The organism is Pseudomonas sp. Marseille-Q1929 (genome assembly GCF_017316265.1).
GTDB lineage: Bacteria > Pseudomonadota > Gammaproteobacteria > Pseudomonadales > Pseudomonadaceae > Aquipseudomonas.
In genome coordinates, this window is the sequence record NZ_JAFLWU010000008.1 from 57672 (window position 1) to 113009 (window position 55338).

Consider the following 55338-nt stretch of genomic DNA (forward strand, 5'->3'; position numbering starts at 1 on the left):
GTCGGCAAAGGTGATGGTGGCTTTGCGCTCGCCCCAGCACTCGATGCCCTCGAACAGGGTCCCGCTCATGTTCCAGCGTGGTTCGCCGGCGGTGAGGGTGGCGTCGAGGTGGATATGCGGCTCGACGAAGGGCGGGATCACCAGGTTGCCGGCGGCGTCCAGATCATCAGGGCCGGGCGTCGGCACGCTGGTTTGTGGGGTGATGCTGGCAATCCTGCCATGTTCCAGGTGCAGATCATGCAGGCCTTCACGGTTGCGCAGGCGGGCATTGATGATGTGCATGGGCAAGTTCCTCTTGGGCAAAAAGCAATCAGGTGAGCATTATGCCTCGGCGCTGGCCAATGGCGACCTTGCCCGTAGGACGGTGGTCAGCAGTATGTAGGTTACGCTCGCGGCGGCAATGCCCACCAGCGGCGCGACCCAGGGCGAATGAAATGCCAGCAGCGTGCCCACGGCGTACGCCACCAGCCCGGGCCAGTTGAACGCCGGCAGGTGCGCATCCGCCAATCGTGGGTAGTGGCCGCGATAACGGTAGAAGAAGTCCGCCATGATCACCCCGCCAATCGGTGGAATCACTGTGCCCAGCAGGATCAGGTACGGCACCAGCAGGTCGTACATGCCCAGCATCGCCAGCAGGGTGCCGATCACCGCACCGACCAGGGTCACGGTTTTGCGTCGCCGAGTGCGCAACAAGTTGCAGCCGGCCACGGCGAAGTTGTAGATCGTATTGTCCTGGGTGCTCCAGATGTTGAGCAGCAACATGGCCATGGCGGCCATGGCAAACCCTTGCAGCAGTAACACTTCCACCACGTCGGGCTGCTGATAGACGATGGCGCCATACGCGCCAATCAACACCATCAGGCCATTGCCGATAAAGAAGCCAATCAGGCTGGCGAGCACTGCGACTTTGGCCGAGCGCGAAAACCGCGTCCAGTTGGTCGCTTGGGTCGCACCGCTGACAAAGGTGCCGAATACCAGGGTAATCGCGGTGGACAAGTCCAACTCGCCTGTTGGCACCACCGCCAACAGGCCATCGAGCCCGCCGACTTTTACCGTGGCCACCCACATCGATAAAAACAGCAGGATGCCCATGGCGGGTACCGCGATATAGGACAGAATCTCCAATCCGCGATAGCCCACGTACGCCGTGGCGCAAAACACCAGGCCGAACAGCATCATCAATCCCAGCACGCTGCCCTCGCTCAGCTCGAAGTATTTGCCCAGCACCACGGCCGCCGTGGCGGTGCCCCAGGCGTACCAGCCAATCTGGGTGAAACCGAGGATCAAGTCGCTGAGCTTGCTGCCCACTTCGCCAAAGCAGAAGCGGCCCATCAGCACCGAATTCAACCCGCTCTTGAAGGCGACGTAACCCAGGCCTGCAGCATAGATACCCAACAACAGGTTACCCAGGGCCACGACACCGAGCATCTCGCTGAAACTGAACGCCACGCCCAGCTTGCCGCCGGCAAACATGGTCGCGGTAAAAAACGTGAAGCCCAGCAGCACCATGGCGGTTGACGCCAGGCCCTTGCGCGCATGCAGGGGGACTTCGCTGAGGGGGTAATCGTTGCCCGGTTCGTGCTGCGTCATGTGCCTTGCTCCCTGAGTGGTGACAGAGAGACAGTTGCACCGGACGTGCCAATACGCGCGGCGCTGCGGTGATACCGCTGTCGGCGGGGGCAACGTCCTTCATCAGGCACGAAAGCGGTGCGCGGTGATGCAAATTGGATCAGTCGAACAGCGTCTGCGTGGTCTCGCCGCGATGGAACGCAAAGGCGGCTTCCAGATCACTTTCAATGGTGCGTCCACGGGACAGCGGCGGCAGTTCATCCAGGCGGAAAAATCCCACCTCGGTGGTCTCGAATCCCGCCATCGGCGCCAACTGGTCCACACGGTCACACAGGAAATACAGTTTGTAGAAGTCCCGCACGTCCGGCCGATACAGGCCCTTGGCCTTGTGGGTGACGCTATACAGCGCCCTCGCGGTAACGGTCAGCCCGGCTTCTTCGCGAATTTCCTTGATGATGTTTTCTGCAGCGGACAAACCGATGTCGGCGTAACCGCCCGGCAACGCCCAGCAGCCATCGGTTGATTCGCGTACCAGCAGGATCCGGTCGCCTTCGATCACCGCACCGCGTACGTCGAGCATCGGCGTTGAATAGCGCTGTGCAAAGTCCGACACCAGTCCCGTGATGCGTTCCAGCGGCACGTTGCCCAGTTGCGCCAGCATGCTGTGGGCAATCTCGGCGATTTCTTCCAGGCGCTCGCGTTCGAAGTCGTCGGTGCAAAAGTGCAGGCCTGTAGACGCCAGCGCTTGCAGACGCTTGGCTTGGGCCAGCCAGGTGTTTTCCATGGGGCCTCCTAAAGGGATTTGCTCATGTACACACGGTGCAGGCCGTGTTCTTCGGCCCGATGGGTCTCGACATAGCCGCGACGGCTGTACAGCGTGATGTTCTCGGTCATGGCTGCGTTGGTGTACAAACGGATGGCCGCGTAGCCTGCATCGACTGCCTGGCACTCGGCAAAATCCATCAACTGGCGGCCGAAACCAAGACCCTGGGCATCCGGGGCGACAGCCAGGTTGTCCAGCAGCAGGGCGGTGCCCGCATCGGCGAGGATGATAAAACCCTGCACGCGCCCGGCGTTGTCCAGCACGTGGACCCCGCCGGCTTCGACCAACCGGCGATAATCCTCCAGCATCGGTCCGGGCTGGCGCCCGATTCGTTCGATATAAGGCGAGTAGGCAGCCTGGACGATAGCCTCGATGGCTGCGACATCCTCGGCAGTGGCGGGGCGCATCATTGCAGCGTGCTCCTGGTCGGCTGGAAGCCACGACTGTACGGGAGCCGGGCATAAAAAAACCACCGCAAGGGTGGCTTTTTCACAGTGTCGAATCACTCACCGCGATAGATGCAACCGCTGGTGCAGGTCTCATGGATGCGGATCGCACTGAGTTCCGGCAGCAGGGGTTTCAACTCGGTCCAGATCCACTTGGCCAGCACTTCGCTGGTAGGGTTTTCCAGGCCGGGGATGTCGTTGAGGTAGTTGTGGTCGAGGCGCTCATACAGCGGCTTGAAAATCGCCTTGATCTCCGAGAAGTCGCGAATCCAGCCGGTATGGGGGTCGAGGTCGCCGCTCAGGTGGATGGCCACCTTGAACGAATGCCCATGCAGGCGCCCGCATTTATGGCCGTCCGGCACGTGCGGCAGGCGGTGGGCGGACTCGAAAGTAAATTCCTTGAAGATTTCCACAGTGTTTTCAGCTCGTTCAGGTATCTGGCAGGCGGCGAGTTTAACAGCTTGACCCGCCGCCGCGCATACCACTGGGTCAAAGGGCTTGCAGGTGTTCGCCCAACTGGCCGTTATCGGCCAATGCGAGGAATTCATCCCCCAACCGTTGGCTCTCGCTCATCGCAGTTTGCCAGTACTTGTTGCGGCTGGCGTCATCGCCGAGGAAGCGCTTGAAGTCACTGCGGTCTGGCAGTTTGCCGTGGGGCAGGCGGGCCAGATAGTCCTTGGACGGTGCGAGCAGCAACACGTCCTGCAAACCCTGTTGATTGCTGCGCCGCCACGGCAGGCCCTTGTCAAACCAGCCGGGGATGACCCGGTCGGTGAAGTGCGGGTACAGCACGATGTCGTCGCCGTGATAGGGCAGGTCGAGGTGATAGTCCAGCAGGCCGCCGTCGCGGTAGGTGCCAGCGCCCGCGCCGGGCAGGTCGCGCACGCCTTGCATCACCATGGGGATCGAACCGGAGGCCAGCAGGGCCTGGCGCAGGTTGCCGGGCGCCAGGGCGAGGAAGCGCGAGGGGAAGTCCGTCAACGGGTGCACCGGGGGCGCCTGGCGCGGGTCGTGGATGATCAGCCGCTCGAAATGCCGCGCCAGCCGCGCGCGGCCCCGCAGGTTGTCGGCAATCACCGATGACAGGCCCAGGCCCAAGCGGCCCCGGTGGTCGTCGGCGAGCAGGCCATGGCTTTTGACCACCATGATGTTCAGGCGATAGTCCGGGTTATCCAGCACCCGTGCATCACGGCCGGCCAGCAGGTCGTCGAGCATGCGCTGGCAGCTCTGGCTGACCTCGGCCATGGTCACGCCTTTGGCAAAACGCTGTTCGTTGTACAGGCGGCCAAGGTCAAGCAGGCCCTGCACCGGGTCGGGCAGGCAGGCGCTGGCAAACCGCCAGGAACCGATGGACGCGCCAATCAGCGCACGATCGCGTGGTGCGCGGGGCAGCCAGTCGCCGAACAGGGCCAGGTCCAGGCCCTGGATGCCCAACGCCTTGGGCCCGCCGGCTGCGCCGGGGAGGATGCCGACATCGGCCGGCTTCAGGCCTTGTTCGCGAATGCGCGCAAAGGCCCGTTTGCCGGCCTTGAGCGTCAGCGCGGGAAACTTGATGTGGATGGCTGTCATACCGGTCTCTGTGGCAGCAGGGGTTGGGGCAAGAATGCCATGGTGGCAATTCAGTTTCAGTTAAGTTGCAGCGGTTACGGTGGCCGGCGTAGGAACAATATCCTGAAACGGAGACTTATTATGAAGCGCCTCACAGCGCTGGTCACCGCCAGTATCATGGCGTCTCTGGCGCCACAGGCCTGGGCAGTGGACCTCGACAAGCCGCTGAAATTACCCGGCACTGTTACTATTGTCGCCTTTGATCAGCTGGAAGCCACGGCCTTGGCCCTGCATCCTGGCTCGACGCTGCTGGATACCGACCTGGATGAGGAGTATGGCAAGTACCTCTACCAAGTCGAACTGGAAGATGCCAACGGCATCGAGTGGGAAATTGAATTGGACGCGCTCACCGGGCAGGTTCTCAAGAATCATCAGGAAACCTAATGAAGGTAAATTTACGTGCCGGCAGTCGAATAGCATTGGTGCTCCTGGCTTTTTGCTCAAGCCTGGCGGCCCGTGATCTTGATCAGGACGAAGCCTTTGCATTGCGCCAGCAAGGGGTGATCCTGTCGTTGGAACGGCTATTGGACCAAGCCATGGCGCGGCACCCGGGCGCCCGATTGCTGGAGGCCGAGCTTGAGAAGAAGCACGGCCAGTATGCCTATGAAGTGGAACTGATCACCGCCGAAGGCGTGGTGCGAGAGATCAAGCTTGACGCGACTACGGGTGCGTTGATCAAAGACGAGGAAGATTGATGCGCCTGCTGCTGGTGGAAGACAACGTACCGTTGGCCGATGAACTACTTTCCGGCCTGCAACGCCAAGGCTATGCCGTCGATTGGCTGGCCGATGGACGCGACGCCGTGTACCAGGGCCGCAGCGAGCCCTATGACCTGATCATCCTCGACCTCGGCCTGCCGGGTCTGCCGGGGCTTGAAGTGCTGGCGCAGTGGCGCGCCGCTGCCTTGGCCATCCCGGTACTGGTCCTCACCGCCCGTGACTCCTGGGCCGAGCGCATCGAAGGGCTCAAGGCTGGCGCAGATGATTACCTGAGCAAACCCTTTCACCCGGAAGAACTGTACTTGCGCATCCAGGCGCTGTTGCGCCGCTCCCACGGCCAGGCCAACCAGCCCACCCTGCAAGCGGCTGGCCTGCATTTGGATGAAGGGCGCCAATGTGTGCTGCGCGATGGCGCGGAAATCCAGCTGACCGCCGCCGAATTTCGCCTGCTGCGCTATTTCATGCTGCACCCCGAGCAGATCCTGTCGAAAAGCCATCTGGCCGAACATCTGTATGACGGTGAAACCGAGCGCGATTCCAATGTATTGGAAGTCCACGTCAACCACTTGCGCCGCAAGTTGGGCCGCAGTGTGATTGAAACCCGCCGTGGCCAGGGTTACCGGTTTGGCGCCAGCCCCGCATGAGGTCGATTCAACGGCGCCTGAGCCTGGGGTTGATCAGCGTAATGGTGATCGTCGGCATCGCGCTGGCGCAAACCAGCCTGTGGTTGTTTGAAACCGGCCTGCAGCGTTATCTGGAAGCGGGCCTGCGCAACGACAGCGAGAGCCTGCTGGTGGCGCTGGTGCGTGGCCCCGACGGTTTGCAGTTGCATGAGAAGCGTCTGTCGCCGGCGTATCAACGACCGTTTTCCGGGCACTATTTCCGTATCGATTTTGCCGATAAGCACTGGCGTTCCCGCTCCCTGTGGGATCAGGATCTGCCCCATCTTCCCGAAGCGGGCCTCAAGGGCAACCTGCAACTGGGCCCGGAAGGCCAGCAATTGCTGGTGCTGCGTGAGGACTACAAGCGCTTCGGCCAGGCGATTTCCATCAGTGTGGCCCAGGACTACACACCGGTGCGCGAAAGCTTTCGCCTGATGCGCCAGATCGGCCTGGTGCTGGGCCTGGCGGCACTGCTGCTGGTGCTGGTGTTGCAACGGGTGACCGTGCGCCGCGCCTTGCGTCCGTTGGAAACCGCACGTAACCAGATCGCGCAACTGCAACAGGGCCAGCGCTCGCAACTCGACACCCAGGTGCCGCTGGAGCTGGAGCCGCTGGTGGCACAGATCAACCACTTGCTGGCGCACACCGAAGACAGCCTCAAACGCTCGCGCAATGCCCTGGGCAACCTTGGCCATGCGCTGAAAACCCCATTGGCGGTGCTGTTGAGCGTGGCTTCCAGCGAGCAACTCAAGGACCATCCCGAGTTGGCCAAGCTGTTGCGCGACCAGCTTGAACACGTGCAGCAGCGCCTCAACCGCGAACTCAACCGCGCCCGCCTGGCCGGTGAAACCTTGCCCGGCGCCTTGTTCGACTGCGAGAAGGAGTTACCTGGCCTGCTGGCCACGTTGAACATGATCCACGGCGAACACCTGGACCTGAGCTACCACGCCGCGCCCGGCCTGCAACTGCCGTGGGACCGTGCCGATCTGCTGGAATTGCTCGGGAACCTGTTGGACAACGCCTGCAAATGGGCGGACGCCGACGTGCGTTTGAGTGTCAGCGAAACCGAGCGCTGTTACGTGCTGGCGGTGGAAGACGACGGTCCCGGCATCCCCGAAACCCAGCGCGACCAAGTGTTCAGCCGTGGCACGCGCCTGGACGAACAGATCGATGGCCATGGCCTTGGGCTGGGGATCGTGCGGGATATCGTCGAGGTGTGGGGTGGGGTGTTGCAGTTGCAGGAAAGCGAGTTGGGCGGACTCAAGGTGCTGATCGAACTGCCCAAGCGCCAGAACGGATAGAACCCTGATCAAACTGTGGGAGCTGGCTTGCCTGCGATGGCATCAACTCAGTTTGTCTGATGCACCGAGTTGTCTGCATCGCAGGCAAGCCAGCTCCCACACAAGCCATCTCCCACAATAGATCTGCTTAAGGATCCGGACCGGTGTCGCTTATTCAGACCCGAAACTGGTCCATCAACCCCTGCTGCTGATTCGCCAAGCTGTTCAACGCCTGGCTCACCCGCGCCGATTCATTGGCCTGTTCCGACAGCGACTCGGTCACATCGCGAATGGTCGCCACATTGCTGTTGATCTCTTCGGCCACGGCGCTTTGCTCTTCGGCGGCGCTGGCGATTTGCAGGTTCATGTCGCTGATCACCGTGACCGCCTCGCCGATCTGGCGCAGGGCGGTGACGGCCTGACCGACTTGTTCGACGCTGCCCTGGGCCTGGCGATAGCTGTTGCCCATGGAGCCCACCACTTCCTCGGTGCCGCTTTGCAGGTGTTCGATCACCAGGCGGGTTTCTTCCACCGATTCCTGGGTGCGACGTGCCAGGTTGCGCACTTCGTCGGCAACGACCGCAAAACCACGACCGGCTTCACCGGCGCGGGCGGCTTCGATGGCGGCGTTGAGGGCCAGCAGGTTGGTCTGCTCGGCAATGCCGCGAATCACTTCGAGCACCGAGCCGATTTTCTCGCTGTTGGCGGCCAAGCCTTCGACCTGGGCCATGGCGGTGCTCATGTCGGCTGCCAGGTTGCCAATGTTGGTGGTGGTGCGCTCGATCACGGTCAGGCCTTCGCGGGTGGCCTGGTCGGCATCGCGGGCGGCTTGCGCTGCTTGGGCCGCGCTGCGGGCGACGTCCTGGGCGGTGGCGCTCATTTCGTGGGAGGCGGTGGCCACCTGATCGACCTGGCGATACTGCTGCTCCATGCCGGCGCTGGTTTCAGTGGCAATCGCGGCGGATTGGTCGGCGGTGCCACGGGCGTCCTGCACCGAGCGCTTCACCTCGGCGATGATCGGTTGCAGTTTGTCGAGGAAACGGTTGAACCAGCCGGCCAGTTGGCCCAGTTCGTCCTGTTTGTCGTAGGCCAGGCGGCGGGTCAGGTCGCCTTCGCCGCTGGCGATGTCTTCGAGCATGTGCGCCACGCCGAGGATCGGCCGGGTCACGCTGCGGGCCATCAACCACACCAGGATCAGGCCGACGACGGCAGCCAGCAAGCCCAGGCCCAGTTCCAGCAGGGTGCCCTTGGCATTGTCAGCATCCAGCTGGGTTTTCAGCGCCTCGGCGGGGGCGACCAGGACTTTTTCCGGCACATCCAGCAACACGCCCCACAATTTGCCATCGGGGATCGGCGCGAAGGGCGCCAGCACCTTGAGTTGATGCTCGGTGCGCAGGCTGCGGATCTGCGTGCCGCTGGTCAGGAAGCCGATCAGTTGCGCGCCGCTGGTGCTGTCGACCTGGTCCAGGCGCTGGCTGAGCTTGCTCGCATCCGGGCTGTAGCCGGCGAGCACGCCGGTGGGGCTGATGATGCTGACTTGGGTCTGGCCGTCGTACAGCTTGCGGCTGGCCTGCTGGCTCACGGCCTGCAGGCTGTTGAGGTTGATGTCCACCGACAGCGAAGCGATGACTTTGCCGTTGGCCATCAGCGGGAACACGATGCTGGTCATCAGCACGTTTTGCCCGTTGATCACATAGAAGTAGGGTTCGATCACACACGGCTTGAGCGTGGTGCGCGGGCAGGTGAACCAGGCGTTGGCCTTTTCACCGCTGGGGCCGACGCTGGTGTCGGCCATGTCGCTTTCCGGCAGGGCCATCGACTCCAGTTTGCCAGGGGTCGGTTGCGACCAGTAGAGAGCGAAGCGGCCCTTGTCGTTGCTGCCCAGCTCGGCCTGGTTGGCGAACAGTTCGTCCTTGCCGTCCAGCGCGTTGGCTTCAAAGACCAGGGACAAGCCGAGCAGGTCCGGGTTGGCCTGCAAGGCGGCCTTGACCTGGCGGGTCAGGTCTTCGCGGGTGTCGAAGGCGTCAAGGAAGCGCTTTTCCGCCTGCTCACGCAAGAACAGCACCTGGCGCGAAAAGCCGTGGCCGTACTGGTAGGCGTCCATGAACTGGCGACGAATACCCAACGCCTGGCCTTCACCCTGGGCCTCGATGCGCGCCTGGGCGGCTTCGTCGAGCATCTGCATGCTGGACGCTTTGACCTGCGCGGAACTCTGCTCCATGCGATACAGCGACAGACCCACCAGCAGGGTCACGATTCCCAGCAGGCAAAGGCCGGCGAGCAGGGTGATTTTCCATTGAATGGACAGCTGTCTGAGGGACATCGAGGAGCATCCTTAACCTGAAAACACAGTGAATCAGGTTATCGGCCGCTGTTTAGGATTCTTTATTATTTAAACGTTCAATTGAAAGCTCAAAGCGACGCCGTTTTTTGACATGCAGCCCCGCCTGCGGCAAAGTGCGCGCCCTCTAATAAGACCTCCTCCAAGCCTGCACGCTGGCAGCCGCCTTTGGCCTGCCCCGGCGCGGGCATGCCTGTTTTTTATGTTTCTGCTTGAGGTATCCATGATTAACGCAGTCATTGCCGCGGTCGGCACCATGCTGGTGCTCAGTTTGTCCCGCGTGCATGTGGTCATCGCCATCATCGTCGGCGCCCTGGTGGGTGGCCTCACCGGTGGCTTGGGCATCGACGCCACGCTCAAAGCCTTCAACGGCGGCTTGGGCGGCGGCGCCACGGTGGCCTTGTCCTACGCCTTGCTCGGCGCGTTCGCTGTGGCGATTGCCAAGTCGGGCCTGGCCCACGCCCTGGCCGACAAGGCGCTGATGCTGGTGGACCGTCAGGAAGCCAGCGGCGGTAGCCATGTCAAATGGCTATTGATCGGCCTGTTGTGGGTGGTGGCGATTGCGTCGCAGAACATCCTGCCGATTCACATCGCGTTTATTCCGTTGCTGGTGCCGCCCCTGCTGTACGTGCTGACCAAGCTGCAACTGGACCGCCGCCTGATCGCTTGTGTGATGACCTTCGGCCTGATCACCCCGTACATGTTCTTGCCGGTGGGCTTCGGCAATATCTTCCTTAACCAGATCCTGCTGGCCAATGTGGCCAAGAGCGGCGTGGACATCAGCGGGGTCAACGTCACCCACGCCATGGGCCTGCCGGCGCTGGGCATGGTGGTCGGCCTGTTGGTGGCGGTGTTTGTCAGCTACCGCAAAAAACGCGTGTACGACCTGGAGAAAATCGAGCGCGTCGAGCAAGTGGCGGTGCAGTACAACCCGCTGACCTTGCTGGTGGCCGGCCTGGCGATTGCCTCGGCGTTCATCATTCAATTGTGGCTGGACTCGATGATCATCGGTGCCCTGGCGGGCTTCCTGATCTTCTCGGTGTCGGGCATCGTGCGCTGGAGCGACACCGACGACTTGTTCACCGAAGGCATGAAGATGATGGCGATGATCGGCTTCATCATGATCGCCTCGTCGGGTTTTGCCGAAGTGCTCAAGGCCACCGGCGACGTGCGTTCGCTGGTGGAAACCTCGGCGGCGTTTATTGGCCATAGCCGTGGCGTCGGCGCGTTGTTGATGTTGCTGGTGGGCTTGCTGGTGACCATGGGCATCGGCTCGTCGTTCTCCACGGTGCCGATCCTGGCAGCGATTTTTGTGCCGCTGTGTGTGCAACTGGGTTTCAGCCCGATGGCCATCGTGTGCATCGTCGGCACGGCGGGCGCCTTGGGCGATGCCGGTTCGCCGGCGTCGGACTCCACCCTCGGCCCGACTTCCGGCCTGAACATCGACGGCCAGCACCACCATATCTGGGACACCGTGGTGCCGACCTTCCTGCACTACAACCTCCCGTTGCTGGCGTTTGGCTGGCTGGCGGCAATGACCTTGTAATTAGCGCGTTTAAACGTCGCGCATCAACAGGCCAAAGCGCAGGTCCATCTCCATGGGGACGGGCACATACACCGTGTGCCCATCCCCCGGCGCCACGTCGATGGCTTCGCCCTTGGCGTTGTGCATCATCCCCAGGTCAAAGTGGAAATTTCCCGCAGGCGTCATCAGCTCCAGGTGATTGCCCACGGCAAAGCGGTTCTTCACCTTCACCTCGGCCAGCTCGCCCCGACGCTCGCCGGTCAATTCTCCGACAAACTGCTGGCGTTCAGAGACCGAGCTGCCGTTCTGGTAGTTCTGGTATTCGTCGTGCACGTGCCGGCGCAGGAAACCTTCGGTGTAGCCGCGCTGGGCCAGGGATTCGAGGTCGGTCATCAGGCTGCGGTCAAAGGCGCGGCCGGCCACCGCGTCATCGATGGCCTGGCGATACACCTGGGTGGTGCGCGCGCAATAGAAGTGGGATTTGGTGCGGCCTTCGATTTTCAGCGAGTGCACGCCCATATGGGTCAGGCGCTCCACGTGCTGTACGGCGCGCAGGTCCTTGGCGTTCATGATGTAGGTGCCGTGCTCGTCTTCGAAGGCGGGCATTTGTTCGTCGGGACGGTTGGCTTCCTGCAGCAGGAACACCTGGTCGGTGGGCGTGCCAATGCCCAGGGTCGGCTGGAATTGCTGGACGATCTCGCCCGTGGCGTTCTCCACCGCCGGCGTGGCCTGGTATTTCCAGCGGCAGGCGTTGGTGCAGGTGCCTTGGTTGGCGTCGCGCTTGTTCATGTAGCCGGAGAGCAGGCAGCGCCCGGAGTAGGCCATGCACAAGGCGCCGTGGACGAAGATTTCCAGTTCCATGGCCGGGACTTGCTCGCGGATTTCGCCGATCTCTTCCAGGGACAATTCCCGCGACAGGATCACCCGGCAGATGCCTTGCTGCTGCCAGAACTCCACACTGGCCCAGTTCACCGTGTTGGCTTGCACCGACAGGTGGATCGGCATCTGTGGGAAGTGCCGGCGCACCAGCATGATCAGCCCGGGGTCGGACATGATCAGCGCATCCGGGCCCATGGCGATCACCGGGGCCAGGTCCTTGAGGAAGGTTTTCAGCTTGGCGTTGTGCGGCGCGATGTTGACCACCACGTAGAAACGCTTGCCCTGGGCATGGGCCTCGTCGATGCCGAGGGCCAGGTTGGCGTGGTCGAATTCGTTGTTGCGCACACGCAGGCTGTAGCGCGGCTGGCCGGCGTAGACCGCATCGGCACCGTAGGCGAAGGCATAGCGCATGTTTTTCAGGGTGCCGGCGGGGGCGAGCAGTTCGGGGGCAATAACAGGGGGCATGGTCGGTACTTGAGTCAAAAAAGTGCGGCAGGGTAGAGCAAGCCGGCGCGGGGTTTATTGATCTGGGTCTAGCCTTGCAACAAAGAGGGCACTCGTAGCGTTGGGCGTGGACTAAGCAGCAGGGGCCTACGCAGGTCTTCTGCTTTTCTGACATGGACCGGACATGAATCAAACCAACCTGCAATTCAAAACCCTGTTGTTACTGCTGGCCTTGGTGACCGTCGCCTTTATCTGGATATTGCTGCCGTTCTACGGCGCGGTGTTCTGGGCGGTGATCCTCGGCATCATCTTTGCGCCGATGCAGCGCCGCTTGCAGCAACGTTTCGGCTGGAACCGCAACCTGACCTCCCTGACCACCCTGGCGGTGTGCCTGGTGATCGCGATCCTGCCGGTGATCATCACCAGCGCCTTGCTGGTGCAAGAGGGGGCGACGCTCTATAAAAACGTCGAAAGCGGCAAGTTGGACGTGGCCGGCTATATCGAGCAGTTCAAGAACTTCCTGCCGCCGTACTTCCAGCACCTGCTGGATCGCTTTGGCATGGGCAACCTGGAAGGGCTGCGCGAGAAGATCGTCAAGAGCGCGATGCAAGGCAGTCAGTTCTTTGCGTCCCAGGCATTCAGCTTTGGCCAGGGCACGTTTGACTTCCTGGTGAGCTTTTTCATCATGCTGTATCTGCTGTTCTTCCTGCTGCGCGACGGCCCCGAATTGGTGCGTAAAGTGCGCACGGCAGTGCCGTTGGCCGAGCCGCAGAAGCGTCGTTTGCAACTCAAGTTCAACCGGGTGGTGCGTGCCACGGTCAAGGGCAACGTGCTGGTGGCCGTGACCCAGGGCGCGTTGGGCGGGTTGATCTTCTGGTTCCTGGACATTCCCAGTGCGTTGCTTTGGGCGGTGCTGATGGCGTTTCTGTCGTTGTTGCCAGCGGTTGGCGCCGGCATTGTGTGGGGACCGGTGGCCGCTTACTTCCTGTTGAGCGGTTCGATCTGGCAAGGCGTGGTGCTGGCCTTGTTTGGCGTGTTTGTGATCGGGCTGGTGGACAACGTGCTACGGCCGATCCTGGTGGGCAAGGACACCAAGATGCCGGATTACCTGATCCTCATCTCGACCCTCGGCGGGCTGTCGGTGTTTGGCCTGAACGGCTTTGTCATCGGGCCGCTGGTGGCGGCGTTATTCATGTCCAGCTGGGCGCTGTTTGTGGAGAGCAAGCCGCGGGTCAAGTTGCCATTGCCGTAAGGTTCAGGCGTGCAGTTTGAAGTTCGAGGCGCGTTGCAGTTGTTTTTCGGCGGCGGACAACGAGGTGAGCGGGCCGCTGATGGCTTCGCCGTCGCGCATTACATACCAGCAGGCCAACAAGCCCAGCTCGCGCAGAGGGGCGGGAACGGCGCTGCCGATGACGGACATGATTTGAACAGTGGGCATAAGAACCTCCAATCGCTATGGAGGTCACCTTACGTGGCAAGGGGGCGTAGGAAAAATCACCTGGCTCGATAGTGGACATTGACGTGACACGTCAGTCCACCACTTGATCGAGCATCGCGACCACTTCCTGCTCATTGAGCAAGCCCTTGCGCACTAGGTTTTCGGCGAGCAACGCGAGGAATTTGGCGCTGCGGTGGCCTTCCAGGTGCTTGAGTTCGGTGAGGGCGCTGTAGACCTTGCTGGACGTACAAAGGCCAGCGGTGCGGTGTGGGTTTTGTGTGGGCATGGTCAGTCGTCCTTGTTGTTATTGGGTGGACAGGCTCGATAGTGAGAGTGTGGCGTGACACAAACATGACAGCGCGAAGCCCGGTCGAGCAAGTAGACAATGGTGTCGATCATGTGCGATTTCGCCTCGACCATTGTCCTCACAGCGACCTTGGTGCGATAAATCCAGACTTTTCATGCAAAAAAAAGGCCCCGCTGGGTGGGCGAGGCCTGTTTCAGACGATTGGCGCTTACCAGCCGCGACCGTAATAGCCGTGGGGAGGGCCGTAGTAGCCACGCGGTGGGCCGTAATAGACCGGCGCCGGGCGGTAGTAAACCTGTTGTTGCACGTACACCGGCGGTGGCGGTGCGTAGTAGACCGGCGGCGGGGCCGCGTACACCGGCTGCGGTTGCACATACACCGGCTGTTGCTGCACGTAGACCTCACGCGGCTGGCTGGCAACCACGGAGCCCACGACGGCGGCGCCGGCTAAAGCACCCAGTACGGCCGGGCCACCCCAACCACCACCGTGGGCGGAGGCTTGGCCTGCCATCGCGAGTGCGCCAACCAGCAAGGCGATTTTGGGGATTGTACGAATCATGGTCATTCCTCGGTTAGCCCCTGCGCTTGTGGTCTGCAATCAATAGACTCAAGGATTGTCGCGGGGATACTTTTAAGACAACGTATTTCTGGAAAACAGCACGGCCGATTGGTAAAGGTTGTGTAAGGTCTGTACCGATTTGCTTACTTCAAGGAGTTACCCATGCAGATGCACCCCAACAAAGACACCCAACTGTGCATGTCTCTGTCGGCGCGCCCGGGGAATTTTGGCCTGCGTTTTCACAACCACCTGTACGAGCAGCTGGGGCTGAACTTCTACTATAAAGCCTTCAGCAGCCAGGATTTGCCCGGCGCGATCGGTGGTATCCGCGCGTTGGGCATCCGTGGTTGCGGGGTTTCCATGCCGTTCAAGGAGGCCGCCATTGCCTTAGTGGATGAACTGGACGATTCGGTTCAAGCCATCGACTCGCTGAACACCATCGTCAACACCAACGGCCATCTCAAGGCCTACAACACCGATTACATCGCCATTGAACAGCTGCTGGTCAAGCACGCCGTGCCCAAAGGCTCGACCTTTGCCCTGCGCGGCAGCGGCGGCATGGCCAAGGCCGTGGCCAGCGCCTTGCGTGACGGCGGCTACGCCAATGGCCTGATCGTGGCGCGCAACGAGGCGGCGGGCCGCGCGTTGGCGCAGAACCTGGGGTATGAGTGGCAGGCGGACCTGGGGGATGCGCGCCCGCAGATGCTGATCAACGTGACGCCGATCGGCATGACCGGTGGGGCAGAAGCGGATGCGTTGGCGTTTGACGCGGCGGCTGTCGATGCGGCGGACACTGTGTTCGATGTGGTAGCCATCCCCGCCGAAACACCGTTGATCGTGCGCGGGCGGGCCCACGGCAAGCGGGTGATTACCGGGTTGGAAGTGATTGCGATCCAGGCGCTGGAGCAGTTTGTGTTGTACACCGGGGTGCGGCCGACCGATGAACAGTTCCAGGCGGCAGTGGCCTTCGCCCGCACCTGAGACCCTATGGAGATTCAATGTGGGAGCTGGCTTGCCTGCGATAGCGGTGCTTCAGTCACAGTTGCATCAACTGGCAGACCGCTATCGCGGGCAAGCCCGCTCCCACATTTTGGATTGGGTTATGCCTGCTCCAGCTGAGTCAGGCGTTCTTCCAGTGCGGCAATCCGAGCTTCCAGCTCCTCGATGCGCTCGGCTGATACCCCGCCGCTCCCACGCTCCACCGGATTACCCCGCGCCGCCATAATCACCTCAATATCCGCCGGGTCCCCCAGCGCATGGGTATAGCGATCTTCCCGCTGCCCCGCCTGGCGCGGCACCAGCAGCGCCAGCCCGCGCGCTATCAGGCGCTCCAGCTGATGCACCACCTGCTCGGCATCTTCAAAGTCATGCATGCGTCCGCTGCGGGTCAGCAGTTCATTGACGGTTTGCGGGCCGCGCAGGAACAGCAGCCCGATCAGGATCACCTGGGCCGGCACCAGTTCCAGCGCCTTGTCCACGCGATGCTCCCAGCGGTCGGCGCGGCTGCCCATCACCAGGCGGGTAAAGCCTTGGCCCTCCAGCACACGCAGGCTCTGGCCGACCTGGCCCTGGCTGAGGTTCATCACCGGCTCGCGGCTGGTCTTCTGGTTGCAGGCCAGCACCAGGGCGTTGAGGGTCAGGGGGTAGGTTTCCGGGTTGGTCGCCTGTTTTTCGATCAGGCAGCCCAGGATGCGGATTTCCGTGCTGTTCAGGCGCGGCTCAGGGGTGTCGGTGTCGTGCTCGGCGGTCATCGCGCTTTCCCTATGCAGTGAAGTGCCTAGCGTAAGCCGGAAAAAATAAAAGACAAGCGAGCGGGCGGTCTATAATCGTCGCCTGTTCAAACCGTGCCATAACCATGAGACTGCCATGACCATTTCCCTGTACGCCGCTTCCATCCCAGTCTTCAAGCAAATGCTCACCGCCCTGAGCGGTGTGTTGACCAAGGCCGAAGCCCACGCCACCGCCAAGAACATCGAACCGAACGCGCTGCTGCAAGCGCGCCTGTTCCCTGACATGTTCCAACTGGTGCGCCAAGTGCAGATCGCCGTGGACTTCGCCAAGGGCGTTTCCGCGCGCCTGGCCGAGATCGAAGTGCCGAAATACGAAGATGGCGAAGTAACCTTCGCTGACCTGCAAGCCTTGATCGCCAAGGTGCTGGCCTTTGTTGACACCATCAAGCCTGAGCAGATCGACGGCAAGGAAGGCATCGAGATCATCACCCGTCCAGGCACGCCGAAAGAGAAGCGCTTCAGCGGCCAGTCCTACCTGCTGACCTACGGCCTGCCGCAGTTCTTCTTCCACGTCACCACCGCCTACGCGCTGCTGCGTCACAACGGTGTGGAAGTGGGCAAGCGCGACTACATGGGCGCGTTCTAAGCCGCCACAAAAAAGCCGGGGCGGTTCACTCAAGAACCGCCCCGGCTTTTTTGTGCGCGCAGGTCAGGCCGGCTGTTCTTCTTTGCCCAGGCATGCGGCAGCGGTAAACAGCACATCGGTGGACGAATTCAGCGCAGTCTCCGCCGAGTCCTGCAACACGCCGATGATGAAACCGACCGCAACCACCTGCATCGCGATCTCGCTGGGGATGCCAAACAGGCTGCACGCCAGCGGGATCAGCAGCAGCGAGCCACCGGCCACGCCCGAAGCACCGCAGGCGCAGATCGCGGCGACCACGCTGAGCAGCACGGCGGTCGGCAGGTCGACGGCGATGCCCAGGGTGTGCACGGCGGCCAGGGTCAGCACGGTGATGGTGATGGCGGCGCCGGCCATGTTGATGGTGGCACCGAGCGGGATCGACACCGAATAGGTGTCTTCATGCAGGCCCAGGCGCTTGCTCAACGCCAGGTTAACCGGGATGTTCGCCGCCGAACTGCGGGTGAAGAACGCGGTGATGCCGCTTTCGCGCAGGCACATCAACACCAGCGGGTAGGGGTTGCGGCGCAGTTTCCAGAACACGATGGCCGGGTTGATCACCAGGGCCACAAACAGCATGCAACCGATCAGCACCACCAACAGGTGCGCATAACCGAGCAGGGCGCCGAAACCGGAGGTGGCCAGGGTCGAGGCGACCAGGCCGAAAATGCCCAGGGGCGCGAAGCGAATCACGACCCGAACAATCAACGTCACGCCGTTGGACAGGTCGTCCAGCACGGTGCGCGTGGTTTCACCGGCGTGGCGAATGGCGATGCCCATGCCGATGGCCCAGGCCAGGATGCCGATAAAGTTGGCGTTCATCAGCGCGCTGACCGGGTTGTCGACCACGCTCAACAGCAGGCTTTGCAACACTTCGCCGATACCGCCGGGGGCGCTGACGGCGGCGTCATGGGTAATCAGTACCAGCGAGGACGGGAACCACATACTGGCAATCACCGCCACCACGGCGGCAGCAAAGGTGCCCAGCAGGTAGAGGAACAGAATCGGTTTGATGTGGGTTTCCTGGCCGTGTTTATGGTTGGCGATCGACGCCATCACCAACACAAACACCAGGATCGGCGCCACGGCCTTGAGTGCGGCGACAAACACTTTGCCGATAAACCCGGTGGCTTGGGCCGCTTGGGGCGCCAACAGCGCGAGCAGAATGCCGGCGATCAAACCGATGACAATTTGTGTAACCAGGCTGACGCGTGTCAGGCGCTGGAGCAGGGAAGGGGCAGCAGTCATAAACAGTTGTCTCTGATTTTTTAGTAGGGCGCAGCATTGCAGGCAGAAAAGGCTGTAGGAAGCAGGCGCGGAGTCTAGCATGCTGTAGGAAAGCTCCCTGGCGCTGCGGCATTCCGTCACCCGCGCCTGTAGGGCTTCGGCAAAGCCAGACATACTCTGTTAAGATTCTCCCCTCTCACCTTTCCTTTCTGTCAGCGGGCCCTTTGGGCTGTCGTTGCTGTCGTCGTTTCTGGAGTTTTCATGCTGTTCCCCATCCTGCTGCTGTCGGCCGCCGGTTTTACCGTGCTGACCACAGAATTCGTCATTGTCGGCCTGCTGCCGTCCATCGCCCGGGACCTGCATGTCAGCGTGTCCCAAGCCGGGCTGCTGGTGACCTTGTTCGCGTTTACCGTCGCGGCATTCGGGCCATTTCTCACGGCCTACTGCGCACGTTTCCCACGCAAGCGCCTGTTTATCAGTATCCTGATCCTGTTCGGGTTGGCCAATACCGTGGCTGCGCTTGCGCCGAATATCTGGGTGATGGCCCTGGCGCGGTTGATCCCGGCGCTGGGCTTGCCGGTGTTCTGGGCGCTGGCCAGTGAAACGGCGGTGGATATCGTCGGCCCGGAATTCGCCGGGCGCGCCATCGAGAAGATCGGCTTCGGCATCGTGTGCGCCACGGTGTTCGGCATTCCGGTGGGTACGCTGATCTCGGATATGTTCGGCTGGCGCAGCGCGTTTGCCATCCTCGCGGTCGTGGCGCTGGCCAAGGCGTTGCTGCTGTTTATCTACCTGCCGGTGACCCGGCCGAAGAACGACCAGGTGTCGCTGCGCGCGCAGTTCAAGATCCTGCGCAACCCGCTGATGCAGGGCCATATCCTGTTGTCGATCCTGGTGTTCAGCGGCATGTTCACCGCCTACACCTACCTGGCGGACATCCTCGAGCGCCTGGCCGGCTTTGACGGCACGCTGGTGGGCTGGTGCCTGATGGGCTTCGGTGCAGTCGGCCTGATCGGCAATTCATTGGGCGGGCGCGCGGTGGATCGCCATCCGTTGATTGCGTCCATGGTGTTCTGCGGGTTCATGATTGCGGGCATGGTGGCGCTGGTGCCGGCGATTCACTCCACCATTGGCCTGGCGGCCGCGATGGCGGTGTGGGGCGTGACCCAGGCGGCGATGTTCCTCGTCAGCCATGTACGCCTGATGAAAGCCGCGCCCCACGCGCCGGCGTTTGCGGCGTCGCTGAATATCGCCGGGGCCAACCTGGGGATTGGTTTGGGCGCGCTGGTCGGCGGGCATGTGATCGACACCCTCGGCCTGGGTAGCCTGGGGTTTGCGGCGTCCGGGTTTATCCTGGTGTCGATTCTGCTGGCGCTGTGGCTGATGACTGCCAAGCAACCGGTCGCAGCCAGCGCCTGAAACGTCAGGGCAGGGCGGTGAACAACTCCCGCCTTGCCCCTTCGGTAATCGCCACAATGCCGGGATGCTTGACCTTGCGCTCTACCGAGATCGCGTAGAACGACTCGGTCACCGCCGTGGTCTGGCCGATCAAGGCCACGCCGTACTGGCGCACCACTTCATCGGCAATCACGCTGGGGGCGATAAAGATCCCGCTGCCGGATTGGCCGAATGCTTGCATCAACGCACTGTCGTCGAATTCGCCAATGATCTTGGGTTGGATCTGCTGCTCGGCAAACCAACGCTGCAAACGGCTGCGCACCACCGTCTCCGCCCCCGGAATCAACAGCGGCGCACCCTGCAAGCACTGTGGGAAATCGCCGCCATAGCGGTCAGCCAGCGCCTGGGTGGCGAAAAAACTGATGCCGCATTCGCCCAGCTTCTGGCTGTAGCCCTTGATGTCCAGGTGCGTCGGCATGGGGCTGTCGGAGATCACCAGGTCCAGGCGCTGGATCGCCAGGTCGGCCAGCAGGCGTTCGAGTTTGTCTTCACGGCAGGTGATGCGGATCGGCTCGCTCAGCTCCATGGTCGGTGCAATCAGCCGGTAGACGATGGATTTGGGCACCACATCCGCCACCCCGACGCGAAACACGATCTGCTGTTCATTGGGCTGGGCGCGCAGCATCGCCTCCAATTCATTGCCGGTCTGGAACATCTGCTCGGCGTAGGGCAGGGCCTGGCGCCCGGCCTCGGTCAGTTCCAACTGGCGGCCGACCCGCTGAAACAGCGCGATACCGAACGTTTGCTCCAGCAGACTGATCTGCCCGCTGATGGTCTGGGGCGTGAGGTTCAGTTGCTCACAGGCGCGCACGATGCTGCCGGTCTTGGCCACGACCCAGAAGTAATGCAGTTGTCGGTAATTGAGCATGCGCGCTATCACTTCGTAAAAACCGAAGTATACGCGAGAAAAATACGAATTTTCCTGAACTGTTCACCTGCATAGAATGCCTCGCTATCGCGGGGCCACTACTTGGACCCAATGGTTCTAACGAGGAATACATCATGAAACTCAATTCCCTGGGCACGGCAGCGTTGCTTGCGCTTTCATTGGTAGTGGTCAGCGGTTGTGATCAGGTCGAAAAAAGCGCGCAGCAGGTGTTGGGCAAGGCCACCGAGTCGGCCAAGCAAGCGATCGACGACACCCACAAGGCCGCCGAGCAGGCGTTGAGTGAAGCGACACAGGGCTTGATCAAGCCTGAGAAGCAAGAAGATGAAGCTGAAGAAGCTTCCGACACCAAAGAAACCTAATTCCCCAGCACAACGTCAGGACTGACCTATGGATTACCTTTTACAACTGGCCGCCAGCCCCACCGCCTGGGTCGCCCTGGCGACCTTGATCGTCATGGAGATCGTGCTGGGCATCGATAACCTGATCTTTATTTCGATCCTCACCAACAAATTGCCCGAGCAGCACCGGGCCAAGGCGCGGCGCATCGGCATCAGCATGGCGCTGGTGTTGCGCCTGGGCCTGTTGAGCACCATCGCGTTCATCGTGCAATTGACGGCGCCGGTGTTTGAAGTGTTCGGCCAGGCGTTCTCGTGGAAGGACATGATCCTGATCGCCGGCGGCCTGTTCCTGGTGTGGAAGGCCACCACCGAGATCCATCACAGCATGGACCCGGAGCCCGAGGAGAAGGCCAGCGTCGGCAATACAGTGGCCATCGGTTTCGCGGCGGCCATCGGGCAGATCCTGTTGCTGGACCTGGTGTTTTCCATCGACAGCATCATTACCGCCGTGGGCATGACCGAGCACTTGCCGATCATGATTATTGCCGTGGTGACCTCGGTGATCGTGATGCTGGTGGCGGCTGAACCGCTGGCCAAGTTCATCAACGATAACCCGACCGTGGTGATGTTGGCCCTGGGCTTCCTGATCATGATCGGCATGACGTTGATCGCCGAAGGCTTCGGCGCCCATGTACCGAAAGGCTACGTGTACGCGGCCATGGCGTTCTCGGCGGCGATCGAGTGCTTGAACATCGCCCGACGCAACCGTCATAAGCGTTTGCTTGCTGCCCGGCAGTAATCGCTGAAACACAAAGGCCGGCTGCGCTCCCAGGAGCGCAGCCGGCCTTTTTTGTGCTCAGGATTCGGCGCTGACCTGGGTCGGCTCCGGGCAGGACTCTTCGCCGTTGTTCAAGCCTTGCTTGTAGTTGCGGCTCAGCAGCGAGGCCTTGCCGTTGTGCCAGGTCAGCGTCAGCACATACAGGGTGTCGTAGTCGCTACCGGACCAGTCGTCTGTGATGGTGTGCTTTTCGCCGACCGCTTCACTCGCCACCTTGTTGATCAACTCCGGCAGGTAACCGTGGGACCACGCGGTGTAGATGATGGAGTTGTGATACTTGTCTTCCACCAGCTCGTCGGCGAGGGCGCTGGTGTCGTTCGCCGAAAACTTGATGTTCACCGGCAGGCCGAGCTTGATGGCGCTGGGGCTGATGGTCATCAATGGGCGAATGTAGCTGTAGGAATTATCGAACTCACCTTCCTCGACATTACGCGTCGGGTTGGCGGCGAACACAAAGTTGGCCTTGCCGAATTTTTCCGGCAGTACTGTGGCGAGGTTCATCGCCCGGTTCAGGCCCTGGCAATTGAGTTGGCCCAGGCCGCCGGCGGGTTTTTCGCCGTGGCGCAGGAACACCAGGGTTTGCACGCCGTCGGCTTGTTCGGCACGGCTGGTGCGCGATTCCAGGGTCAGGCCGATGGCGCCGCCCACCAGCAACAGCGGCAACATGATGTATGAATAGCGTTTCAGGCGTTGCGCAAGGCACAGAGGCTTGATTGTCATTGGTCTAGAGTCTTCAGTGCATCGGGTGAGGGCCGACACGCCCGGCCCCAGTGACGCCCAGGGCGTCCTGCGGTTTTCCTGTCGTTATAGCAAGGTGCCTCCATTCACCGTTAAAGCGCACTTAAGAGTGCCCAAGGGCGTATTGGTTCGCCCCCGCGGGATAATAAGCCGCGGATGTTGCGCATTGATGACCCATGCAGGACACCAGGCAGATGACTATCATGTGGGCTTTCTGCTCAGGGGATTTCCCGATGAACCCACTCGCCGCCTTCCCGATTAATAGCAAATGGCCCGCGCAGCATCCCGAGCGCTTGCAACTGTACTCGCTGCCCACGCCCAACGGGGTAAAAGTCTCGATCATGCTCGAAGAACTTGGCCTGCCTTACGAGGCGCACAAGGTCAGTTTCGACACCCAGGACCAGTTGTCCCCCGAGTTCCTGTCCCTGAACCCCAACAACAAGATCCCCGCGATCATCGACCCCGATGGCCCGGGTGGCGTGCCGCTGGCGCTGTTCGAGTCCGGCGCGATCCTGATCTACCTCGCCGAGAAAACCAGCCAGTTGCTGTCCGAAGACCCGGCCACCCGCTACGAAACCCTGCAATGGCTGATGTTCCAGATGGGCGGTATCGGCCCGATGTTTGGCCAGTTGGGCTTCTTCAACAAGTTCGCCGGCAAGGACTACGAGGACAAGCGCCCGCGCGACCGCTACGCCGCTGAATCCCGGCGCTTGCTGGGCGTGTTGGAAAAACGCCTGCTGGGTCGCACCTGGATCATGGGCGACGACTACAGCATTGCCGACATCGCCACCTTTCCATGGATTCGCAACCTGATCGGCTTCTACGAGTCTGGCGACTTGGTGGGCATCGCCGACTTCCCGAATGTGCTGCGCGCGCTGGATGGCTTTGTCGCCCGGCCGGCGGTGATCCGTGGCCTGAATATTCCGAGCTGACCCATGCCGACCTTTGATTTCAAACAACTGGATGTCTTCAGCAGCGTCGCGCTCAAGGGCAACCCCCTGGCGGTGGTGTTGGGCGCTGACAGCCTGACGGACCAGCAGATGGCCGATTTCGCCAACTGGACCAACCTCAGTGAAACCACGTTTTTGCTGGCACCCCGTGATCCCCGTGCGGACTACCGGGTGCGAATTTTCACCACCGTGCAGGAACTGCCGTTCGCCGGGCACCCGACGTTGGGCTCATGCCATGCATGGCTGCAAGCAGGCGGTGTGCCCAAGGGCGAGGACATCATCCAGGAGTGCGAAATTGGCCTGGTACGCGTGCGCCGCCAGGGCGATGAACTGGCGTTTATTGCGCCGCCACTATTGCGCGCAGGTCCGGTGGAGTCGCCTGTGCTGGCGCGTGTGTGCCAGGGGTTGGGCTTGAGCGCCGAAGACGTTGTGCGCAGCCAATGGGTCGACAATGGCGCCGGCTGGCTGGCGCTGATGTTGGCCGATCGTGATCAGGTTCTGAATTTACAGCCGGACTATGCGCAGTTGCTCGGCTTGGCTGTCGGCGTGATCGCCCCCTGCGACCCCGTGCGTGACGCGGTGGATACGCAGTTTGAAGTACGCGGCTTTATCGCCGGAGATGGCGCCCCGGAAGACCCGGCCACCGGCAGCTTGAATGCCGGTATCGCCCAATGGCTGCTGGGCGAAGGCTTGGCGCCTGAGCGCTATGTGGTCAGCCAGGGCACGGCGATGGGGCGTGCGGGGCGCATTCGTATCGAGCGCCAGGGCGATGACATCTGGGTGGGCGGTGCGGTCGCGGTGTGCATTGCAGGGCGTCTACAGCTCTAGATCAATGAATTGTTACGGGCCTCGCAATACACTGTTGGGCCCTCGGCGTTTGTGTTGCCTATGCCGGTGGGCATAAGCTTTCGCCCCAAAGTTTTTAGCCCTATTTCAGGACCGCCATGACCAGCCAGTTCCCCCAAGCCCGCCCACGTCGCCTGCGCCGCTCCCCGGAGTTGCGTGGCTTGTTCCAGGAAACCGAGTTCACCCTCAACGATCTGGTACTGCCGATTTTCGTCGAAGAAGAAATCGATGACTTCGTGCCGATCACCAGCATGCCGGGCGTGCAGCGTATCCCGGAGAAGAAACTGGCCGCCGAGATCGAGCGTTATGCCCGCGCCGGCATCAAGTCGGTGATGACCTTTGGCGTGTCCCACCACCTGGACGCCAGCGGTAGCGACACCTGGAAGGAGCGTGGCCTGGTTTCGCGCATGTCCTCGATCATCAAGGACGCCGTGCCGGAGATGGTCGTGATGTCCGACACCTGCTTCTGCGAATACACCGACCACGGCCACTGCGGCGTGATGCACGGCGCCCACGTCGATAACGACGCGACCCTGGTCAACCTCGGCAAGCAAGCCGTGGCCGCTGCCCGCGCCGGCGCCGATGTGATCGCACCGTCGGCGGCGATGGACGGCCAGGTCCAGGCGATCCGCCGCGCCCTGGATGATGCCGGTTTCACCCACATTCCGATCATGGCCTACTCCACCAAATTCGCCTCGGCGCTGTACGGTCCGTTCCGTGAGGCTGGCGGCAGTGCGCTCAAGGGCGACCGCAAAAGCTACCAGATGAACCCGATGAACCGCCGCGAAGCCGTGCGTGAATCGCTGCTGGATGAACAGGAAGGTGCGGATGCGCTGATGGTCAAGCCGGCCGGGGCCTACCTCGACATCATCCGCGACATCCGCGAAGCCTCGCGCTTGCCGGTGGCGGCGTACCAGGTGAGCGGTGAGTACGCGATGATCAAGTTCGGCGCCCAGGCGGGAGCAATTGATGAGGACCGCGTGGTGCGCGAAACCCTCGGCTCGATCAAGCGCGCCGGTGCGGATTTGATCTTCACCTACTTTGCGATGGACCTGGCCCTGGCCGGGATCTAAAGATGTAGGCGCTGGTTTTGTGTGGGAGCTGGCTCCCACCAAGATCAGCGCTGCGCAAACGCCAGATTCAACCCCAGCCCCGCAAAGGCCGCCGCAAAACTGCGACGCAGCCAGTTCTGCACCCGTGGTGACTCGATCACCGCACGCCGAAACACATTGGCCAGCAGGCCATACATCACGAACACCGCAAACGTCATGGCCATGAACACGCCGCTCAATACCAGCATCTGCACGGTAGGCGCCGTGCTGCCTGGCGCGACGAACTGCGGCAGGAAGGCCAGGAAGAAAATCGTCAGCTTGGGGTTGAGAATGTTCATCAGCAGGCCGCGCAACATCAGGCTGCGGGCACTGGCAAGCACGGGCGTGTCACTGACGGCAAAGGCCGAGCGATCGCGCCAGGTGGCGAATGCCACATACAGCAGGTAGGCGACACCCGCGTACTTGAGCAGGTCGAACGCCAACGCACTGGTATGCAGCAGGGCGGACAGGCCGAGAATCGAGGCCAGCAGATGCGGGATGATCCCGGCGGTGCAGCCCAGCGCGGCGAACAGGCTGGCGCGCTTGCCGGCAGTGAGGCCGGTGGACACGGTAAAAATCACCCCGGTGCCGGGAATCAGTACGACAATCAGGCAAGTGACAAGAAAGTTCAGGCTGAGCATGGCATTCAAACTCCGTGTAGGAATGGTCGATGTCAGATCCTGTCACGATAGACGCGGGTTGGCGAGCGCACCCGGTCAGCGAACCCTGGTTACACTTACCGGTCGATATGCCCGGTCCGTCGTTATTCAAGGAAGCACCCATGCCCCTACGCCGCTTGATCCTGTGCATCACTCCGTTACTGGTATTGGCCGGTTGCTCCACCGCGCGCGGCCCGCAGCAGCCGGAGCGCGACGAAGCCGAGGTGAAGGCGCAGATCGTGCGCCTGCTGCCGGCGACCGTGGCGGATCGCAAGGGCTGGGCCCAGGACATCTACACGGCCTTCGACACCCAGAAGATCTACCCGAGCACCGAGAACATCTGCGCGGTGCTGGCGGTGACCGAGCAGGAGTCCACTTATCAGGTCGACCCGCCCGTGCCGAACATGGGCAAGATCGCCCAGGACGAAATGCTGCGCCGCGCCGCCAAGGTGTATGTGCCAGCCGTGGTGGTGCGTACCACGTTGCAACTGCGTTCGCCTACCGGCAAGTCCTACGCCGAGCGCCTGAATGCCGCGCGCACCGAGAAGGACTTGAGCGGTATCTTCGATGATTTCATCAGCATGGTACCGCTGGGCAACACCTTGTTTGGCGGTTTCAACCCCGTACACACCGCTGGCCCCATGCAAGTCAGCATCGAGTTCGCGCAGAAACAGGCACGGGGTTATCCCTACACGGTGGATGGCACGATCCGACGCGAAGTCTTCACCCGCCGTGGCGGCATGTACTTTGGCATCGCCCACTTGCTCGGTTACCCGGTGAGCTACGATCAACCGCTGTATCGCTTCGCCGACTTCAACGCAGGCTGGTACGCCAGCCGTAACGCGGCCTTCCAGGCGGCGGTCAGCCGCGCCTCTGGCACCGAGCTGGCGCTGGATGGGGATCTGATTCGCTACGGCTCGTTGCTGCCCGGCACCACCGAGCTGGCGGTGCGCTCACTGGGCGCGAAGCTGGACATGCGCAACCCCAGCATCCGCAGCCAGTTGGAGCAGGGCGAGCAGTTGGACTTTGAAGACACCACCCTCTACAAACGCGTGTTTGCGCTGGCTGACCAAGCGGCCGGCAAGCCGATGCCACGGGCGATCCTGCCGGGCATCGTGCTCAAGAGCCCGAAGATCACCCGCAACCTGACCACGGCGTGGTTTGCCAAGCGCGTGGATGAGCGTTATCAGCGCTGCATGAAGCGCTGATTTAGCTGCGGCGCTTGATAAACCGGCGCCACAGCCACACCCACAACCACACCACCGGGAACGCCAGGATCACAAAAGGCAGCACATAGCTGGAACGTTCCAGGGCGTCGGCGGTGCCGTTCACCAGGTTGTCGCCGAGGTTGCTGAACATGCGGCTGAAACGCGATGGTTGGTTCGCGCCGTCGGAAGAGCGGAAGTTCAGGGTCACGCGGTTGGTGTCGAGACGGCGTTGCTGGTTGGCAGAGACCTGCGCCAGTTCCTGCAATTCGTTTTCGATGGTGGCTTGCTCTTTGCTCAAGGCGATCAAGTCGCTGACGGTGATGTCCTTGCGCTTGGCCAACTCATCGAGACGCTGTTGCTGGGCTTGCAGACGATCCTGGCGGCGACGCACATCGGCGACGGCGTCGGCCAGGTCTTCGGCGGTGGTGATGCGTTGGCCCAGTGTGCCGCCTTCCGTGGCCATGGCGACCATCGGCTCCACACCGGTGGGCGCGATGCGCAGGATGATCTCGCCACCGTTGCCGTCTTCGGTGATGCCGAGGATGTTGCAGGCGCCAAAGCGTGCCGTTTCACAGGCCTCGCGCGTGGCCTGCATACGCGGCGCGAGCAGGGCGCCGGGCAGGGCCAGGGTCAGTTCGTGCTCATAGGCCAATTGCGCGCCAGCCTGGCTTTGTTCGCCGTTGATCGCCCGTGCGCGGGAGTTATCCTTGGGCGAGCAACCGGCGAGGGTCAGGCCTGCGAGCAAGATCAAAATAAGCGGTGTGGCTTTGCCGTCCAGATGGCGCATTGCGGTTCCTTGGGAAGTGCGGGGAAATTTTGGACGGCGATTAAAGCGGGTCTGGCGGATTAACGCAAAGCATCGTGCAGGATTTGCGTGGCTGATGGTGATGGCTGGCGCAAACGGGCTGGAGTACACCTCAGGCCTGACTCCAAGGAAGAACCCGCCATGATCGCTGTCCCCGAAGGTTTTGTTTCACTGCCCCGCAGCAGCCCGCTGCTCGACTTGTTGGGCCCGGCGTACTGCCGGGGTGAAGGCTTGCAACTGGAGATCGGCCTGCGTGCCGACAATCGTCATGCGAACGGGCGCGGCACCGTGCATGGCGGGGTGTTGGCGACCTTGGCGGATGTCGGCATGGGGTATGCCATGGCCTTTTCCAGCGAACCGCCGCTGCCGTTGATTACCGCGAGCATGACCTTGGACTACCTGGGCGCGGTGCAGGTGGGGGAGTGGATGGTGGTGAAGTTGGAGCATCACAAGCGCGGGCGGCAGATGGCGTTTGCCACGGTGAGCGTGCAAGTGGGGGATAAGGTGGTGGTGCGGGCGAATGCGGTGTTTGCGGTGCCCAGAACTGACTGACCTGTGGAGATCTAATGTGGGAGCTGTGTTCATTCAGATAGAGCGGGTAAAGAAAAGGCCCGGTTTTCGTGGAACCGGGCCTTTTCAATAGTGCTCTTGCCAATCAGCTACGTTCGAGAGCCAGCGCCACACCCTGACCGCCACCGATGCACAGCGTCGCCAGGCCTTTCTTGGCATCACGCTTGATCATTTCATGCAGCAGCGTCACCAGCACGCGGCAGCCTGAGGCGCCAATCGGGTGGCCGATGGCAATGGCGCCGCCGTTGACGTTGACCTTGTCCGCATCCCATTCCAGCTCTTGGCCCACCGCCAGCGCTTGCGCGGCGAAGGCTTCGTTGGCTTCGATCAGGTCCAGGTCGCCCAGGCTCCAACCGGCTTTGTCCAGGCAGCGACGCGTCGCCGAAACCGGGCCGATGCCCATGATCGCCGGGTCAACGCCGGCGTTTGCGTAGCTGGCGATGCGCGCCAGTACCGGCAGGCCGAGGGCATTGGCCTTGTCGGCGCTCATCAGCAGCACTGCAGCGGCGCCGTCATTGAGGCTGGAGGCGTTGCCGGCGGTGACGCTGCCGTCTTTCTTGAACGCCGGCTTGAGCTTGCCCAGGGACTCGGCGGTAGTACCGGCGCGGGGCTGTTCGTCCACGGCGAAGGCCACCGGGTCGCCTTTGCGCTGGGGGATCAGGATCGGTGTGATTTCGTCGGCAAAGCGTCCGGCTTCGATCGCTGCCGCGGCTTTTTGCTGAGACGCAGCGGCGAACGCATCCTGGGCTTCACGGCTGATACTGTACTTGTCCACCAGGTTCTCGGCAGTGATGCCCATGTGGTAGTCGTTGAACGCATCCCACAGGCCGTCGGTGATCATGCTGTCGATCATCTTGGCGTGGCCCATGCGCAAGCCGGTGCGCGCGGCGGGCAGTACGTAGGGGGCCAGGCTCATGTTCTCCATGCCGCCGGCGATGATCACCTCGGCATCGCCGCAGCGAATGGCCTGGGCGCCCAGGTGCAAGGCCTTGAGGCCGGAGCCGCAGACTTTGTTGAGGGTCAGGCTCGGCACCGCATGGGGCAGGCCGGCGAGGATCGAAGCCTGGCGCGCCGGGTTCTGGCCGGAGCCTGCGGTGAGGACCTGGCCGAGGATTACTTCATCGACCAGGGCGGGGTCGAGGCCGGTCTGCTCCAGCAGGCGACGGATCACGGCGGCGCCCAGTTCCGGTGCCGGGATATTCGCCAGCGAACCCTGGAAGCTGCCCACGGCGGTGCGGGTGGCAGCAACAATCACGACGTCTTGCATGGAATCTGTCCTCACTGGAAGTGCATTTCTGGAACGTGGTCCGGGACGATCAGTTTACCGGCGGTCTTGCTCACAATCTCTTCAACGCTGACGCCAGGTGCGCGTTCCTTGAGGACAAAAGCGCCATTTTCGATTTCCAGGTACGCCAGGTCCGTCAGCACACGCTTGATGCAGTTCGCGCCGGTCAGCGGCAGGCTGCACTGGCTGAGCAGCTTCGACTCACCGTCCTTGGAGGCGTGGGTCATGATCACGATGATGTTTTCCGCGCCGGCCACCAGGTCCATGGCGCCGCCCATGCCCTTGACCAGCTTGCCGGGGATCATCCATGAGGCGATGTTGCCCTGTACGTCCACTTCAAAGGCGCCGAGCACGGTGAGATCGACGTGGCCGCCGCGAATCATCGCGAAGGACTCGGCGGAGGAGAAGATCGATGCGCCAATGCGCGCGGTGACGGTCTGTTTGCCGGCGTTGATCATGTCGGCATCGATGGTGTCTTCGGTAGGAAACGGTCCCATGCCCAGCAGGCCGTTTTCCGATTGCAGCATCACTTCCATGCCGTCGGGGATGTAGTTCGCCACCAGGGTCGGGATGCCGATGCCGAGGTTGACGTAGAAACCGTCCTGCATTTCGCGGGCGACGCGTTGAGCCATTTGTTCGCGGGTAAGAGCCATGTTCTGAGTCCTTATTGTTCGGGCTGGAGGCGGATTATTTGCGTACGGTGCGCTGTTCGATGCGCTTCTCGAACGTGCCGCAGATGATCCGGTCGACGTAGATGCCAGGGGTGTGGATCTGCGCCGGGTCCAGCTCGCCCGGTTCGACGATTTCCTCGACTTCGACCACGGTGATCTTGCCGGCAGTGGCGGCCAGCGGGTTGAAGTTCTGGGCGGTGTGGCGATAGATGACGTTGCCGAAGTGGTCGGCTTTCCAGCCTTTGACGATGGCGAAGTCGCCGGTGATGGACTCTTCCATCAGGTACGGGCGGCCTTTGAATTCACGGGTTTCCTTGCCTTCGGCAACGGGCGTGCCGACGCCGGTGGCGGTGAAGAAGGCCGGAATGCCGGCGCCGCCTGCGCGCATTTTTTCCGCGAGGGTGCCTTGGGGGGTCAGCACCACTTCGATCTCGCCGCTGAGCAACTGCTTCTCGAACAGCGCGTTTTCACCGACGTAGGACGCGATCACCTTGCTGATCTGTTTTTGTTCCAGCAGCACGCCCAGGCCAAAACCATCGACGCCGCAGTTGTTGGAAACCACGGTCAGGTCGCGGGTGCCTTTGCGCTTGATCTCGGCGATGAGGTTTTCCGGAATGCCGCACAGGCCAAAACCACCGGAGAGCACGGTCATGCCGTCTTCCAGGCCTGCCAGCGCTTCTTCATAGGACGCCACGCGTTTATCGAAACCTGCCATATGCACCTCTTTTATTGTTTGTGGGCCAGCCAATGAACCGAGTGTTGCGCTGCGGGATTGATTTGTTAAGTTGTTTTTTATGGTTGATTGATTTAAAAAACAGCATAGTTGAACAGTCGCCCGGAGCAGCCTCATGACAGTTAAACAGATGCGCGCCTTTCTCGCCGTGGCCCAGAGCCTGAGTTTTGCTGCCGCCTGTGAGCGTCTGCACCTCTCCCAATCGGCCCTCAGCTTGACTATCAAGGGCCTGGAAGAAGGCTTGGGCGGGCGCCTGTTCAGTCGCAATACGCGTAACGTCGCGCTCACGCCCGAAGGTGAATCCCTGTTGCCCTTGGCGCGCCGGTTGATTGCCGATTGGGACAACGCCGAAGACGAGCTGCGCCAGCGCTTCACCTTGCAGCGCGGGCGCGTGACGGTGGCGGCGATGCCCTCGTTTGCCGGCAACCTGCTGCCGCCGATCCTGAAGATATTCCGTGCGCGTTACCCTCAGGTGAATGTGACCGTGCATGACTTGATCAACGAGCAGGTGCTGGAGATGGTGCGCGACCGCCAGGTGGAGCTGGGCGTGGCGTTCGAGCCCTCTGAAGGTTCTTCGCTGGCGTTTACGCCGCTGTATCTGGACCGTTTCATTGCCGTGGTGCCGGGCGATTCGCCGCTGGCGCAATGCAGTCAAGTCGATTGGAAAACCCTGCTGGAACATCCCTTCATCACCTTGCAACGGCCTTCGACCGTGCGCGTGATGCTGGAGGAGCATCTGGGCGCGCTGCAGATGAAGCTGCCGGTGGCGCTGGAAAGCCATCAACTGGCGACGGTGGGCAAGATGGTGGCGAGCGGTTTGGGTGTCAGCGCCGTGCCCGCGTTATGCGCGCGGCAGATGGAAGAGGCGGGTGCCCATTGCATTACATTATGCGATCCGGTGATCGAGCGACCGATAGGCGTGCTGACCAAACCTGGGCATGAACTCTCGGCGGCGGCACAAGTGCTGTTTGATATTTTTCGGGATGAGGCGGCGAAGGGGCGTTTTCCGACTTTCTGAATACACCACAAACAAGTGTGGGAGCTGGCAAGCCAGCTCCCACAAGTAGTGCACAAGTGACTGTCTAGTAGTAGCGATCAATCACTTTAACTTGCGAGCTGTCCTTGACGGCTGCCCAGGCATTGTTAAGTGTGTCGAATACTTGCTCGATAAAGTTGCGATCAGCCGCAGCCTTCTTGCCAACATAACCCTGGCCACGGCGGTACACCTTCAGGCGCGCTGCCAGTTCACGGTTATTGCGGTCAAATTCGGCTTCTTGGGTATTGGGCGCCAGGCAGTCAAGTTGCACTTCGCCCGATTTGCCAATCCACAGGATATGGTCGTCGAGAGTGTCTTTCTGCGCTGCGAACATCTCAGCCAATTCGTCGATAGTTGGTTGGTTGTTCAGATTCATGTGTAAGCCCCTTGACCAGTTGGCGATCTATCAATTGATTCGTTAAAACTGCTTAGTTGTCTCCGGTTGCGAAAACCGGGCGTCAGTGACGGTCTGCCGAATACGGGCAGGGTCTTGAACCTGATGCATGTAGTCTTGCTGATGAACTGCTACGCAATGGTTTCATAACGAAGACAAGCAGCGTTTGAGCTCCTTGTACCGATCCTTGCGGGCCGGTCAGCTTCATCAATCTGCCTTGTGGGCAGTGCACATCCGGAAAAAACAGCTCGGCGGTCAGACGAGCTCTTTCAAAACGCTTGTTACCAACGCTCCCGATCCGGGAGACGTCTCGATAATGCAAGGACAAAAAGGTTACGTCAACGGTTATGTAGTGATTATTTTTGGTCACTACATAAATCGCCGTGGGGGCGGGGGGATGCGTGGAATTGTGACTTGGGCGTCATTTTTTGGCGTGGTTGGTCTTGGGGCCGGGATGCTCCATGCGACACAAAACCCCTGTGGGAGCGGGCTTGCCCGCGATAGCGGTCAGTCAGTTGATACTTCTGCAGCTGAAACACCGCTATCGCAGGCAAGCCAGCTCCCACACAAGCCCTGCCCATCTTTGAGACTGGTGGTGTTGTTGCTATCTCAGACGCTCAGCAAGCAACGGCAACAACCGTTCGCACGATGCCTCGATCTTCACTTGCAACAACTCATCCCCCCGCGTCTTGCCCAGGTTGATCGCGATCACCGGCTTGCCTTGTTCCACCATCGCCTTGCACAGGCGAAACGCTGAGTAAGCCATCAAGGATGAGCCGACCACCAGCAACCCCTCGGCCTGTTCCACCGCCACCATGGCCTTGGCGGCCGTAGCCTGGGCGACGTTCTCGCCGAAGAACACCACATCCGGTTTCAAGCGTTGACCGTTGCAATGGGGGCAGTAGGGGATCTGGCAGCGTTCTTCAAAGGCCGGATCCAGCAGCGTATCGCCATCGGGCGCTTGCACAGCATCGACCCCGGCCAGGTAGGGATTCTCGTGTTCCATCCGCTGTTGGATCACATCGCGCGGGCTGCGCTGCTGGCAGTCCAGGCACAGCACCCGGTGCAGGCTGCCGTGCAGCTCAATCACGTCATGGCTGCCGGCCTGGTCATGCAGGGTGTCGACATTTTGGGTGATCAGACCGCTGATGCGCTGGCGTTGTTGCAGGGTCGCGAGGGCCCGATGGGCGGGGTTCGGCTGGGCGATGCGCACCCTCGGCCAACCCAGCATCGCCCGCGCCCAATAACGGCGGCGTGCCTGCGCGGTGGCGAGGAATTCCTGGTACATCATTGGCGCCTTGCCCCGGCGCACGCCTTCGCTGTCGCGATAATCGGGAATCCCCGAAGACGTGCTGATCCCGGCGCCGGTCAGCACCAGGAAGCGCCGTTCGGCCATGGCCCGGTGCAGGATGTCGAGATGGTCTTCCTGATGTTCCAGGCTGTCGAGCATGGGTTTCCCCTATTCGCCGCGGATGTATTGCTCCAGTTGCTTGATCAGGTCTGCCTGGTCGGCGATGGCTTCTTTCACCAGGTCGCCAATGGACAGCAGGCCCAGCAGTTGACCATCTTCTACGACGGGCAGGTGGCGCAGGTGACTGTCGGTCATGATGTTCATGCACTCGTCGACTTTTTTGTGGGTGTCGACGGTGATCACTGGAGAGCTCATTACCTCGTGGACCTTCGTGGTGACCGACGACAGCCCCTTGAGCATGATTTTGCGCGCATAGTCACGTTCGCTGATGATGCCTACCACTACGCCATCCTGGACGACCGGCAAGGCCCCGACGTTTTTCTCCGACATGCGGACCAGCGCTTCAAACACGGTGTGGTCGTGTTTGATGACATGGACTTCCTGATTCTTCTGGTCCTTGGCTTTGAGCACTTGTGCAACGGTTTTCATGGCGGCCACTCCGGTGTTGTTGTTAGGAAGTCAGCGGGTCCCCTACAGAATCCTAGACGGCCCACGCGAGGGCAAGGTCCAAAGCGGCGTGAAACCCGTCGAAAAACGTCATTCGCCGGACTTTTTTTCGGTTTTACCCGGCATTCGCCGGTTTTTTGCCGCGCCGGGGGCTGGCGGTCGCCTTGCGTGGGGCGCTCTTGCGCTTCTTTTTCCACGGCGTGGCGCCTTGGCCTGGCGGGCCGGTGATGGTCATGCGCAGGCCATTGCAGCGCGCCACCTGCTTGCTCATCCAGGCCGCCTGCTTGGCGACGAACTCTTCCAGGCTCATCTCGCCGCTTTGCACCATGTCCAGGGCTTGCTCCCAGATCGCGGTGGTGCCTGGGTCGGCAATGGCGCGGGGCACAGCGTCGATCAGGCTGAATGCCGCAGGCGTCGCCGACAGGGCCTTGCCGTTTTTCACCAGGTAACCACGGTCCAGCAGGCCCTGGATAATCCCGGCGCGGGTGGCTTCGGTGCCAATGCCCGTGGTGTCCTTGAGCTTTTGCTTGAGCAGTGGGTCTTCCACCAGTTTGGCGACGTTCTTCATCGCCTTGATCAGGTCGCCCTCGGTAAAGGGCTTGGGCGGTTGGGTCCACAGGTCCTTGAGGTTGACCTTGGCCACCGCATACTCCTGGCCTTGCACCAGCGTGGGCAACGCTTGCGGTGCAGGGGCTTCGCGGCCCTTGGCCGGCGCCAGGGCTTCGGGCAGGGCGCGTTTCCAGCCGGGTTCGATCACCACCTTGCCCACCGCGCGCAACGCGTGCCCGGCACAGTCGAAATCCGCCTGGGTGCGATCGTATTCATGGTTGGGCAGGAACTGCGCCAGGTAACGCGCGCGAATCAAGGTGTACACCGCGCGGTGTTTGCCGGTGAGTTGCCCGGCGTCCTTGCCCGCGCCGGTGGGGATGATGCCGTGGTGGGCGCTGACCTTGGCGTCGTTCCACGCTCGCGAGCGGCGTTGTGGGTCGAGATGGGGCATCAGTTCATTTACGGCCGCATCGGCCCGGCCCAGCGCGGCGAGAATCTTCGGCGCGTCGCTGTGCTGGCTGACCGGCAGGTAGCCGCAGTCGCTGCGTGGATAGGTGATGGCCTTGTGGGTTTCGTACAGCGACTGGGCGATGTCGAGGGTTTCCTGGGCGCCGAGGCCGAGCTTCTTGGAGCAGATTTCCTGCAGGGTGCCAAGGTCGAAGGGCAGGGGTGCCACCTCGCGCATGCGTTCGGTGCGCAGCTTGACCAGGCGCGCATTGGCCGCGTTGCGCATCGCATCGGCCGCGTCCCGCGCCAGTTGCGGGTTGAGACAGCGGCCCTGGTCATCACAGGCATCCTCGGCTGCGCGCCATTGCGCGGTGAAGGTCATGTGCTGATGCTGTAAGTCGACGTCGATGGCCCAGTACGCCACCGGGACGAAATCGGCGATGCTGCGGTCGCGGTCCACCACCAGGCGCAGGGTCGGGGTTTGCACGCGGCCCACGGGCAGCACGCCTTGATACCCGGATTGGCGCCCGAGCAAGGTGAACAAGCGGCTCATGTTCATCCCGATCAGCCAGTCGGCGCGGGAACGGCCGAGGGCCGAGTGATACAGGCTGAAGGTTTCGGCGCCGGGCTTGAGTGCAGCCAGGGCCTTGCGAATGGACGCATCGTCCAGCGCCGACAGCCACAAGCGCTGGATCGGCCCGCGATAGCGGCAGTGCTCCACCAACTCACGGGCGATCATCTCGCCTTCGCGGTCGGCGTCGGTGGCGATCACCAGTTCCTGGGCTTCCCCCAGTAGTCGCTTGACCGCCTTGAACTGGCTGGCGGTCTTGGGCTTGACCTGCATCTTCCATTTTTCCGGGACGATCGGCAGGTCGGCCAGCACCCAGCGTTTGTACTTGGCGTCGTAGGCGTCGGGCGGGGCGGTTTCCAGCAGGTGGCCGATGCACCAGGTGACTGTGACCCCATTGCCCAGCCAGCAGCCGTCGCCGCGGCGACTGGCGCCGAGCACGGCCGCGATGTCCTTGGCCTGGGAGGGTTTTTCACAGAGGTACAGCCGCATGGGTATCACATCAGATCGGGTTGATGCTGTGCAGGATGCTCAGTAAACCGGCATTGATCAATCATTATCTGTATGGATGTACAGCAATTTGTGTGGACGCTACGAAGCAAATGTGGGAGCGGGCTTGCTCGCGAAGGCGGTGTGTCAGCCAATACATGGTTGACTGGTCCACCGCTTTCGCGAGCAAGCCCGCTCCCACAGGGGATCTTCAGGGGATGGAAGATCAGTTATTGTCGATATCCACGTGCCGGGTTTCCTTCAGGCAGATCATCCCCACCACCAGGCTCACCCCGGTTACGACCACCGGGTACCACAGGCCATAGAAAATATCCCCGGTGTACACCACCAGCGCAAACGACACCGTCGGCAGGAACCCGCCAAACCAGCCGTTGCCGATGTGGTAGGGCAGGGACATCGAGGTGTAGCGGATACGCGTCGGGAACAGTTCCACCATCAACGCCGCCAGCGGGCCGTAGCACATGGCCGCGATCAGGATCAGCGCGACGATCAGCACCACCACCATGGTTTTGTTGACCTGGGCCACATCCGCCGAACTCGGGTAGCCGGCCAGGGTCACGGCACCGCGCAGGGCCGCTTCATCAAAGCCGTCGATTCGCACTTCACCCACGCTTACCTGCACCGGGCTGCCCGCTGGGGCGGCGGCGCTGCTGTAGGGCAGGCCCTGCTTGACCAGGAAGGTCTTGACCTTGTCGCATGGGCTGTCAAATTTCGCCTTGCCCACCGGGTCGAACTGGAAGGTGCAGGTGGCCGGGTCGGCCAGCACGGTGATCGGCGCCTGTTGGCTGGCCTGGTCCATCGCTGGGTTGGTGTAGTGCGCCAGGCTTTTGAAGATCGGGAAGTACAGCACGGTGGCCAGCAGCAGGCCGAGCATCAGCACCGGCTTGCGCCCGACCTTGTCCGACAGCCAGCCAAAGAAGATAAAGAACGGCGCGCCAATCACCACACTGATGATCAGCAGCATGTTGGCCAGGGCCGGGTCCATCTTGAGGAACTGGGTGAGGAAGAACAGCACATAGAACTGCGCCGCGTAAAAGGTCACCGCTTGCCCGCCGTTGATGCTGAACAGCGCGATCAGCACCACCTTGAGGTTGTCCCAGTTGCCGAACGACTCACTGATCGGCGCCTTGCTTGCCTTGCCTTCCTCTTTCATTTTCAAGAAGGCCGGCGACTCGTGCAGGCTCATGCGGATCCAGGTGGAAATGCCCAGCAGCACGATGGAGAACAGGAACGGAATGCGCCAGCCCCATACTTCGAACTGGTCGCCGGTGAAGTAGCGGCAGGCCAGCACCACCAGCAACGACAGCAGCAGGCCGATGGTCGCGGTGGATTGAATCCAGCTGGTATGAAAACCACGCTTGCCCGCCGGCGCATGCTCGGCCACATAGGTCGCCGCGCCGCCGTATTCGCCCCCCAGCGCCAGGCCCTGGAGCATGCGCAACACGATAAGGATGATCGGCGCGGCAATGCCGATGCTGGCGTAGGTCGGCAACAGCCCCACGCAAAACGTCGCCACGCCCATGAGGATGATGGTCACCAGGAAGGTGTACTTGCGCCCGATCATGTCACCCAGGCGGCCGAACACCAGCGCACCGAAGGGCCGCACCACAAAGCCGGCCGCAAAGGCCATCAAGGCAAAGATAAACGCCGTGGTGTCGTTGACCCCGGCAAAGAACTGCTTGCTGATCACCGCCGCCAGCGCGCCGTAGAGGAAAAAGTCATACCACTCGAACACCGTCCCCAGGGACGAGGCGAAGATGACTTTCTTTGAGTCGTTGTTGGTGCTCGCGTCTATGACCGAACCCAGGGGTTGAGCATGTTCTGACATCGGGTAGCCCTCACAGTGATTATTTATTGTTGTTCCACTGTCGGCGCCAGGTGTGGCGCCGCTATTCAGATTGCATGAACCGTTTCTCTGTGCGGGGTGAGGCTCCTTGTGTTCGGCGAAAGAATGAGCTGCGCGGCTTTTTCCGCGATCATCAGCGTGGGTGAGCAGGTGTTGCCGGAGGTGATGCGCGGCATGATCGAGGCGTCGGCGATGCGCAGGCCGGGCACGCCATGCACGCGCAGTTGGGCGTCGACCACCGCATCGGCATCGCTGCCCATGCGGCAGGTGCCCACCGGATGGAAGATCGTCGTGCCGATACGCGCGGCAGCTTCGTGCAGTTCGTCTTCGGTTTGCAGCGAATCGCCGGGCAGGTATTCCACCGGCTTGAATGCGCGCAGTGCGGGTGCGGCAACGATGCGGCGCGTCAGGCGGATCGCATCGGCGGCCACGCGCAAATCTTCGGGATGGCTGAGGTAATTGGGCCGGATCAGCGGCGCATCCGCCGGGTTGGCCGAGCGGACATCCACGCGGCCACGGCTTTGCGGGCGCAGGTCGCAGACCGACGCGGTAAATGCCGGGAACGCATGCAGCGGCTCGCCAAAGCGCTCCAGGGACAGCGGCTGCACATGGTATTCGAGGTTGGCCGAGGTCTGTTCCGGGCCCGAGCGGGCAAACGCGCCGAGTTGGCTGGGCGCCATCGACAGCGGGCCGCTGCGGTCGTACAGGTACTGCAGGCCCATGCCCAGCTTGCCCCACACGGAACCGGCGATCTGGTTCAGGGTGCGGGCGTTTTCCAGTTTGTAGATCAGGCGCAATTGCAGGTGGTCCTGCAGGTTGCCGCCGACGCCCGGCAGTTCACGCACGACCTCGATGCCCAACGGTTTGAGCACGCTGGAGGGGCCAATCCCCGAGCGTTGCAAAATGCCTGGCGAGCCGACTGAACCGGCGCACAGCACGATTTCCTTGCGTGCCTTCCAGCTCAGCGACTGGCCCAACTGACGGCCGACGACTTGAGCGGCGCGGCCGTTTTCCAGGAGCACGCGGTCCACTTCCACTTCGGTCAGCACGGTGAGGTTGGGCCGCTGGCGGATCGGCTTGAGAAAAGCCTTGGCCGCGTTCCAGCGCACGCCGGCCTTCTGGTTGACCTGGAAGTAGCCGCAGCCTTCGTTGTCACCGGTGTTGAAATCGTTGATGTTGGCAATACCGCTTTGCGCGGCCGCATCGCGGAACGCGTCGAGGATCGGCCAGTGCAGGCGCTGTTGCTCGACGCGCCACTCGCCGCCATTGCTGTGAAATTGCGAGCCACCGGCAAAATGGTTTTCGCTCTGTTTGAACAGCGGCAACACATCGTCCCACGCCCAGCCCGGGTTGCCGGCCGCCGCCCAGCCGTCGTAGTCCTGGGCCTGGCCGCGCATGTAGATCATGCCGTTGATGGACGAGCAGCCACCCAGCACCTTGCCCCGTGGATAGCTCAGCGCACGGCCTTGCAGGCCTTCCTGCGCTTCGGTCTTGAAGCACCAGTCGGTGCGCGGGTTGCCGATGCAGTACAGGTAGCCGACGGGGATGTGGATCCAGGGGTAATTGTCGCGGCCACCGGCTTCGAGCAGCAGCACGCGGTGGGCGGGGTTGGCGGACAGTCGATTGGCCAGCAGGCAGCCTGCGGGGCCGGCGCCTACGACGATGTAATCGTATTCAGCAGTTGCAGTGGGCATCTGGGGTCTCGCTTGTTTTTCTTATTGCCCTCATCCTAGTTGTTAGTTTTCGTCTTAAAAATGTTAGTTTTTACCCAGCTGCTGTGCGTTTTTAAACAGTGCGGCCCGGGCCTATGGAGATGGAGGCGACATGTTCGACTGGAATGACCTGCGCTACTTTCTGGAATTGCAGCGCAGCGGCCGCCTGCTCACGGCCGCGCAACGCCTGAAAACCACCCACGCCACCGTCGCCCGGCATATCGAGGCCATCGAGAAAAGCCTCGGCACCGCGCTGTTTGTGCAGTACGCCCAGGGCTACGAGCTGACGCCCGCCGGCGAAGCGCTGCTCAAGCACGCCGAGGCCATGGAAAACGTCGCGCTGCTGGCTGAAGACGAACTCACCCATTCGGCCGCGCCATTGGGCAAGATTCGCCTGGGCGTCGCCGAAGGCCTGGGTGTGATGTTCCTCGCCGGCCGCATGGGTGGCTTGTTTGATCGCTACCCAGGCCTGGAAGTGGAACTGGTGGCGGTGCCGCGCTTCGTCAGCATCCTCAACCGCGAAGCCGAGATCAGCATCCACCTGGAGCGCCCCAGCGTCGATCAACTGGTTACACGCAAACTCACCGACTATCGCCTTGCGCTGTACGCCAGCCGCGCCTACCTGGACCGCCACCCGCCGATTGAAAAGCGCGAGGATCTCGCAGCGCACGCGTGGATCGATTATGTGGACGACCTGTTGTTCAGCCAGGAACTGAAATTCCTCAGCAGCTTCTGCCGCAACCCCAAGGTGGTGTTCCACAGCACCAGCGTGATCGCCCAGCACCAGGCGGCGCGTTCGGGCTTGGGGATTGCCGTGTTGCCGTGTTTCATGGCCTCGGCCGACCCTGAGTTGGTGGCGTTGCTGCCGGGGGAGGGGATCATGCGCAGCTACTGGATCAGCTCGCGGCGGGAGTTGCACAAATCGGTGCGGTTGCGGGTGTTGTGGGATTACGTGGTGGAGTTGTGCGCCCGGGAACAGGCGTTGCTGCTCGGCGAATCCAACTGACCGAAACCGGATTAAACCTGTGGGAGCAGTTTTTGTGGGAGCTGGCTTGCCTGCGATGCAGGCACCTCGGTGTATCAGGCAAACCGAGGTGATGCCATCGCAGGCAAGCCAGCTCCCACAGGAATAGGGTTGTGTCAGGAGGTCTTCAGAGTTTGATGACCTGATGCACCTGCTCCGCACAGGCCCGTGCCTCGTCGACCATCTTTCCAAACGCCGCGCTGACCATTTCATCATGGGTCAGCCAGCGCATCTTCTGGGTCAGGCGATAGTGATAGCGCAGTGCGCCGTCTTCGCGCTGGCCTTCAAGGTCCAGGTCGTACCACGGTGAGCGCACCTGGCAGCCGGGGATGGTTTTTTCCATCTGCCCACCGCGCAGGGTGATGGTGTAGTCATTGGTTTCCGGGTTGCCCTGGTCCAGGTCGGCCTGCTGCCCTTGGCGGCGGTAGTAGACGAAGGCATCCCAGCGGCCTTTGAGCGACTCATCGGTGTAGACGTAGCCATCCGCCAGTTTCTCCAGCGCGCGCTGGTCGTTCATGGTTGCGTTGACGCTATACCCGTCGTGTACGACAAAACCGGTGGCTGCGCGGGTGACGTGGCAGTCGCTGATTTCATGGCCGAAGTTGGCGCAAATGTTCTGGTCGGTGGCGGTGCTGCCTTGCTGGCGGTCGGCGACGCTCAGTTGCATCAGCGGCAGGCGGCTGAAGGTGAGGGTGGCCTGGATCGCGGCGTTGCCTTGCTGGTCGTAGTGCACCTGTTTGTCCAGGCGCAGGCTGGTTTCGGGGCGTTCCAGCGGGATATGTTCTGTGCGCACCTGACCCTGGGCGTCGTTGACCAGCACCCAGCGGTCTTGGATGTCGGGCATGGTCTGGCCCGGGGCAAAGACCGGGTTGGTCGGGTCCAGCCACCAGACCTGGCCGTCCACTTCGGCGCGCACGATGGCGTGGTTGGGCGCGTTGGTGCCGGGGATCAACAACGATTCCACCACATCGCCACGGCTGACCCAGGCGGTTTCGGCGGGGATGCCGCTGGCCTTGAGCATGGCGGTCAGCAGGATCGCCAGATCCTTGCAGTCGCCATACCCATGCTGCTCGATTTCCGCCAGGTTGAACGGTACATAGCCGCGCTCGGTGGCACGCCAATCGCCGAGATAACGGTAGTGATCGTTGAGGTGTTGCATCAGCGCCCCGACCCGTTCGGCGGGCGCCAAGTCGCGTGCGGCGGCGACGGCGGCCGCACTGTGTGGCGGCAGGCGGGCACCGAGGATCTGGTTGTAGCGCTGGGCGAAATCACCGAAGTACGCCTGTTGCTCCATGGCGCTGCCCACTTCGATACGCGGGATGCGCAGTAGCGCGGCGTTGGATGATTCGTTTATGTAATTGAGAAAGGTCGGGGCTTTTTGCACCACGTCCAGGGTCTTGCCATTGGCCGATGGCGTCACCTTGAAGCCATCGAACAGCTCGCTGCGCCACTGGATCGGCCGCTCGGCGGTAAACCGCGCCTTGAAGCGGTCGCGACGGGCCGCGCTGGGGCCGAACTTGAGGGCGTAGTGAAACTGCGTCATCAGCGGCTTGGCGGGGCGGTGCTCGCGCACGGTGTAGCGGATCTGCGTGCCGACGCGCAGGTTGGGAAAGGCCAGGGACGTCTGCTTGTCGCGGCTGAAACCCTGGTCCGGGTTGGGCGCGGTGCGCGTGTCGATCTGCGTGGCCGCAAGCGCAACCGGCTTGGCGCCGGGCTGGGTGGATTGCGCAGCGATCACTTCAAAGGTGTCGCCTTCGGCGTAGTCGAAGTCGATGCGCGAGAGCATCTCACGGCCGTTGGGCTTGAGGATGGTGTAGTGGTAGGTGGTGGTGCAGTCAGTGCTGGCATCACGGTTGAAGTGGCAATGCAGCTCGGTGTCGCTGGCCAGCGGGGCTTCGGCCAAGGGTTGCAGCGCGGCGAAAACGGTAGGAGCAGCGAGCCCCAGACTGATGGCAAGCAAGGGACGGTAAAACGCAAAACGGTACATGGGCGCCTCGGGTGACACATTGAAACAGCTACCTGACAGGTAGCGAGAAGGCGCCGGATGATAATGGGTCGCAACGGAGAAAGCCAGGATTGTTCGACAATCTATCTGGCTGTAAGGCCCGAGATAGAGCCTTTTGTTTGATTTATGTCAGGGTTTTAGCAGTTCGAACTCGGCGCTGGCGAGCTTCTCGCCATTGACCAATACGTGCACTGCATGTTTGCCGGGATAGTGCTTGCGCGTGGTCAGCTCACGAATATGTTGCTCGCGCCGAATGCTCTGCTGTTCACCCGCGCCCAGGGTAAACGCCTTGAGCTTGAACACCTTTTTCGCACTGTGCCCCGCGCTTTTCACGTAGTCGATGGCGTAGTCCACCACCAGCTTCTGCGCGGTGTCGGCGGTGGATTCCAGGTTGAACGACAAGCTGATCCGCTCCCCCAGGTTGATCACCGCGGGTGTCACGCTCAACTGATGAATCTTCACCTCGGCCTTGGCCCCGGCACCCATGATCGTCAGCGCGCGGGTGTTGCCTTGCTTGATCAGGCTGCGCAGGGCGTGGCGGGCGATCCAGGCGGTGTGGGGGTTGTCCAGTGACCAGCCTTCGATCAGCGTGAGGACCCAGTCCGGGTGGTCCTTGGTGATGTCGTTGAGGTGGTTGGCCACCGACTTGCGCACGTACAGGCTGGGGTCGGCCTTGAGGTTGTCGAGGATCGATGCGCACAGCTCGGGATTGGCCTGCACTTCAGCCAGGCGAAAGGACCAGGGCAGGCGCGGTCGTGAGCCTTCGCTGGCCAGGCGGCGCACATGGTCGTTGGCGTCCAGCGACCAGGTTTGCAGCACCGCCAGGGTGCGCGGGAGGTCGCGCAGCAGAAAGGGGCGGATAGCGAATTCGGCGGAACCAAAGGTGGTGAAAAATTTGAGCGCGGCCATGGAGCGTTCGAAGTCATCCAACCCGTAGCTCGCCACGTAGTGCGGCAGGAACAGGCTGACAAAGCTGCTGTTCAGGCGCGGTGCCAAGGCATACAGCCGTTCCAGGGTTTGTGGGTAATCCAGCGGGACTACCGCGTGCAGGCTCTCGCTGACCCGCGCCATGCGCTGCAGCACCGACAACTCGGCCAGCCCGGCCTGGGCGTGCTTGAGAAAGCCCTTGGCGTCGAACGCCGGGTACACCGCGCTCATTTCGCTGGCGATGTGTTGCAGGCGTTCGACGTTGAAGATTTCTTTCAGGGCCGGGGCGCTTTGGTCAGTCATCGGTGATTCCATGGGGTGATTTAGAGAAACCAGCGGTATTCCCTGGCGTGAATCTCTTGCTGGAACGCCAAGTGATCCTGGCGTTTGTTTTCGCAGTACACGTCGACAAATTCGGCGCCCAGCTTATCGCGCAATACCGCTTGATGCTGCATGGCGCGCACCGCATCGAGCATTTCCACGGGGAAATCGGTGCCGCTGCTGCGGTCGTCGTTCAACGGGGCGATGGGTTCGCGCTTGGCTTCAAGGCCGTGTTCCAGGCCAACAAGGATTGCTGCCAGCACCAGATACGGGTTGGCGTCGGCGCTGGCCAGGCGGTGTTCGATGCGCAGGTTGCGCGGGTCGGATTCGGGGATGCGCACGCAGGCGTCGCGGTCTTCAAAGCCCCAGCTGGCGCGGGTCGCGGCGTTGACCGTGCCACCCAGGCGGCGGAAGGCGTTGTGGTTGGGCGAGAAGATCGGCATGCAGTGCGGCAGCAACTCCAGGCAACCGGCCACGGCATGGCGCAGCGGTTGCTGCTGGTGCGCCGCCAGCAGGTTGTTGCCCGCCGCGTCATACAGGCTGACATGCACGTGCATGCCGCTGCCGGGGTATTGCAGGTAGGGCTTGGCCATGAAGCTGGCGCGGTAGCCGTGTTTCAGCGCCACGCCACGGGTGCTGCGGCAGAACAGGGCAGCCCAGTCGGCGGCGCGCAGGCCGTCGTCCAAGTGACCAAAGTTGATCTCGAACTGACCGGGGCCGATTTCGGCGGTGATCACCGTGATGTCGATGCCTTGGGCCTTGGCCGTTTGCGCCATGTCGTCGAGCACGTCGCTGAAGCGCGACAGGCGTTCGATATGCAGGTTGGGCTGGTCGTCGGCGTCGTCGCTCAGCGGGTCGCGGGCGAATTGCGGCAGGCCGTCGGCGAGTTTCTTGTCGAACAGGTAGAACTCCAGCTCAAACGCCACCACCGGGTGAATGCCTTTGTGGTGCAAACGTTCCAGCACCTTGGCCAGCACTTCGCGGGGTTCGAATTCGATGGGCGCTTCGGTGTCGTCCGAGGTGATCAGCATTTGCCCCAACGGCTGCGATTCCCAGCTCACCGGCTTGAGTGTGCCGGGCACCAGGCGGCGGTTGGCGTCTGGGTCGCCGTCGTTGAAGCAGTAATCGCCAATCTTGAACAAACCACCCTGAACCCCTAGCAGCACTGCGTTCTGCGGCAGCTTGAGCGGGCTGCCGGCGGCGACTTTTTCCAGCATCTCGATGGGGTAACGCTTGCCGTAGAAATGCCCCGGAATGTCCAGGGCGATCAGGTCGACGTAACGCACGTCGGGGTGGTTCTGGCGAAAGGTCCGTACTTCGGCCAGCAAGGAGGAGGAATGGCTTTTCACGGGTGCAGCTCCTAGTTGTAAACCCACAACACGCGGGCGGGCAGGTCGGTCAGGTTGGCGTAGCGACAGTGGGCGAAACTGGCCAGGTGAAAGCTGTCGCCGGGGCCGAGAGTGACTGAATCGGCTTCACCCTCCACCCACAGCGTCAATTCGCCCTCCAGCACAAAACCGGCCTGCTCGGCGCGGTCGCTCATGGTCTGTTCACCGCTGTTGGCGCCGGGGGCGAGCAGGCTGTCGAGCATCGAGAAGGCGCCGCTCATGCTCGGCGAGACCAGGATGTCGGTGATGCCGTTGGCGTAATACACCGTGCGCCGTTCGTTGGGGCGGGTGATCCAGTCCACGGCCTTGGGCTTGGGCTGGCTGTAGAAATACGTGGTGGGCACGTCGAGGGCGTGACTGATGGCAGTCAAGTCCGCCACGGTCGGGCGTGACAGGCCGCGTTCGACCTGGGACAGGAAACCCACCGAGCGCTCGATTTTCTGGGCGAGCTGGGTGAGGGTGAGCTTCTTGTGCTTGCGCAGGTCGTGGATCAGGGCGGCGAGGGTGGCGAGTTCTTCTTGTGGGGTCATGAAATTTATGTCGAGAAATTTCATGAAAAACTACATGAATTATTTCATGTGGGCAATGGGCCTCTGCGATTGTAGAGTCCTCTGTGGCGAGGGAGCTTGCTCCCTCGCCACAGAGGCTTGATTGAATGATCCCGCGCCGCAGCGGTCGGAACCTGGGTACGCCCATTCATTGAAGGAGCACCCATGAAAGCCAAATCCCTCGTTGCCAGCCTGTTGCTCGCCACCAGCCTGTCTACCGCCAGCTTTGTGGCGCAGGCCGGTGATACGCCCCAGGAAACGGTGCAGCCTTCCAACATCAACACCCGTGACTTGAAAGAAGGCGATCGCGCGCCGGACATTCTGATGCGCAAGGAATCGGCCGTCAGCGATTGGAAAAAACGCGGCCTCAAGCAGCCGGAACAAGACAGCCAGTGGGCGCGGGTGGGCGATAAATTCGTGCTGCTCAAGACCACCAACGGCACCATTCTTGAGATCACACCCGTGAAGAAATGACCTTGCATTTTGTCCCTGCTCCTGGGTTAAGGTAGCCGGCTGTAGAGGCCGCGTTACCTTTAAAAAAGAGAGCAGGATGCTTGCCACAATAAGAAACTACCCCCGCACCGTGAACCTGTTGCTGTCCGCCACGTTGATGCTGACATTGGCCAAGGCGATTACCTTTCCCTACCTTGTGATTTACCTGACCAGCCACTTCGCCCTGGACATCACCCAGGTCGGCCTGGTGATTGGCAGTTCATTGATCGTCGGTTCACTGCTCAGCGTGTACGGCGGTTTTCTTGTCGACCGCATCAATAGCTACCGGCTGCTGCTCGGCCTGAGTGTGCTGTTTGTGCTGGGCTTTGTCGGTACGCTGTTCGCGCAGAACATCTGGGCGTTCTATAGCTGCCTGATCCTGATCAACCTGGCTTACGCGGTCATCGATATCGCCGTGAAGGCCGGCTTTGCCAGCCTGTTGCCGGAAGAGGCGCGCAGTGAAGTGTTTTCCATCAAGTACACCTTGACCAACATTGGCTATGCAGTAGGGCCGGCGTTCGGGGCAGTGGTGGCCAAATTGGATATCAGCCTGCCGTTTATCCTGTCGGCGCTGTTGGGCGCGGGGTTTTTCCTGCTGTACTGGCGCTGGGGCGATCGCACGCTGACCACGGTGGATGCGACGCAGAAGCCGGTGTCGTTTGTGGCCGTTGGCCGCGTGCTGTTGAAGGATCACCGTCTGGTGTGCTTCACCCTGGGCGGGCTGCTCAGTGCGGTAGTGTTCGGCCAGTTCACGGCCTACCTGTCGCAATATCTGGTAACTACCACCACTGCGCAATACACCTACACCGTCATCAGCGCCGTCCTTACTACCAACGCCGTGCTGGTGATTGCCTTGCAGTATGTGATCGGCCGACGCATTTCCCATCGCCACCTGAGCCAGTGGCTGATCTTCGGCTTGAGCATGTTCATGCTGGGGTTGATCGGCTTTGCGCTGTCCACCAGCGTGCTGTGGTGGGTGCTGGCGATGGCGGTGTTTACGGTGGGGGAGATTATCGTGTTTCCGGCCGAGTACATGTTTATCGACCGCATCGCTCCGGACCACCTGCGCGGCATGTACTACGGCGCACAGAACCTGTCCAACCTCGGTGCGGCCCTGGGGCCGGTGTTGTGTGGCCTGGTGCTGGCCAGCCTGCCGGCCCACTACATGTTCTACATGCTGGGGGCGTTTATCGTGGGCGGCGGGGTGTTCTATTTCATTGGGGCGTCGCTGAAGGCCAGTCGTCCAGCGTGAGTTTGCCGACGGTGTTGCTGTGCAGTTCATAGCGCAGCTCCTCCACCATCTTTTCCACTTCTTGCGGGGTCTGCAGCCGGTTGGTGCTGATCCCGGTGACCACCAGGTCCACCCGGCCGGTATCCAGGTCGTAGACCTTGAGGGTCAGCGATGCGTCCCGGCACAGGGTGAATTCACACGTCAGCGGCGACAGGCCTTCTTCGATGCAATTGCGCAGTTGAGAGAGGGTAAACATGCGGGTTCCTTCAGGGCATGAACTTCGACACCTGAAGGTTATTGATTGCCCGTGTGCGCCATAAGGCGAATTCGCACTAGGTGTACTAGTGCATTTGCACTTCAAACGCCTACTTTTTAAGCCGCAGTTCGCCGGCAAACAACCCGCGTTCACGGGCCCAGACGATGGCCGCGCTGCGGCTGTGCACACCGAGCTTGGAGTACACCGTGGCCACGTGGTTACGCACGGTGTTGGGCGCCAGTTTCAGGCGCGAGGCGATCTCCTTGTCGGCCAGGCCTTCGCAGATCAAGCCCAGTACATCCCGCTCACGGGCGGTCAGGTCGGTAAAGGCCACGTTCGGCAGGTTGGGGCTGTTGACGCTTTTGGCATTGGCCAGCTTTTCGATCAGTGTCTGGCTGAACCAGGAAGCGTCCTGCATCACTTCCTCGATGGCCGCCACCAGCTCCAGCTCCGAGCGTTTGCGCTCGGTGATGTTCATCAGCACCAGCAGGTAGCAGGGCACGTCCTCGATGATCACGGTGTCGGCCGAGACCACGCAGTCGATCACCTCGTTGCCTTTCTTGCGCACCTTGAGGTCCTGGCCGTCGAGGTTGCCGGACTTTTCCAGGGTGGCAAACAACTGCGCCCCCGCTTGGGGGCTGTCGATAAAGTCGATGTCTTCGATGGCTTTGCCGATCAGCTCTTCACTGATATAGCCGGTGATGCTCATAAAGGCTTCGTTGATGTCCACCACCTGGCGATTGTCGGCGCTGCACACCAGGGTGGGGACGGGGGTGAGGCGGAAGGACTTGGCGAAGCGTTCTTCACTCTGGCGCAGGGCGATTTCCGCCTTGCGGCGCGGCTCCAGGTCGGTGAAGGAAAACAGCATGCAGTCTTCCTCATTCATGTCCAACGGCTGGCCGGCGACGATCACCAGCTTGCTGCCGCCCTCGGGCAGTTTCAGCTCGGCCTGCATTTGCGGGATGGTTGCACCTTCACCCAGGCGCTGGATGGCCAGGTCCTTGCGCTCGGCCTGTTCCAGCACGTCCAGTTCATAAACGGATTTGCCGATCACCTGGTCGCGGTTGTAGCCGGTCATCTCCAGGAAACCCTGGTTGACCTTGATATAGCGCAGGTCGCTCAGGCGGCAGATCACGGCGGGTGCCGGGTTGGCATTAAAGGTTTTCTCGAAGCGCTGCTCGGCGCTGGCCCACTCGGTGGCGTCGCTGAGGATCAGCACCAGCAACTCCGGCGCACCGTGTGAGTCGCTGATCACCAGGCTGCGCAAGCGGTGGACCCAGGTCCTGTGCGCATCCTCGGTGGGCGTGACTTCCACCACCACGTCACTGAATTCATCGCCCGCTGCCGCACGGGCCAGGGGGTAGTTTTCCAGAAGCACGGGGTGGTTGTTGCGGTAACGCAGGGCGAAGCGCTCGGCGTATTCCTGGGTGTTGGCGCCCAGCGCCATCACGTCGGCAACGCCATGCATGCTCAGGGCCGCTTCGTTGGCCCAAAGGATGGTCTGGTCGACTTCGGCGAGGATGATCCCGTCGGACAGGCCGGAGATGATCTGCTGCAACTGGCGGCGGTTGGTTTCTTTGGCAAGAACGGCCTGGGTCATGGGGTCTCCGGGGATGGGCGCATGGAACTTACGACATCCGGGCTTCAGGATAGTGCAGGTAATTGCTGTGCGAATGTTTAACGCGGGGAACTGCTCCTCTGCACATGGCCACTAGTGGGAGGATCTTGCGGGTATCAGGGTTATTGACTCAGAAGTGGATGACCTGGATCGACGCCGGATAACTGCATATTTATTCGACAGGCGCTAAATAATCATGATGAACGTCATTCAACAATCCCATGTCCCCTTGCCGGTGTATTCCTCCCCCGAAAGCGCAGGGCACTCGAAACCTGTAAACCACTCAGCCACGCCGACGGCGGGCGCTTTGAGGGCTGGTACGGTGAGTGCCGTTGATGGAGGCACAGACCGCAAGCGCCAAATTGTCGAACTTGCCCGTCAGGCCATCCTCAATTTCGACGAACTGCGCGATGGTCGTGTCCCGGACACCATTACCTTCGCTGACCTGCAGTCTCGCGTAAACGGATTCAACTTTGCGGGCCGGCGAGTGACGCCAGAGATTGAAAAACTGGCGGAACAACTGCTTGCCAACGGCGACGCGTTTTTTACCGGGGGTGAGAACAACAGCCCGGTTATCCGTTGGGACGATCTCTGCATTAAAGCGGGCGAGTTTGGCTTGATAAGTGACCATGCGTTGATCGCGCAAGTTGACAAGTATTTTGATGAGTACGGCGGCGGCGACGCGTATGTGAACTTCAATGAATTGAGAGAAGCGGCGGGGTTCAGGAAGACCAGCAAAACGTTCTCTGCCGAGGCAAGGGATGTTGCAGGGGAAATTCTGAGTCGAGAAAAACTTCTAAAAAAACTGGATATTGGCGTCGGGTTTCTCGGTATGGATGGTTTGAATGACGACAGATTTGATCGCGTCAACATCAGGCATACGTTGGAAACGGCTTCGAAAAAATCGTCGGCGAGGGTGCGTTGATGCTGCGCTGAGGCCTCGCAGTGACGCAATCCTGGGGTTGCCAAACCCGCCCGATTCTGGGAAAACCCCACCCTTCACGCATCCTACGAGACCTCCATGAGCAACGATGAACTCCAGATCACCGACATCCGCCTGGGCGATGGTAAAACCGTGGTCAAAGGCGCGCTGATCACCACCCAATACACGGGCACGCTGGAAGACGGCACGGTGTTTGACTCGTCCTGGGAGCGCGGCAAACCCTTCCAGTGTGTGATCGGCACCGGACGTGTCATCAAGGGCTGGGATCAAGGCCTGATGGGCATGCAGGTGGGCGGCATACGCAGGCTGTTCGTGCCGGCGCACCTGGCATATGGCGAGCGCTCGATGGGCGCGCATATCAAGCCCGGCAGCAACCTGCGCTTTGAGATCGAATTGCTGGAAGTACTGACGCGGGATGAGTGAGGCGAGGTGAACATGGACGTTGATCGACAGGTGTTGCCGGCTTGCACCGCTGACGGTATTCGGGTGGTTGAGTTGAACGATCGCGATGAAGCCGAGTTGCAACGGTTTTTTGAACAGGCGCCAGCGTATTTCATCGCGGTCAATGGCGAGCCCGCCACGCTGACCGAAGCGCGTGAAGAGTTGCAGGGTGCGTTGCCGGCGGGGTGGAGTTGCACTCGGATGTACTGGCTGGGTTATCGCGATGGCGATGACCGGTTGGTTACCGTGGTGAACATCGCGGCGGATTTGTTGGCGGTCGGTGTGTGGCATATCGGCTTGCTGCTGGTGGATGCGCGTTTGCATGGCACTGGGCTGGCTCAACAGCTGCATGCGGATCTTGAATGCTGGGCTGCCGAGCAAGGGGCTCAATGGCTGCGGTTGACGGTGGTCATCGGCAATACCAAGGCCGAACGCTTCTGGCCCGGCCTTGGGTACGTGCAAGTGCGTACTCGTGAGGGGATCACGATGGGGCGGCAGGTGAACAGGGTGTCGATTCAGGTCAAGCCGCTGGTGGGTGGTCATGTCGAGGATTACCTGGCGCTGGTGGTGAGGGATCGCCCCTGACCCGCCTGGGTTCAAGGAAGTGTTTCCTGAACCCATTCTGAAGAAATTTCCTGTTCACAATACGGACACTTTCCTACGGTTTACTCTCCCGCAGTCGGGGCGTAAGCTTCGCGCGTTTTCATCAATAGCGGAGACCCTCAGTGGGTACTTGTTCGAGCGACAGTCGTCGGCCGGTTCTGGTAACCGGCACAGCCTTGGCAAGGTAACGCGCATTCTTGCGATGCCGTTGTCTCGCCCTGCAAGCGAGAAGCGGCATCCCGGCAGCAGCCAGTCCTGGCGCCTGCCTGAATCCCTCTCATCGACGCTGACCCACACCTGGGTAACCCTGGTATGTGGCCTGCTGCCCGAAACTCCCGTTTCTGCACAGCCGTGCGGCGGCATTTCCCATTTGCCGGCGCATTCATGGAGTTTTTTCATGCAAGCAATCAACAACATCAACCTCAATTCCCTGGTCGATACCCTGGTCAGCCTGTCCGCCGCGTTTATTCTCGGTGGCCTGATCGGTTTCGAACGCCAGTACCGGCAGCGCACGGCGGGCTTGCGGACCAATGTGCTGGTGGCGGTGGGCGCGGCGATTTTTGTCGATATGGCCAACCGCCTGGGCGGCGCGGAAGGTGCGGTGCGGGTGGTTGCCTACGTCGTGTCGGGCATCGGCTTCCTGGGTGCCGGCGTGATCATGCGCGAGGAAGGCAATGTGCGTGGCCTCAACACCGCCGCCACGCTATGGGCGTCGGCTGCGGTGGGGGCCTGTGCCGGGGCCGACCTGATTCTCGAAGCGTTGCTGGGCACCTTGTTTGTGCTGGCGGCCAATACGCTGCTGCGGCCGATCGTCAATAACATCAACCGCCAGCCGCTGGATGTGGTGTCGGCGGAGGTGACCAACATTCTGTATGTCATCGCGCGGCGTACCCAGCAAAAGGCGGTGCTGGCCTTGTTGGAGGCGGAGCTTGCGCGCTGCAACTACCCCGCCAGTGACGTTGACGTGCGCCCGTTTGGCAGTGAAGAGGTGGAGATCGAGGCGACCCTGGCGGTGACGTCTGTGGATGGTGATGAACTGGACGCGCTGGTGGCGCGTATTTCCACCTCGACCCTGGTCGTACAGGCGTTCTGGAGCCCAAGTACCACCGACTAGTACGCCGGCTGTCGGGCATAGCGTTGGCTATGCTTTTGTGAGGAAAAGTCCTACATGTGATCAGGACTATCCCTTCAGTTCAGGCATCACGCCGTTGTTAAGGTTGCGCGCTTGCCACTGCTCACCAGCAATGGCACGGCCTCGCGTTCTCAGTGGTGTTGTGAATTGGAGGGACCAGGCTCTGCCTGGCATGGGCCTTGATGGAGTGCAGCGCCGCTCGTCGGAACTGTCATTTCTCACAGGTGCCTGGGTCCCGTGTCATGTGTCAGGTTATTTCGTCCTCTCAGGTGGTTTTTATGAGCAAAGCTTTAATTGTGGATGATCACCCGTTTATCCGCGCCACAGTCCGCTATCTCTTGAAACAGGAAAGTTTCGATAAAATCTTTGAGGCAGGCAATGGCGCTGATGCCATGCAGATTGCACGGGAGGAACGTCCTGACTTGGTTATCCTCGATCTGGCGATGCCCAAGCTTGGAGGCTTGGAGGTGATCAATCGAATGAAGGCGTTGGGCTTGCCCTGCAAGATCCTGGTGCTTACGTCTTACCTGGCCATTTTTTTTTCTACTCGCTGCATGCGTGCGGGCGCCATGGGGTTTGTGTCCAAGACCGGTGAGTTGGACGAACTGCAAAAGGCGATAAAGGCCGTGATGTCCAACTACAGCTGCTTTCCCAGCCTGCCAACCAGCTCCGTACGGCGCGATGATTTGCAAACGACCGAGCGTGAGTTGGTAGAGGCGTTGTCGGATCGTGAGTTGATGGTGTTGCAGAAGCTGGCCTTGGGCCTGGGCAACAAGGAAATTGCCGACGACATGTTGCTCAGTCACAAGACGATCAGTACGTACAAGACACGCCTCAAGGAAAAGCTGCGTATGTCGTCTGTGGTGCATTTGTCCAAATTCGCCCAGCGCAACCATCTGATCTGAAATGAACACCCCTCGGCTGGTGAAACTCACGGCCATCCTGCTGATAGGGCTGTTGCCCTCAGCGGCGATGGCCCTGGATGAACCCCACACTCTGCGCCTGCTCGGCCATGCCACCCTTGAAAAGCCTGATGTACAGCTTGCTGAGGCGGATTGGCGCTGGCTGCGTGAGCGGCGCACGTTGGTGATGGGGGTGTCGGCACCTGACTATGCGCCGTTCGACCTCAGCAACGACAACAATGAACTTGAAGGCATCTCCGCCGATTATGCGGCGTTAATTGCGCAAGCGCTGCATGTCACGATTGAGGTTCGGCGCTACGACACCCGTGACGAGGTGATCGAGGCGCTCAAATCGGGCGCGCTGGATTTCTTGGGGTCGGCCAATGGTTATGAGGCGGCCGACTCACAGTTGGTACTGTCGCGGTCCTACGCCAATGATCAACCCGTCCTGGTGACCCGTGCCGGTGACAGCCAGTCGTTGTCCGCCGACCTGGCGGGAAAGCGCGTGGCGATGCTCTACCACTACATGCAACCCGATGCTGTGCAGGCCTTTTACCCCCAGGCGCAATTGCTGTTGTATGGATCGACCCACCAAGCCATCGGCGCCGTGGCATTCGGCCAGGCAGATGTTTACCTGGGGGATGCCATCAGCACCCGCTACCTGATCAACAAGAATCACCTCAATAACGTACGCATGGCGGATTTTTCTGCCTTGGAGGTCAACCCGTTCGGGTTCGCTTTCACCAAGGACAACGAGCGTCTGCGGGCCATCATCAATGCCGCGCTGGGCGCGATCCCGGCCAGCCAACATATGGAAATCCTGCGCCGTTGGAGTGCCGGTGGCAGTGGGTTCCTGGAAACGGATCGGTTGCGCTTGAGTGAAGGTGAGCAACGTTGGCTGGAAAAACATCCACGGGTGAAGGTGGCGGTGCTCGACAAGTTTGTCCCGCTGTCGTTTTTCAGCGAGAGCGGCCAATTCGAAGGGTTGAGCGCCGAGGTGTTGTCGCGGATCAGCTTGCGCACGGGCTTGAAGTTTGAGGTCGAGCAGGGCAGCTCGCTGCCGCGGCAAGTTGACCAGGTCAGCGCGGGCCAAGTGGACATGCTGGCGGTGATCACCCCTAGCGTCGAGCGCTCCGAGAAACTGCGCTTTACCCGGCCTTATCTGTCCAACCCCTACGTATTGGTGGTACGCGCCGATGATGAACACTT

The 55338-nt window shown here is 61.4% G+C and carries 58 protein-coding genes (2 of these 58 running past the window's edge); 26 read left to right on the forward strand and 32 right to left on the reverse strand.

Features of this window, described 5'->3' with window-relative positions:
* The 6 genes from codA to J1G37_RS11860 form a co-directional block, all read right to left on the reverse strand.
* Nucleotides 1–282, reverse strand: partial view of a cytosine deaminase gene (gene codA / locus J1G37_RS11835; protein ID WP_207041876.1) — the 5' portion only. It extends 960 nt beyond the left edge of the window; 282 of the gene's 1242 nt are visible here — the first part of the coding sequence; it begins with the start codon at nt 280–282; its stop codon lies off the left edge, out of view.
* A 39-nt stretch (nt 283–321) separates the two neighbouring features.
* Complete coding sequence (gene codB / locus J1G37_RS11840; RefSeq protein WP_207041877.1) at nt 322–1590, reverse strand: cytosine permease; 1269 nt, start codon at nt 1588–1590, stop codon at nt 322–324.
* A gap of 139 nt (nt 1591–1729) precedes the next feature.
* Nucleotides 1730–2353 (reverse strand): NUDIX hydrolase, encoded by a 624-nt coding sequence (locus J1G37_RS11845; protein ID WP_207041878.1) that lies wholly within the window; start codon nt 2351–2353, stop codon nt 1730–1732.
* An 8-nt stretch (nt 2354–2361) separates the two neighbouring features.
* Nucleotides 2362–2802 carry a GNAT family N-acetyltransferase gene (locus J1G37_RS11850; RefSeq protein ID WP_207041879.1) on the reverse strand — a complete coding sequence of 147 codons (441 nt, stop codon included), beginning with the start codon at nt 2800–2802 and terminating at the stop codon, nt 2362–2364.
* 92 nt (nt 2803–2894) lie between these two features.
* On the reverse strand, nt 2895–3251 hold the full coding sequence (gene queD / locus J1G37_RS11855) for a 6-carboxytetrahydropterin synthase QueD (RefSeq protein WP_017736453.1): 357 nt from the start codon (nt 3249–3251) through the stop codon (nt 2895–2897).
* A gap of 76 nt (nt 3252–3327) precedes the next feature.
* Entirely contained in the window at nt 3328–4407 is a 1080-nt protein-coding gene (locus J1G37_RS11860; RefSeq protein ID WP_207041880.1) for a patatin-like phospholipase family protein, read from the reverse strand.
* 120 nt (nt 4408–4527) lie between these two features.
* Between J1G37_RS11860 and J1G37_RS11865 the strand changes: the two genes are divergently transcribed.
* Genes J1G37_RS11865 through J1G37_RS11880 form a run of 4 tightly spaced genes read left to right on the forward strand, consistent with a single transcriptional unit; the run spans nt 4528 to nt 7128 of the window.
* Nucleotides 4528–4830, forward strand: a complete 303-nt coding sequence (locus J1G37_RS11865; protein WP_207041881.1) for a PepSY domain-containing protein — start codon at nt 4528–4530, stop codon at nt 4828–4830.
* Nucleotides 4830–5141: a PepSY domain-containing protein gene (locus tag J1G37_RS11870; protein WP_207041882.1), complete on the forward strand. Its 312-nt coding sequence runs from the start codon at nt 4830–4832 to the stop codon at nt 5139–5141. The genes J1G37_RS11865 and J1G37_RS11870 overlap by 1 nt, the downstream gene beginning before the upstream one ends.
* On the forward strand, nt 5141–5809 hold the full coding sequence (locus J1G37_RS11875) for a response regulator transcription factor (protein ID WP_207041884.1): 669 nt from the start codon (nt 5141–5143) through the stop codon (nt 5807–5809). Before J1G37_RS11870 ends, J1G37_RS11875 begins: the two co-directional genes overlap by 1 nt.
* Nucleotides 5806–7128: a sensor histidine kinase gene (locus J1G37_RS11880; protein WP_207041886.1), complete on the forward strand. Its 1323-nt coding sequence runs from the start codon at nt 5806–5808 to the stop codon at nt 7126–7128. The genes J1G37_RS11875 and J1G37_RS11880 overlap by 4 nt, the downstream gene beginning before the upstream one ends.
* Nucleotides 7129–7282: 154 nt before the next feature.
* Here J1G37_RS11880 and J1G37_RS11885 read toward each other — a convergent pair whose 3' ends face one another.
* Complete coding sequence (locus tag J1G37_RS11885; RefSeq protein WP_207041888.1) at nt 7283–9430, reverse strand: methyl-accepting chemotaxis protein; 2148 nt, start codon at nt 9428–9430, stop codon at nt 7283–7285.
* A gap of 244 nt (nt 9431–9674) precedes the next feature.
* Between J1G37_RS11885 and J1G37_RS11890 the strand changes: the two genes are divergently transcribed.
* Nucleotides 9675–10994: a Na+/H+ antiporter NhaC family protein gene (locus J1G37_RS11890; RefSeq protein WP_207042060.1), complete on the forward strand. Its 1320-nt coding sequence runs from the start codon at nt 9675–9677 to the stop codon at nt 10992–10994.
* Between the two features lie 9 nt (nt 10995–11003).
* Here the strand turns inward: J1G37_RS11890 and yegQ are convergent, their stop codons facing one another.
* Entirely contained in the window at nt 11004–12317 is a 1314-nt protein-coding gene (yegQ, locus tag J1G37_RS11895) for a tRNA 5-hydroxyuridine modification protein YegQ (protein ID WP_207041889.1), read from the reverse strand.
* A gap of 163 nt (nt 12318–12480) precedes the next feature.
* On the opposite strand from yegQ, the gene J1G37_RS11900 reads away from it, so the two are divergent.
* Nucleotides 12481–13548 carry an AI-2E family transporter gene (locus J1G37_RS11900; protein WP_207041892.1) on the forward strand — a complete coding sequence of 356 codons (1068 nt, stop codon included), beginning with the start codon at nt 12481–12483 and terminating at the stop codon, nt 13546–13548.
* Between the two features lie 3 nt (nt 13549–13551).
* Here the strand turns inward: J1G37_RS11900 and J1G37_RS11905 are convergent, their stop codons facing one another.
* The 3 genes from J1G37_RS11905 to J1G37_RS11915 all read right to left on the reverse strand — a co-directional run bounded on the left by J1G37_RS11905 (nt 13552) and on the right by J1G37_RS11915 (nt 14606).
* On the reverse strand, nt 13552–13734 hold the full coding sequence (locus J1G37_RS11905) for a hypothetical protein (RefSeq protein WP_207041893.1): 183 nt from the start codon (nt 13732–13734) through the stop codon (nt 13552–13554).
* Between the two features lie 91 nt (nt 13735–13825).
* Nucleotides 13826–14020, reverse strand: a complete 195-nt coding sequence (locus J1G37_RS11910) for a hypothetical protein (RefSeq protein ID WP_105524780.1) — start codon at nt 14018–14020, stop codon at nt 13826–13828.
* 229 nt (nt 14021–14249) lie between these two features.
* Entirely contained in the window at nt 14250–14606 is a 357-nt protein-coding gene (locus J1G37_RS11915) for a hypothetical protein (protein ID WP_207041896.1), read from the reverse strand.
* 156 nt (nt 14607–14762) lie between these two features.
* Here J1G37_RS11915 and J1G37_RS11920 point away from each other — a divergent pair, with 156 nt between their 5' ends.
* Nucleotides 14763–15581, forward strand: coding sequence for a shikimate 5-dehydrogenase (locus J1G37_RS11920; protein ID WP_207041898.1), 819 nt, complete (start codon nt 14763–14765; stop codon nt 15579–15581).
* 119 nt (nt 15582–15700) lie between these two features.
* On the opposite strand, the gene J1G37_RS11925 is transcribed toward J1G37_RS11920, so the two are convergent.
* Entirely contained in the window at nt 15701–16351 is a 651-nt protein-coding gene (locus J1G37_RS11925; RefSeq protein ID WP_207041899.1) for a DUF480 domain-containing protein, read from the reverse strand.
* 115 nt (nt 16352–16466) lie between these two features.
* On the opposite strand from J1G37_RS11925, the gene J1G37_RS11930 reads away from it, so the two are divergent.
* Nucleotides 16467–16976: a DUF1993 domain-containing protein gene (locus J1G37_RS11930; protein ID WP_124525195.1), complete on the forward strand. Its 510-nt coding sequence runs from the start codon at nt 16467–16469 to the stop codon at nt 16974–16976.
* 63 nt (nt 16977–17039) lie between these two features.
* On the opposite strand, the gene sstT is transcribed toward J1G37_RS11930, so the two are convergent.
* A complete protein-coding gene (gene sstT, locus J1G37_RS11935) occupies nt 17040–18260 on the reverse strand; it encodes a serine/threonine transporter SstT (RefSeq protein WP_207041900.1) in 1221 nt (406 codons plus the stop codon).
* Nucleotides 18261–18500: 240 nt separating this feature from the next.
* On the opposite strand from sstT, the gene J1G37_RS11940 reads away from it, so the two are divergent.
* A complete protein-coding gene (locus tag J1G37_RS11940; protein ID WP_207041901.1) occupies nt 18501–19658 on the forward strand; it encodes an MFS transporter in 1158 nt (385 codons plus the stop codon).
* 4 nt (nt 19659–19662) lie between these two features.
* Here the strand turns inward: J1G37_RS11940 and nhaR are convergent, their stop codons facing one another.
* Nucleotides 19663–20565, reverse strand: coding sequence for a transcriptional activator NhaR (gene nhaR, locus J1G37_RS11945; protein ID WP_017736548.1), 903 nt, complete (start codon nt 20563–20565; stop codon nt 19663–19665).
* Nucleotides 20566–20699: 134 nt separating this feature from the next.
* On the opposite strand from nhaR, the gene J1G37_RS11950 reads away from it, so the two are divergent.
* Complete coding sequence (locus J1G37_RS11950) at nt 20700–20945, forward strand: hypothetical protein (RefSeq protein ID WP_124525191.1); 246 nt, start codon at nt 20700–20702, stop codon at nt 20943–20945.
* Nucleotides 20946–20973: 28 nt separating this feature from the next.
* On the forward strand, nt 20974–21723 hold the full coding sequence (locus J1G37_RS11955) for a TerC family protein (protein ID WP_017736550.1): 750 nt from the start codon (nt 20974–20976) through the stop codon (nt 21721–21723).
* 57 nt (nt 21724–21780) lie between these two features.
* On the opposite strand, the gene J1G37_RS11960 is transcribed toward J1G37_RS11955, so the two are convergent.
* Complete coding sequence (locus tag J1G37_RS11960) at nt 21781–22482, reverse strand: histidine phosphatase family protein (RefSeq protein WP_207041902.1); 702 nt, start codon at nt 22480–22482, stop codon at nt 21781–21783.
* Between the two features lie 251 nt (nt 22483–22733).
* On the opposite strand from J1G37_RS11960, the gene J1G37_RS11965 reads away from it, so the two are divergent.
* From J1G37_RS11965 to hemB, 3 genes are all read left to right on the forward strand, one after another.
* The gene (locus J1G37_RS11965) at nt 22734–23432 is read left to right on the forward strand and encodes a glutathione S-transferase N-terminal domain-containing protein (protein WP_124525187.1); all 699 of its coding nucleotides are present in this window, start codon (nt 22734–22736) and stop codon (nt 23430–23432) included.
* Nucleotides 23433–23435: 3 nt separating this feature from the next.
* Entirely contained in the window at nt 23436–24278 is an 843-nt protein-coding gene (locus tag J1G37_RS11970; RefSeq protein ID WP_207041903.1) for a PhzF family phenazine biosynthesis protein, read from the forward strand.
* Between the two features lie 116 nt (nt 24279–24394).
* Nucleotides 24395–25369: a porphobilinogen synthase gene (gene hemB / locus J1G37_RS11975; RefSeq protein ID WP_207041904.1), complete on the forward strand. Its 975-nt coding sequence runs from the start codon at nt 24395–24397 to the stop codon at nt 25367–25369.
* Nucleotides 25370–25413: 44 nt separating this feature from the next.
* Here hemB and J1G37_RS11980 read toward each other — a convergent pair whose 3' ends face one another.
* Complete coding sequence (locus J1G37_RS11980; protein WP_207041906.1) at nt 25414–26028, reverse strand: LysE family translocator; 615 nt, start codon at nt 26026–26028, stop codon at nt 25414–25416.
* Nucleotides 26029–26168: 140 nt separating this feature from the next.
* On the opposite strand from J1G37_RS11980, the gene J1G37_RS11985 reads away from it, so the two are divergent.
* A complete protein-coding gene (locus tag J1G37_RS11985; RefSeq protein ID WP_207041907.1) occupies nt 26169–27254 on the forward strand; it encodes a DUF1615 domain-containing protein in 1086 nt (361 codons plus the stop codon).
* Nucleotide 27255: 1 nt separating this feature from the next.
* Here the strand turns inward: J1G37_RS11985 and J1G37_RS11990 are convergent, their stop codons facing one another.
* Nucleotides 27256–28041 carry a DUF4349 domain-containing protein gene (locus J1G37_RS11990; protein WP_207041908.1) on the reverse strand — a complete coding sequence of 262 codons (786 nt, stop codon included), beginning with the start codon at nt 28039–28041 and terminating at the stop codon, nt 27256–27258.
* Between the two features lie 159 nt (nt 28042–28200).
* On the opposite strand from J1G37_RS11990, the gene J1G37_RS11995 reads away from it, so the two are divergent.
* Nucleotides 28201–28611 (forward strand): PaaI family thioesterase, encoded by a 411-nt coding sequence (locus J1G37_RS11995; RefSeq protein ID WP_207041909.1) that lies wholly within the window; start codon nt 28201–28203, stop codon nt 28609–28611.
* Nucleotides 28612–28714: 103 nt separating this feature from the next.
* On the opposite strand, the gene J1G37_RS12000 is transcribed toward J1G37_RS11995, so the two are convergent.
* From J1G37_RS12000 to J1G37_RS12010, 3 genes are read right to left on the reverse strand one after another with little or no spacing between them, the layout of a single operon-like run.
* Nucleotides 28715–29896 carry an acetyl-CoA C-acetyltransferase gene (locus tag J1G37_RS12000; RefSeq protein ID WP_207041910.1) on the reverse strand — a complete coding sequence of 394 codons (1182 nt, stop codon included), beginning with the start codon at nt 29894–29896 and terminating at the stop codon, nt 28715–28717.
* 11 nt (nt 29897–29907) lie between these two features.
* Nucleotides 29908–30567, reverse strand: coding sequence for a CoA transferase subunit B (locus J1G37_RS12005; RefSeq protein WP_017736560.1), 660 nt, complete (start codon nt 30565–30567; stop codon nt 29908–29910).
* A 34-nt stretch (nt 30568–30601) separates the two neighbouring features.
* Nucleotides 30602–31300: a CoA transferase subunit A gene (locus tag J1G37_RS12010; protein WP_003190329.1), complete on the reverse strand. Its 699-nt coding sequence runs from the start codon at nt 31298–31300 to the stop codon at nt 30602–30604.
* A gap of 133 nt (nt 31301–31433) precedes the next feature.
* Between J1G37_RS12010 and J1G37_RS12015 the strand changes: the two genes are divergently transcribed.
* The gene (locus J1G37_RS12015) at nt 31434–32336 is read left to right on the forward strand and encodes a LysR family transcriptional regulator (RefSeq protein ID WP_207041911.1); all 903 of its coding nucleotides are present in this window, start codon (nt 31434–31436) and stop codon (nt 32334–32336) included.
* A 64-nt stretch (nt 32337–32400) separates the two neighbouring features.
* Here the strand turns inward: J1G37_RS12015 and J1G37_RS12020 are convergent, their stop codons facing one another.
* The 6 genes from J1G37_RS12020 to J1G37_RS12045 form a co-directional block, all read right to left on the reverse strand.
* Nucleotides 32401–32730 carry a hypothetical protein gene (locus tag J1G37_RS12020; RefSeq protein ID WP_017736562.1) on the reverse strand — a complete coding sequence of 110 codons (330 nt, stop codon included), beginning with the start codon at nt 32728–32730 and terminating at the stop codon, nt 32401–32403.
* Nucleotides 32731–33352: 622 nt separating this feature from the next.
* A complete protein-coding gene (locus tag J1G37_RS12025) occupies nt 33353–34198 on the reverse strand; it encodes an NAD-dependent protein deacetylase (protein ID WP_207041912.1) in 846 nt (281 codons plus the stop codon).
* Nucleotides 34199–34207: 9 nt separating this feature from the next.
* Nucleotides 34208–34648: a CBS domain-containing protein gene (locus J1G37_RS12030; protein ID WP_207041913.1), complete on the reverse strand. Its 441-nt coding sequence runs from the start codon at nt 34646–34648 to the stop codon at nt 34208–34210.
* Nucleotides 34649–34781: 133 nt separating this feature from the next.
* The gene (locus J1G37_RS12035) at nt 34782–36722 is read right to left on the reverse strand and encodes a DNA topoisomerase III (RefSeq protein WP_207041914.1); all 1941 of its coding nucleotides are present in this window, start codon (nt 36720–36722) and stop codon (nt 34782–34784) included.
* A 223-nt stretch (nt 36723–36945) separates the two neighbouring features.
* Complete coding sequence (locus tag J1G37_RS12040) at nt 36946–38568, reverse strand: MFS transporter (protein WP_207041916.1); 1623 nt, start codon at nt 38566–38568, stop codon at nt 36946–36948.
* Nucleotides 38569–38633: 65 nt separating this feature from the next.
* Nucleotides 38634–40280, reverse strand: coding sequence for a GMC family oxidoreductase N-terminal domain-containing protein (locus J1G37_RS12045; RefSeq protein WP_207041918.1), 1647 nt, complete (start codon nt 40278–40280; stop codon nt 38634–38636).
* 130 nt (nt 40281–40410) lie between these two features.
* Here J1G37_RS12045 and J1G37_RS12050 point away from each other — a divergent pair, with 130 nt between their 5' ends.
* Nucleotides 40411–41304: a LysR family transcriptional regulator gene (locus J1G37_RS12050; protein WP_207041920.1), complete on the forward strand. Its 894-nt coding sequence runs from the start codon at nt 40411–40413 to the stop codon at nt 41302–41304.
* Nucleotides 41305–41449: 145 nt separating this feature from the next.
* Here the strand turns inward: J1G37_RS12050 and J1G37_RS12055 are convergent, their stop codons facing one another.
* The 4 genes from J1G37_RS12055 to J1G37_RS12070 form a co-directional block, all read right to left on the reverse strand.
* Nucleotides 41450–43309 (reverse strand): DUF3857 and transglutaminase domain-containing protein, encoded by a 1860-nt coding sequence (locus tag J1G37_RS12055; protein WP_207041922.1) that lies wholly within the window; start codon nt 43307–43309, stop codon nt 41450–41452.
* Between the two features lie 147 nt (nt 43310–43456).
* On the reverse strand, nt 43457–44557 hold the full coding sequence (locus J1G37_RS12060; protein WP_207041924.1) for a DNA alkylation repair protein: 1101 nt from the start codon (nt 44555–44557) through the stop codon (nt 43457–43459).
* Nucleotides 44558–44577: 20 nt separating this feature from the next.
* Entirely contained in the window at nt 44578–45924 is a 1347-nt protein-coding gene (locus J1G37_RS12065; RefSeq protein WP_207041926.1) for a glutamine synthetase family protein, read from the reverse strand.
* 11 nt (nt 45925–45935) lie between these two features.
* A complete protein-coding gene (locus tag J1G37_RS12070; RefSeq protein WP_207041928.1) occupies nt 45936–46493 on the reverse strand; it encodes an XRE family transcriptional regulator in 558 nt (185 codons plus the stop codon).
* A 183-nt stretch (nt 46494–46676) separates the two neighbouring features.
* Between J1G37_RS12070 and J1G37_RS12075 the strand changes: the two genes are divergently transcribed.
* Both J1G37_RS12075 and J1G37_RS12080 read left to right on the forward strand, forming a co-directional pair.
* Nucleotides 46677–46985: an RcnB family protein gene (locus J1G37_RS12075; protein WP_207041930.1), complete on the forward strand. Its 309-nt coding sequence runs from the start codon at nt 46677–46679 to the stop codon at nt 46983–46985.
* Between the two features lie 76 nt (nt 46986–47061).
* Nucleotides 47062–48255, forward strand: coding sequence for an MFS transporter (locus tag J1G37_RS12080; protein WP_207041932.1), 1194 nt, complete (start codon nt 47062–47064; stop codon nt 48253–48255).
* On the opposite strand, the gene J1G37_RS12085 is transcribed toward J1G37_RS12080, so the two are convergent.
* Both J1G37_RS12085 and J1G37_RS12090 read right to left on the reverse strand, forming a co-directional pair.
* A complete protein-coding gene (locus tag J1G37_RS12085; RefSeq protein ID WP_207041934.1) occupies nt 48218–48490 on the reverse strand; it encodes a DUF1652 domain-containing protein in 273 nt (90 codons plus the stop codon). The two genes, J1G37_RS12080 and J1G37_RS12085, sit on opposite strands and share 38 nt — an antisense overlap.
* 109 nt (nt 48491–48599) lie before the next feature.
* A complete protein-coding gene (locus J1G37_RS12090) occupies nt 48600–50090 on the reverse strand; it encodes a helix-turn-helix transcriptional regulator (RefSeq protein WP_207041936.1) in 1491 nt (496 codons plus the stop codon).
* A gap of 214 nt (nt 50091–50304) precedes the next feature.
* Here J1G37_RS12090 and J1G37_RS12095 point away from each other — a divergent pair, with 214 nt between their 5' ends.
* From J1G37_RS12095 to J1G37_RS12120, 6 genes are all read left to right on the forward strand, one after another.
* Nucleotides 50305–51033, forward strand: a complete 729-nt coding sequence (locus J1G37_RS12095) for a hypothetical protein (protein ID WP_207041937.1) — start codon at nt 50305–50307, stop codon at nt 51031–51033.
* Nucleotides 51034–51129: 96 nt separating this feature from the next.
* Nucleotides 51130–51474 (forward strand): FKBP-type peptidyl-prolyl cis-trans isomerase, encoded by a 345-nt coding sequence (locus J1G37_RS12100; RefSeq protein ID WP_207041938.1) that lies wholly within the window; start codon nt 51130–51132, stop codon nt 51472–51474.
* Nucleotides 51475–51486: 12 nt separating this feature from the next.
* Nucleotides 51487–52077 (forward strand): GNAT family N-acetyltransferase, encoded by a 591-nt coding sequence (locus tag J1G37_RS12105; RefSeq protein ID WP_207041939.1) that lies wholly within the window; start codon nt 51487–51489, stop codon nt 52075–52077.
* 415 nt (nt 52078–52492) lie between these two features.
* Nucleotides 52493–53209: an MgtC/SapB family protein gene (locus J1G37_RS12110; protein ID WP_207041940.1), complete on the forward strand. Its 717-nt coding sequence runs from the start codon at nt 52493–52495 to the stop codon at nt 53207–53209.
* Nucleotides 53210–53505: 296 nt separating this feature from the next.
* Entirely contained in the window at nt 53506–54132 is a 627-nt protein-coding gene (locus tag J1G37_RS12115; protein WP_207041941.1) for a response regulator transcription factor, read from the forward strand.
* A 1-nt stretch (nt 54133) separates the two neighbouring features.
* Nucleotides 54134–55338 carry the 5' end (the start) of a transporter substrate-binding domain-containing protein gene (locus tag J1G37_RS12120; RefSeq protein ID WP_207041942.1) on the forward strand. The gene runs 2413 nt beyond the window's last position, so only the first 1205 of its 3618 coding nucleotides appear in the window; the start codon lies at nt 54134–54136; its stop codon lies beyond the right edge, outside the window.

Coding starts and splice junctions, on each gene's coding strand:
- sstT (WP_207041900.1), bottom strand. CDS start 18,260: ATGACTGCTGCCCCTTCCCTGCTCCAGCGCCTGACACGCGTCAGCCTG.
- J1G37_RS12085 (WP_207041934.1), bottom strand. CDS start 48,490: ATGTTTACCCTCTCTCAACTGCGCAATTGCATCGAAGAAGGCCTGTCG.
- J1G37_RS12110 (WP_207041940.1), top strand. CDS start 52,493: ATGCAAGCAATCAACAACATCAACCTCAATTCCCTGGTCGATACCCTG.
- J1G37_RS12040 (WP_207041916.1), bottom strand. CDS start 38,568: ATGTCAGAACATGCTCAACCCCTGGGTTCGGTCATAGACGCGAGCACC.
- J1G37_RS11955 (WP_017736550.1), top strand. CDS start 20,974: ATGGATTACCTTTTACAACTGGCCGCCAGCCCCACCGCCTGGGTCGCC.
- J1G37_RS11900 (WP_207041892.1), top strand. CDS start 12,481: ATGAATCAAACCAACCTGCAATTCAAAACCCTGTTGTTACTGCTGGCC.
- J1G37_RS11965 (WP_124525187.1), top strand. CDS start 22,734: ATGAACCCACTCGCCGCCTTCCCGATTAATAGCAAATGGCCCGCGCAG.
- J1G37_RS11995 (WP_207041909.1), top strand. CDS start 28,201: ATGATCGCTGTCCCCGAAGGTTTTGTTTCACTGCCCCGCAGCAGCCCG.
- J1G37_RS11910 (WP_105524780.1), bottom strand. CDS start 14,020: ATGCCCACACAAAACCCACACCGCACCGCTGGCCTTTGTACGTCCAGC.
- J1G37_RS12080 (WP_207041932.1), top strand. CDS start 47,062: ATGCTTGCCACAATAAGAAACTACCCCCGCACCGTGAACCTGTTGCTG.
- J1G37_RS12045 (WP_207041918.1), bottom strand. CDS start 40,280: ATGCCCACTGCAACTGCTGAATACGATTACATCGTCGTAGGCGCCGGC.
- yegQ (WP_207041889.1), bottom strand. CDS start 12,317: ATGCCCCCTGTTATTGCCCCCGAACTGCTCGCCCCCGCCGGCACCCTG.
- J1G37_RS12075 (WP_207041930.1), top strand. CDS start 46,677: ATGAAAGCCAAATCCCTCGTTGCCAGCCTGTTGCTCGCCACCAGCCTG.
- J1G37_RS12055 (WP_207041922.1), bottom strand. CDS start 43,309: ATGTACCGTTTTGCGTTTTACCGTCCCTTGCTTGCCATCAGTCTGGGG.
- J1G37_RS12010 (WP_003190329.1), bottom strand. CDS start 31,300: ATGGCAGGTTTCGATAAACGCGTGGCGTCCTATGAAGAAGCGCTGGCA.
- J1G37_RS12050 (WP_207041920.1), top strand. CDS start 40,411: ATGTTCGACTGGAATGACCTGCGCTACTTTCTGGAATTGCAGCGCAGC.
- J1G37_RS11940 (WP_207041901.1), top strand. CDS start 18,501: ATGCTGTTCCCCATCCTGCTGCTGTCGGCCGCCGGTTTTACCGTGCTG.
- J1G37_RS11990 (WP_207041908.1), bottom strand. CDS start 28,041: ATGCGCCATCTGGACGGCAAAGCCACACCGCTTATTTTGATCTTGCTC.
- J1G37_RS11875 (WP_207041884.1), top strand. CDS start 5,141: ATGCGCCTGCTGCTGGTGGAAGACAACGTACCGTTGGCCGATGAACTA.
- J1G37_RS11845 (WP_207041878.1), bottom strand. CDS start 2,353: ATGGAAAACACCTGGCTGGCCCAAGCCAAGCGTCTGCAAGCGCTGGCG.
- J1G37_RS11950 (WP_124525191.1), top strand. CDS start 20,700: ATGAAACTCAATTCCCTGGGCACGGCAGCGTTGCTTGCGCTTTCATTG.
- hemB (WP_207041904.1), top strand. CDS start 24,395: ATGACCAGCCAGTTCCCCCAAGCCCGCCCACGTCGCCTGCGCCGCTCC.
- J1G37_RS11905 (WP_207041893.1), bottom strand. CDS start 13,734: ATGCCCACTGTTCAAATCATGTCCGTCATCGGCAGCGCCGTTCCCGCC.
- J1G37_RS12090 (WP_207041936.1), bottom strand. CDS start 50,090: ATGACCCAGGCCGTTCTTGCCAAAGAAACCAACCGCCGCCAGTTGCAG.
- J1G37_RS11925 (WP_207041899.1), bottom strand. CDS start 16,351: ATGACCGCCGAGCACGACACCGACACCCCTGAGCCGCGCCTGAACAGC.
- J1G37_RS11985 (WP_207041907.1), top strand. CDS start 26,169: ATGCCCCTACGCCGCTTGATCCTGTGCATCACTCCGTTACTGGTATTG.
- J1G37_RS11915 (WP_207041896.1), bottom strand. CDS start 14,606: ATGACCATGATTCGTACAATCCCCAAAATCGCCTTGCTGGTTGGCGCA.
- J1G37_RS11930 (WP_124525195.1), top strand. CDS start 16,467: ATGACCATTTCCCTGTACGCCGCTTCCATCCCAGTCTTCAAGCAAATG.
- J1G37_RS12000 (WP_207041910.1), bottom strand. CDS start 29,896: ATGCAAGACGTCGTGATTGTTGCTGCCACCCGCACCGCCGTGGGCAGC.
- J1G37_RS12015 (WP_207041911.1), top strand. CDS start 31,434: ATGACAGTTAAACAGATGCGCGCCTTTCTCGCCGTGGCCCAGAGCCTG.
- J1G37_RS12005 (WP_017736560.1), bottom strand. CDS start 30,567: ATGGCTCTTACCCGCGAACAAATGGCTCAACGCGTCGCCCGCGAAATG.
- nhaR (WP_017736548.1), bottom strand. CDS start 20,565: ATGCTCAATTACCGACAACTGCATTACTTCTGGGTCGTGGCCAAGACC.
- J1G37_RS11960 (WP_207041902.1), bottom strand. CDS start 22,482: ATGACAATCAAGCCTCTGTGCCTTGCGCAACGCCTGAAACGCTATTCA.
- J1G37_RS12025 (WP_207041912.1), bottom strand. CDS start 34,198: ATGCTCGACAGCCTGGAACATCAGGAAGACCATCTCGACATCCTGCAC.
- J1G37_RS12020 (WP_017736562.1), bottom strand. CDS start 32,730: ATGAATCTGAACAACCAACCAACTATCGACGAATTGGCTGAGATGTTC.
- J1G37_RS12070 (WP_207041928.1), bottom strand. CDS start 46,493: ATGACCCCACAAGAAGAACTCGCCACCCTCGCCGCCCTGATCCACGAC.
- J1G37_RS12030 (WP_207041913.1), bottom strand. CDS start 34,648: ATGAAAACCGTTGCACAAGTGCTCAAAGCCAAGGACCAGAAGAATCAG.
- J1G37_RS11980 (WP_207041906.1), bottom strand. CDS start 26,028: ATGCTCAGCCTGAACTTTCTTGTCACTTGCCTGATTGTCGTACTGATT.
- J1G37_RS12095 (WP_207041937.1), top strand. CDS start 50,305: ATGATGAACGTCATTCAACAATCCCATGTCCCCTTGCCGGTGTATTCC.
- J1G37_RS12035 (WP_207041914.1), bottom strand. CDS start 36,722: ATGCGGCTGTACCTCTGTGAAAAACCCTCCCAGGCCAAGGACATCGCG.
- J1G37_RS12115 (WP_207041941.1), top strand. CDS start 53,506: ATGAGCAAAGCTTTAATTGTGGATGATCACCCGTTTATCCGCGCCACA.
- J1G37_RS11860 (WP_207041880.1), bottom strand. CDS start 4,407: ATGACAGCCATCCACATCAAGTTTCCCGCGCTGACGCTCAAGGCCGGC.
- J1G37_RS11885 (WP_207041888.1), bottom strand. CDS start 9,430: ATGTCCCTCAGACAGCTGTCCATTCAATGGAAAATCACCCTGCTCGCC.
- J1G37_RS11865 (WP_207041881.1), top strand. CDS start 4,528: ATGAAGCGCCTCACAGCGCTGGTCACCGCCAGTATCATGGCGTCTCTG.
- J1G37_RS12100 (WP_207041938.1), top strand. CDS start 51,130: ATGAGCAACGATGAACTCCAGATCACCGACATCCGCCTGGGCGATGGT.
- codB (WP_207041877.1), bottom strand. CDS start 1,590: ATGACGCAGCACGAACCGGGCAACGATTACCCCCTCAGCGAAGTCCCC.
- J1G37_RS12105 (WP_207041939.1), top strand. CDS start 51,487: ATGGACGTTGATCGACAGGTGTTGCCGGCTTGCACCGCTGACGGTATT.
- J1G37_RS11970 (WP_207041903.1), top strand. CDS start 23,436: ATGCCGACCTTTGATTTCAAACAACTGGATGTCTTCAGCAGCGTCGCG.
- J1G37_RS11880 (WP_207041886.1), top strand. CDS start 5,806: ATGAGGTCGATTCAACGGCGCCTGAGCCTGGGGTTGATCAGCGTAATG.
- J1G37_RS11850 (WP_207041879.1), bottom strand. CDS start 2,802: ATGATGCGCCCCGCCACTGCCGAGGATGTCGCAGCCATCGAGGCTATC.
- J1G37_RS11870 (WP_207041882.1), top strand. CDS start 4,830: ATGAAGGTAAATTTACGTGCCGGCAGTCGAATAGCATTGGTGCTCCTG.
- J1G37_RS12060 (WP_207041924.1), bottom strand. CDS start 44,557: ATGACTGACCAAAGCGCCCCGGCCCTGAAAGAAATCTTCAACGTCGAA.
- J1G37_RS11920 (WP_207041898.1), top strand. CDS start 14,763: ATGCAGATGCACCCCAACAAAGACACCCAACTGTGCATGTCTCTGTCG.